General features: G+C 46.4%; 54 protein-coding genes and 1 other annotated feature (2 of these 55 cut by a window edge). Of the genes, 3 read left to right on the top strand and 51 right to left on the bottom strand.

Annotation, left to right across the window (positions count from 1 at the left end):
* The 14 genes from GGR02_RS01785 to GGR02_RS01720 all read right to left on the bottom strand — a co-directional run.
* Nucleotides 1–116: the 5' end (the start) of a hypothetical protein gene (locus tag GGR02_RS01785; protein ID WP_183183043.1), read on the bottom strand. The gene continues 643 nt to the left of window position 1, outside the view; only the first 116 of its 759 coding nucleotides appear in the window; it begins with the start codon at nt 114–116; its stop codon lies beyond the left edge, outside the window.
* Nucleotides 117–328: 212 nt separating this feature from the next.
* Nucleotides 329–1,309 (bottom strand): signal recognition particle-docking protein FtsY, encoded by a 981-nt coding sequence (gene ftsY / locus GGR02_RS01780; protein ID WP_183183042.1) that lies wholly within the window; start codon nt 1,307–1,309, stop codon nt 329–331.
* Between the two features lie 18 nt (nt 1,310–1,327).
* Nucleotides 1,328–4,891, bottom strand: a complete 3,564-nt coding sequence (gene smc, locus GGR02_RS01775) for a chromosome segregation protein SMC (RefSeq protein ID WP_183183041.1) — start codon at nt 4,889–4,891, stop codon at nt 1,328–1,330.
* Between the two features lie 116 nt (nt 4,892–5,007).
* Nucleotides 5,008–5,751 (bottom strand): ribonuclease III, encoded by a 744-nt coding sequence (gene rnc / locus GGR02_RS01770; protein ID WP_183183040.1) that lies wholly within the window; start codon nt 5,749–5,751, stop codon nt 5,008–5,010.
* 95 nt (nt 5,752–5,846) lie between these two features.
* The gene (gene acpP / locus GGR02_RS01765) at nt 5,847–6,080 is read right to left on the bottom strand and encodes an acyl carrier protein (RefSeq protein WP_066323715.1); all 234 of its coding nucleotides are present in this window, start codon (nt 6,078–6,080) and stop codon (nt 5,847–5,849) included.
* Between the two features lie 60 nt (nt 6,081–6,140).
* On the bottom strand, nt 6,141–6,881 hold the full coding sequence (gene fabG, locus GGR02_RS01760) for a 3-oxoacyl-[acyl-carrier-protein] reductase (RefSeq protein ID WP_183183039.1): 741 nt from the start codon (nt 6,879–6,881) through the stop codon (nt 6,141–6,143).
* A gap of 2 nt (nt 6,882–6,883) precedes the next feature.
* Complete coding sequence (gene fabD, locus GGR02_RS01755) at nt 6,884–7,825, bottom strand: ACP S-malonyltransferase (RefSeq protein WP_183183038.1); 942 nt, start codon at nt 7,823–7,825, stop codon at nt 6,884–6,886.
* Between the two features lies 1 nt (nt 7,826).
* Entirely contained in the window at nt 7,827–8,825 is a 999-nt protein-coding gene (plsX, locus tag GGR02_RS01750; protein ID WP_183183037.1) for a phosphate acyltransferase PlsX, read from the bottom strand.
* Nucleotides 8,809–9,405: a transcription factor FapR gene (fapR, locus tag GGR02_RS01745; protein WP_183183036.1), complete on the bottom strand. Its 597-nt coding sequence runs from the start codon at nt 9,403–9,405 to the stop codon at nt 8,809–8,811. The genes plsX and fapR overlap by 17 nt, the downstream gene beginning before the upstream one ends.
* Nucleotides 9,406–9,499: 94 nt before the next feature.
* Entirely contained in the window at nt 9,500–11,545 is a 2,046-nt protein-coding gene (gene recG, locus GGR02_RS01740) for an ATP-dependent DNA helicase RecG (RefSeq protein ID WP_229706028.1), read from the bottom strand.
* A complete protein-coding gene (gene sdaAA / locus GGR02_RS01735) occupies nt 11,542–12,420 on the bottom strand; it encodes an L-serine ammonia-lyase, iron-sulfur-dependent, subunit alpha (protein ID WP_221210649.1) in 879 nt (292 codons plus the stop codon). The genes recG and sdaAA overlap by 4 nt, the downstream gene beginning before the upstream one ends.
* 42 nt (nt 12,421–12,462) lie before the next feature.
* Complete coding sequence (sdaAB, locus tag GGR02_RS01730) at nt 12,463–13,125, bottom strand: L-serine ammonia-lyase, iron-sulfur-dependent subunit beta (RefSeq protein WP_183183034.1); 663 nt, start codon at nt 13,123–13,125, stop codon at nt 12,463–12,465.
* Nucleotides 13,126–13,188: 63 nt separating this feature from the next.
* Nucleotides 13,189–14,853, bottom strand: a complete 1,665-nt coding sequence (locus GGR02_RS01725; protein ID WP_183183033.1) for a DAK2 domain-containing protein — start codon at nt 14,851–14,853, stop codon at nt 13,189–13,191.
* Between the two features lie 22 nt (nt 14,854–14,875).
* Nucleotides 14,876–15,238, bottom strand: coding sequence for an Asp23/Gls24 family envelope stress response protein (locus GGR02_RS01720; RefSeq protein WP_066323693.1), 363 nt, complete (start codon nt 15,236–15,238; stop codon nt 14,876–14,878).
* A gap of 231 nt (nt 15,239–15,469) precedes the next feature.
* On the opposite strand from GGR02_RS01720, the gene rpmB reads away from it, so the two are divergent.
* The gene (gene rpmB, locus GGR02_RS01715) at nt 15,470–15,655 is read left to right on the top strand and encodes a 50S ribosomal protein L28 (RefSeq protein ID WP_027408176.1); all 186 of its coding nucleotides are present in this window, start codon (nt 15,470–15,472) and stop codon (nt 15,653–15,655) included.
* 44 nt (nt 15,656–15,699) lie between these two features.
* On the opposite strand, the gene spoVM is transcribed toward rpmB, so the two are convergent.
* The 18 genes from spoVM to GGR02_RS01625 all read right to left on the bottom strand — a co-directional run bounded on the left by spoVM (nt 15,700) and on the right by GGR02_RS01625 (nt 34,510).
* The gene (gene spoVM, locus GGR02_RS01710) at nt 15,700–15,780 is read right to left on the bottom strand and encodes a stage V sporulation protein SpoVM (protein ID WP_062048621.1); all 81 of its coding nucleotides are present in this window, start codon (nt 15,778–15,780) and stop codon (nt 15,700–15,702) included.
* Between the two features lie 73 nt (nt 15,781–15,853).
* Nucleotides 15,854–16,498 carry a thiamine diphosphokinase gene (locus GGR02_RS01705; RefSeq protein ID WP_183183032.1) on the bottom strand — a complete coding sequence of 215 codons (645 nt, stop codon included), beginning with the start codon at nt 16,496–16,498 and terminating at the stop codon, nt 15,854–15,856.
* A 43-nt stretch (nt 16,499–16,541) separates the two neighbouring features.
* The gene (rpe, locus tag GGR02_RS01700) at nt 16,542–17,192 is read right to left on the bottom strand and encodes a ribulose-phosphate 3-epimerase (protein ID WP_183183151.1); all 651 of its coding nucleotides are present in this window, start codon (nt 17,190–17,192) and stop codon (nt 16,542–16,544) included.
* Nucleotides 17,193–17,195: 3 nt separating this feature from the next.
* Nucleotides 17,196–18,077 (bottom strand): ribosome small subunit-dependent GTPase A, encoded by an 882-nt coding sequence (gene rsgA, locus GGR02_RS01695; protein WP_183183031.1) that lies wholly within the window; start codon nt 18,075–18,077, stop codon nt 17,196–17,198.
* A gap of 4 nt (nt 18,078–18,081) precedes the next feature.
* Nucleotides 18,082–20,022: a Stk1 family PASTA domain-containing Ser/Thr kinase gene (pknB, locus tag GGR02_RS01690; RefSeq protein ID WP_183183030.1), complete on the bottom strand. Its 1,941-nt coding sequence runs from the start codon at nt 20,020–20,022 to the stop codon at nt 18,082–18,084.
* Nucleotides 20,023–20,027: 5 nt separating this feature from the next.
* Nucleotides 20,028–20,777, bottom strand: coding sequence for a Stp1/IreP family PP2C-type Ser/Thr phosphatase (locus tag GGR02_RS01685; RefSeq protein ID WP_183183029.1), 750 nt, complete (start codon nt 20,775–20,777; stop codon nt 20,028–20,030).
* A 5-nt stretch (nt 20,778–20,782) separates the two neighbouring features.
* The gene (rlmN, locus tag GGR02_RS01680) at nt 20,783–21,868 is read right to left on the bottom strand and encodes a 23S rRNA (adenine(2503)-C(2))-methyltransferase RlmN (protein WP_183183150.1); all 1,086 of its coding nucleotides are present in this window, start codon (nt 21,866–21,868) and stop codon (nt 20,783–20,785) included.
* Nucleotides 21,868–23,208 carry a 16S rRNA (cytosine(967)-C(5))-methyltransferase RsmB gene (gene rsmB, locus GGR02_RS01675; RefSeq protein ID WP_183183028.1) on the bottom strand — a complete coding sequence of 447 codons (1,341 nt, stop codon included), beginning with the start codon at nt 23,206–23,208 and terminating at the stop codon, nt 21,868–21,870. Before rsmB ends, rlmN begins: the two co-directional genes overlap by 1 nt.
* Nucleotides 23,201–24,148 carry a methionyl-tRNA formyltransferase gene (fmt, locus tag GGR02_RS01670; protein ID WP_183183027.1) on the bottom strand — a complete coding sequence of 316 codons (948 nt, stop codon included), beginning with the start codon at nt 24,146–24,148 and terminating at the stop codon, nt 23,201–23,203. The genes rsmB and fmt overlap by 8 nt, the downstream gene beginning before the upstream one ends.
* Nucleotides 24,149–24,313: 165 nt before the next feature.
* Nucleotides 24,314–25,489, bottom strand: coding sequence for an RNA-guided endonuclease InsQ/TnpB family protein (locus tag GGR02_RS01665; RefSeq protein WP_183183026.1), 1,176 nt, complete (start codon nt 25,487–25,489; stop codon nt 24,314–24,316).
* Nucleotides 25,490–25,571: 82 nt separating this feature from the next.
* A complete protein-coding gene (gene def, locus GGR02_RS01660) occupies nt 25,572–26,048 on the bottom strand; it encodes a peptide deformylase (protein WP_183183025.1) in 477 nt (158 codons plus the stop codon).
* 15 nt (nt 26,049–26,063) lie between these two features.
* Complete coding sequence (priA, locus tag GGR02_RS01655; protein ID WP_183183024.1) at nt 26,064–28,475, bottom strand: primosomal protein N'; 2,412 nt, start codon at nt 28,473–28,475, stop codon at nt 26,064–26,066.
* Entirely contained in the window at nt 28,472–29,668 is a 1,197-nt protein-coding gene (coaBC, locus tag GGR02_RS01650; RefSeq protein WP_183183023.1) for a bifunctional phosphopantothenoylcysteine decarboxylase/phosphopantothenate--cysteine ligase CoaBC, read from the bottom strand. Before coaBC ends, priA begins: the two co-directional genes overlap by 4 nt.
* A 55-nt stretch (nt 29,669–29,723) precedes the next feature.
* Entirely contained in the window at nt 29,724–29,927 is a 204-nt protein-coding gene (gene rpoZ, locus GGR02_RS01645) for a DNA-directed RNA polymerase subunit omega (RefSeq protein WP_183183022.1), read from the bottom strand.
* A gap of 1 nt (nt 29,928) precedes the next feature.
* The gene (gene gmk / locus GGR02_RS01640; protein WP_183183021.1) at nt 29,929–30,543 is read right to left on the bottom strand and encodes a guanylate kinase; all 615 of its coding nucleotides are present in this window, start codon (nt 30,541–30,543) and stop codon (nt 29,929–29,931) included.
* A 14-nt stretch (nt 30,544–30,557) separates the two neighbouring features.
* On the bottom strand, nt 30,558–30,821 hold the full coding sequence (gene remA, locus GGR02_RS01635) for an extracellular matrix/biofilm regulator RemA (RefSeq protein ID WP_183183020.1): 264 nt from the start codon (nt 30,819–30,821) through the stop codon (nt 30,558–30,560).
* A 56-nt stretch (nt 30,822–30,877) separates the two neighbouring features.
* Nucleotides 30,878–31,753: a YicC/YloC family endoribonuclease gene (locus GGR02_RS01630; RefSeq protein WP_183183019.1), complete on the bottom strand. Its 876-nt coding sequence runs from the start codon at nt 31,751–31,753 to the stop codon at nt 30,878–30,880.
* 66 nt (nt 31,754–31,819) lie between these two features.
* Complete coding sequence (locus GGR02_RS01625; protein WP_183183018.1) at nt 31,820–34,510, bottom strand: calcium-translocating P-type ATPase, SERCA-type; 2,691 nt, start codon at nt 34,508–34,510, stop codon at nt 31,820–31,822.
* 193 nt (nt 34,511–34,703) lie between these two features.
* Between GGR02_RS01625 and GGR02_RS01620 the strand changes: the two genes are divergently transcribed.
* Together GGR02_RS01620 and GGR02_RS01615 are read left to right on the top strand one after the other, a co-directional pair.
* Nucleotides 34,704–36,416, top strand: coding sequence for an Rqc2 family fibronectin-binding protein (locus tag GGR02_RS01620; protein WP_183183017.1), 1,713 nt, complete (start codon nt 34,704–34,706; stop codon nt 36,414–36,416).
* Nucleotides 36,417–36,502: 86 nt separating this feature from the next.
* A complete protein-coding gene (locus tag GGR02_RS01615) occupies nt 36,503–37,405 on the top strand; it encodes a hypothetical protein (RefSeq protein ID WP_183183016.1) in 903 nt (300 codons plus the stop codon).
* Nucleotides 37,406–37,962: 557 nt separating this feature from the next.
* Here the strand turns inward: GGR02_RS01615 and GGR02_RS01610 are convergent.
* From GGR02_RS01610 to GGR02_RS01520, 19 genes are all read right to left on the bottom strand, one after another.
* Nucleotides 37,963–38,526, bottom strand: a complete 564-nt coding sequence (locus GGR02_RS01610; RefSeq protein WP_183183015.1) for a Uma2 family endonuclease — start codon at nt 38,524–38,526, stop codon at nt 37,963–37,965.
* 51 nt (nt 38,527–38,577) lie between these two features.
* Nucleotides 38,578–39,201, bottom strand: coding sequence for an orotate phosphoribosyltransferase (gene pyrE / locus GGR02_RS01605; RefSeq protein WP_183183014.1), 624 nt, complete (start codon nt 39,199–39,201; stop codon nt 38,578–38,580).
* 2 nt (nt 39,202–39,203) lie between these two features.
* Entirely contained in the window at nt 39,204–39,917 is a 714-nt protein-coding gene (pyrF, locus tag GGR02_RS01600; RefSeq protein ID WP_183183013.1) for an orotidine-5'-phosphate decarboxylase, read from the bottom strand.
* Nucleotides 39,889–40,830 (bottom strand): dihydroorotate dehydrogenase, encoded by a 942-nt coding sequence (locus GGR02_RS01595; RefSeq protein WP_183183012.1) that lies wholly within the window; start codon nt 40,828–40,830, stop codon nt 39,889–39,891. Before GGR02_RS01595 ends, pyrF begins: the two co-directional genes overlap by 29 nt.
* Nucleotides 40,827–41,591 (bottom strand): dihydroorotate dehydrogenase electron transfer subunit, encoded by a 765-nt coding sequence (locus tag GGR02_RS01590; protein WP_183183011.1) that lies wholly within the window; start codon nt 41,589–41,591, stop codon nt 40,827–40,829. The genes GGR02_RS01595 and GGR02_RS01590 overlap by 4 nt, the downstream gene beginning before the upstream one ends.
* Nucleotides 41,588–44,779 (bottom strand): carbamoyl-phosphate synthase large subunit, encoded by a 3,192-nt coding sequence (gene carB / locus GGR02_RS01585; protein WP_183183010.1) that lies wholly within the window; start codon nt 44,777–44,779, stop codon nt 41,588–41,590. The genes GGR02_RS01590 and carB overlap by 4 nt, the downstream gene beginning before the upstream one ends.
* Nucleotides 44,772–45,866 carry a carbamoyl phosphate synthase small subunit gene (locus tag GGR02_RS01580; RefSeq protein ID WP_183183009.1) on the bottom strand — a complete coding sequence of 365 codons (1,095 nt, stop codon included), beginning with the start codon at nt 45,864–45,866 and terminating at the stop codon, nt 44,772–44,774. Before GGR02_RS01580 ends, carB begins: the two co-directional genes overlap by 8 nt.
* Nucleotides 45,863–47,149, bottom strand: a complete 1,287-nt coding sequence (locus tag GGR02_RS01575; RefSeq protein ID WP_183183008.1) for a dihydroorotase — start codon at nt 47,147–47,149, stop codon at nt 45,863–45,865. Before GGR02_RS01575 ends, GGR02_RS01580 begins: the two co-directional genes overlap by 4 nt.
* On the bottom strand, nt 47,115–48,047 hold the full coding sequence (locus GGR02_RS01570) for an aspartate carbamoyltransferase catalytic subunit (RefSeq protein ID WP_183183007.1): 933 nt from the start codon (nt 48,045–48,047) through the stop codon (nt 47,115–47,117). Before GGR02_RS01570 ends, GGR02_RS01575 begins: the two co-directional genes overlap by 35 nt.
* A gap of 207 nt (nt 48,048–48,254) precedes the next feature.
* Nucleotides 48,255–49,550, bottom strand: a complete 1,296-nt coding sequence (locus tag GGR02_RS01565) for a solute carrier family 23 protein (RefSeq protein ID WP_183183006.1) — start codon at nt 49,548–49,550, stop codon at nt 48,255–48,257.
* Nucleotides 49,551–49,661: 111 nt separating this feature from the next.
* A complete protein-coding gene (pyrR, locus tag GGR02_RS01560; RefSeq protein WP_183183005.1) occupies nt 49,662–50,201 on the bottom strand; it encodes a bifunctional pyr operon transcriptional regulator/uracil phosphoribosyltransferase PyrR in 540 nt (179 codons plus the stop codon).
* A 152-nt stretch (nt 50,202–50,353) separates the two neighbouring features.
* Entirely contained in the window at nt 50,354–51,265 is a 912-nt protein-coding gene (locus GGR02_RS01555) for an RluA family pseudouridine synthase (protein ID WP_183183004.1), read from the bottom strand.
* Nucleotides 51,265–51,729, bottom strand: a complete 465-nt coding sequence (gene lspA / locus GGR02_RS01550) for a signal peptidase II (protein WP_183183003.1) — start codon at nt 51,727–51,729, stop codon at nt 51,265–51,267. Before lspA ends, GGR02_RS01555 begins: the two co-directional genes overlap by 1 nt.
* A gap of 114 nt (nt 51,730–51,843) precedes the next feature.
* A complete protein-coding gene (gene ileS / locus GGR02_RS01545) occupies nt 51,844–54,618 on the bottom strand; it encodes an isoleucine--tRNA ligase (protein ID WP_183183002.1) in 2,775 nt (924 codons plus the stop codon).
* 49 nt (nt 54,619–54,667) lie between these two features.
* Nucleotides 54,668–54,881, bottom strand: a binding site (T-box leader).
* A 55-nt stretch (nt 54,882–54,936) separates the two neighbouring features.
* Nucleotides 54,937–55,449 (bottom strand): DivIVA domain-containing protein, encoded by a 513-nt coding sequence (locus GGR02_RS01540; RefSeq protein WP_183183001.1) that lies wholly within the window; start codon nt 55,447–55,449, stop codon nt 54,937–54,939.
* A 75-nt stretch (nt 55,450–55,524) separates the two neighbouring features.
* Nucleotides 55,525–56,298, bottom strand: a complete 774-nt coding sequence (locus GGR02_RS01535; RefSeq protein WP_183183000.1) for a YlmH family RNA-binding protein — start codon at nt 56,296–56,298, stop codon at nt 55,525–55,527.
* 47 nt (nt 56,299–56,345) lie between these two features.
* Nucleotides 56,346–56,615 (bottom strand): YggT family protein, encoded by a 270-nt coding sequence (locus tag GGR02_RS01530; RefSeq protein ID WP_183182999.1) that lies wholly within the window; start codon nt 56,613–56,615, stop codon nt 56,346–56,348.
* Nucleotides 56,616–56,618: 3 nt separating this feature from the next.
* Nucleotides 56,619–57,041: a cell division protein SepF gene (locus GGR02_RS01525; protein WP_183182998.1), complete on the bottom strand. Its 423-nt coding sequence runs from the start codon at nt 57,039–57,041 to the stop codon at nt 56,619–56,621.
* Between the two features lie 15 nt (nt 57,042–57,056).
* Nucleotides 57,057–57,671, bottom strand: partial view of a YggS family pyridoxal phosphate-dependent enzyme gene (locus tag GGR02_RS01520; protein WP_183182997.1) — the 3' portion only. Its footprint extends 60 nt past the window's final position; the window shows 615 of its 675 coding nt (coding positions 61–675); its start codon lies beyond the right edge, outside the window — the gene reads right to left on this strand; its stop codon occupies nt 57,057–57,059.

Genomic DNA, 57,671 nt, shown 5'->3' with positions numbered 1-57,671 from the left:
TCTGTCACAGACGAAGAAGAGGTTTCCTCTGCCTTTACAAACGGCGTCCATGTCGAAATGGTTAGCGTAAACGCAAGCACATACGATAGAAATGAATACCTTTTCCTTTTCTTCACACGATGTCACCTCATAAGCTAGTAATATCCCATCGACGGAATATCGACGACCGACACTATTATATTGACAAACCCCTCTTAAAAACGTCAATTCTTTTTTCAGTGGTAAAATAATCCTCCCTCCTCTCCTTTGTTTTCCATAATGCTGATCACATTAATACGCAAGAAGGATGCCCCGCCGTTGGAACATCCTTTTTGCCCGTCGATTTTCTTTATTCTTCTAATAAATCCGCAAACAGTCCATAGACGTACTGCTCCGGGTCGAAGGCTTGCAAGTCGTCCATTTTTTCGCCGAGGCCGACGAATTTGACTGGGATGTTGAGTTCATTGCGGATCGCTAGGACGATGCCGCCTTTGGCGGTGCCGTCCAGTTTGGTGAGCACGATGCCGGTCACGTTCGTTGCTTCTTTAAAAATTTTCGCTTGGCTCATTGCGTTTTGCCCTGTCGTTGCATCGAGTACGAGCAGCACTTCATGGGGAGCTCCTGGAATCTCACGCTCGATGACGCGTTTCACTTTTTCTAGCTCTTTCATTAAGTTTACTTTATTTTGCAAACGGCCAGCCGTGTCACATAACAACACATCGACGTTGCGCGCTTTCGCTGCTTGAATCGCATCATACATAACGGCGGCTGGATCTGATCCGGCCGACTGCTTAATGACGTCCACCCCGACGCGCTCGCCCCATACTTCGAGCTGCTCAATCGCCCCAGCGCGGAACGTATCGCCAGCCGCTAAAAGCACCGTTTTCCCTTCCGATTTCAACTTATGCGCTAATTTTCCGATCGTCGTCGTTTTCCCGACCCCGTTGACACCGACAAATAAAATGACCGTCAATCCATGTTCTTGCATATTTAATGTCGCTGGTTGGTCATCGCCGCCTTTATAAATGTCGACAAGCTTCTCGGAAATGACCGCCTGCATTTCTTTCGTCTCTTGAATGTTGCGGCGCTTCACTTCCATCTTTAATTCGTCAATTAACTCCATCACTGTCGTCACGCCGACGTCAGCAGCGATTAAAATTTCTTCCAGCTCTTCAAAAAACTCTTCATCGACTTTCCGGTAGCGGGCGATTAAATCGTTCACCCGTCCGGCAAACGAATCGCGCGTTTTCGAAAGCCCTTGTTTAAACTTTTCCGTTACTGCATCCGTTTGTTGCGTAATTTTCTCTTTCAGTTTTTTAAAAAAATTCACCGCTTTTGCCACCTTTCGTTATGATTTCACCAGCTGCTTGGAATCTTCTAAACGAACGGACACTAATTTCGATACGCCAGACTCTTGCATCGTCACCCCATAAAGCACGTCCGCTTCTTCCATCGTCCCTTTCCGATGGGTAATGACAATGAATTGCGTTTGGCTGCTAAACTGTTTTAAGTAGTGGGCGTAGCGATGCACGTTCGCTTCATCAAGCGCCGCTTCCACTTCATCGAGCACGCAAAACGGCACCGGCCGCACTTTTAAAATCGAAAACAATAGCGCAATCGCCGTCAGCGCCCGCTCGCCACCTGATAATAAACTTAAATGTTGCAGCTTTTTCCCCGGCGGTTGGGCGACAATTTCGACGCCTGTATTTAACAAATCGGCTGGGTCGGTCAGCTGCAAATCCGCGCGCCCCCCGCCAAACAGCTGTGCAAAAACGTCGCCAAACTGTGAGCGAATTTGCTCAAATGTCGCGAAAAAGCGTTTTTTCATCTCTTGGTCCATCTCGTCAATCACTTGATAAAGCGTTTCTTTCGCTTGTTGTAAATCACTTTTTTGCGTCGTTAAAAACTGATATCGTTCCGATACGCGCTCATATTCGTCAATCGCGCCTAAATTCACCGTTCCGAGCTCTTCGATCGCTCGTTTGATGAGCTTCACTTTTTTCCGCGCTTCCGCCGCCTCGATTTCCAACGGATAGTTTGCTTTCGCTGCTTCAAACGTTAACGTATACTCTTCTCGCAAACGTGCTAGTAAATTCTCCAGCTCCACGTCCAAGCGATTCAATTTCACTTCTTCGTCTTTGATTATATCGGTGAGCTGTTTGTAGTTTCGTTTTTTCTCTTTTACTTCGCGTTCAAGGTTTTCAAGCGTTTGTTGATATTGCAAGCGCTGTTCACGGCGGCTAGCAATGAGTTCGACCGTTTCGTTTTTATCTTGTAGCTTTTGTTGCCGCAACCGTTCGAGTTGTTCTTCGCCCGAATCGTTCGACTCCATTTCCGCACAGAGCACCGCTAACTCTTCTGCTGCCGTTTTCCGCTTTGCTTCTGTGTCGTTTTGTTCAAGCTTCATTTGTTCGATTTTTTCTTGCAAATGTTTAAACAGCTGCTGCTTTTCCGCAAGGGCGATTTTTTGTTCCGTCATCGCTTGTTGCAACGCTTCTTTTGACTGTTGTTCATCTTGCTTTTGCACCGCGAGTTGTTGCATTTGCTCATCGATTTCCGCGAGCGCTTGCTCCATTTGCCGCAGCTTTTCATCGGCGGCAGCTATTTTTGCTTCAAGCTGCTTTTTTTCTTGCTCGTCGTGCGCTTTTTCGTGGTCATATAACGAAAGCCGTTCGTTTACATGTTTTTCTTGCCATTCCACCTCGCGCCATGCACTTTTTATTTCTTGCAGCGCCACGCGCCATTGTTCGATTTGCTTTCGAAGCTCTGCGATTTCCGCTTCGTGTTCGTTTGCTTCTTTCTTTTTCGTTTGCACGTATTGCTCTAACTGCATTGTTTTCGTTTCCATTTCTTGCAGTTTGCTCGTAATCGCTTCTAGTTCGCGCGTTCGACCTAAAAGCGAATTCGTCTTTTTCGCTACGCCGCCGCCCGTCATCGCACCGCCTGGGCTAACGACATCCCCGTCAAGCGTCACTAGACGGTAGCGATAATGAAGGAGACGGGCTAATTCGTTTGCCCCTTTTAAGTCCGTTGTCACAATGACATGGCCGAGCAAATGCGCCATGACCGTCCGATACATGGAATCATAAGAAATAAGCTCACTCGCCACACCGACAAACGCCGGATGGTGCTCAACAAGCGCTAGTTGTTCTTTTGGGATATGCTTGCCTTGAATGACGTTTAGCGGCAAAAACGTCGCCCGGCCGTATGCGTTCGTTTTTAAATACTGAATCGCCGCCCGCGCCGCTTCTTCATTCGCGACAACAATATGCTGCATCGCACCGCCAAGCGCTATTTCAAGCGCCGTTTCGTATTCCGTTGGAACAGAAATGAGCTCCACTACCGCTCCATGAATGCCGGAAAGCTGATGGCGCGCTTTTAAAATTTCTTTGACGCCTTGGAAAAAACCTGCGTAATCATGCTGCATTTCTTCCAACATCTCTTTGCGCGATTTCGTTTGCTGCAAATATTGGTATGCTTGATAAAGCATCGCTTCTTTTTGCTCGATTTCTTGCTTTAGATGCGACAGCTGTTCGAGTTTTTCTTGCAATTTGCTTTCGCACGCGATCATCATGCGCTCTGTTTTTTCGTATTGCGCTTTCAGCTCTGCTTGTTGTGCTTGTACGTATTCGCGTTCACGCAAATATTTTTCATTTTCTTTCGCCAGCGTTGCTTGTTTTGTTGTTAGTTTTTCAAGCTGTGTTTGCAAATGTGAACGCTCGTTTTTTAACGATGCTTGCTCGTGAACGAGTTCGATGTAATCGCTTTTTAATTGCTCCATTCGTTCTTCGACGTTGACATTATAGAGAGAAAACGCTTGCTGTTTTTCTTTTAGTTCTGCCTGAAGCGCGGCAATTTCTTGCTTTACTTGCAGAAGCGTTTCTTCTTCTTTCGTAAGCGCCTCAATAAGCCGCGCTTGTTTCTCTGTCAAAGAAACGATCGCCTCTTCTAGCTGGTTTTTATATTGCGCTGCATTTTTTTTCCGTTCCTTTAATACTTCTTTCCGACCTTCTAGCTTTTCGAGTTCTTCGCTGACCGAAAGCAATACTTGCTGCAAGCCGTCAATCGATTCATCGAGCGCCGTCAACTGGTCGCGAAGTTGTTCTACGGCTGCTTCTTCTTTTTGCATCGTTGCCGCAAGCGCCATTTCTTCTTGCTGATGAATCGCCACTTGTTCATTTAGCGCGCTCCATTGCCGATGAAGTTCTTCAATTTCGTGCGCAATAAGCGCCACTTCTAATTTTTCCAGTTCGCCGCGCTTTTCTAAATAGTCTTTGGCAATCGATGCCTGTATTTGGAGCGGTTCGAGCTGATGCTCTAACTCATGTAAAATATCGTTGACGCGCTGCAAGTTATCTTGTGTTTCTAAAAGTTTATGTTCCGCTTTTTTCTTACGAATCTTATATTTTAATACCCCAGCCGCCTCTTCAAAAATCGTGCGCCGCTCTTCCGGTTTGCTGCTTAAAATTTCTTCGATCCGCCCTTGGCCGATAATCGAAAACGCTTCTTTCCCTAGCCCGGAATCCATAAATAAATCGACAATATCTTTTAACCGACACGGTTGTTGGTTAATAAAAAATTCGCTTTCGCCTGAGCGATATACGCGCCGTGTGACACTTACTTCTTGGTAGTCAAGTGGCAAAAATTGGTCTTCGTTATCGAGCGTCAACGTCACTTCGGCAATGTTCAGCGGCTTACGGGAATCGCTGCCTGCAAAAATGATGTCTTCCATTTTCGCACCGCGAAGCGATTTTGCTGACTGCTCACCAAGCACCCAGCGAATCGCATCGGTAATGTTGCTTTTACCGCTACCATTTGGGCCAACGACAGCCGTTACCCCTGGAACAAATTCAATTGACACCCGATCTGCAAACGATTTAAAGCCGATAATATCTAACCGTTTGAGGAACATACGTACCCCGCCTCGCTATCTTTCATCTAAAATCTTTCCTATTGTACCATAATTGCTCGTTCAAACATAGAGCCGACAAAAGGGCTGACTATCGGTTGCTCAGCCAGCCCTTTTGCTTATTCGGTCGCTAACGCTTTTAGCTTCTCTAACGCCATTTGCGCTGCTTTTTGCTCCGCTTCTTTTTTCGATCTCCCAACACCAACACCAAATTCTTCACCGTTTAACGACACGCGTGAAACGAACTCTTTATTGTGCGCAGGCCCTTTTTCTTGCAAAATCACATACTCGATGACACCGCTGCCATCGCGTTGTACAAGCTCTTGTAATTGGCTTTTATAATCCATCACATGAGAAAAAGCACCTTCGCGAATTTTCGGAAAAATCGTTTGTTCCAAAAATCGAATGACCGCATCCATTCCTTGATCTAAATAAAGCGCCCCGACAAATGCTTCAAACACATCCGCCAATAGCGATGGTCGCATGCGCCCGCCCGTCATCTCTTCCCCTTTTCCGAGCAGCACAAGCTGACCAAAGGAAAGGGCGTTCGCAAATTTCACAAGCGACGGCTCGCATACAATCGCCGCCCGTAACTTCGTCAACTCCCCTTCGCTCATATGCGGAAACTGTTGAAATAAATATTGAGAAACGGTTAACTCTAGCACAGCGTCGCCTAAAAACTCAAGGCGCTCATTATCTTCTTGCGGTCGTTTGCGATGCTCATTCACATACGATGAATGGGTAAACGCTTGAATTAATAGCTTTTCGTTTTGAAAGAAAATGCCGATTGTTTCTTGCAACTGTCGGAATTTCGTTCTCCTTTTTTCGTTCGCACGCTGCTCTTTTTCTTTCTGCTTCGACATATATGAACCTCCGGACTTCCATCATCTGCTCGACAAGAGCCCTAATAAAAAAGCATAGAAAGCCCCGTTTAGGCAACGGGACTTTTCTTCATTATTTACATGCGGCTTTTTATGTAGTTCACAGCGTCTCCAACTGTGACGATTTTTTCTGCTTCCTCATCGGAAATCTCCATGTCAAATTCGTCTTCTAATTCCATCACAAGTTCTACTACGTCTAAAGAATCCGCGCCTAAATCTTCTTTAAAAGAAGCTTCTAGCGTTACTTGCGATTCTTCTACCCCTAGACGGTCAACGATAATTTTCGTTACACGCTCTAATACGTCTGCCATAATTGCATTCACCTCCTCTCATGATTATAGACAATTTCTTGCCAAAATACTAGCGTGAATTTACATGACCATTCCGCCATCGACGTGAATCGTTTGTCCGGTAATGTAGTTCGCAGCGTCAGAAACTAAAAAAGAAACGACTTTCGCAATATCTTCCGGCTCACCAAAACGAGCAAGCGGAATTTGCTTTAACATTTCCGTCCGCACATCCTCGCTCAAGCGGTCCGTCATATCCGTTGTAATAAAGCCTGGCGCAATCGCGTTTACCGTAATGTTGCGGCTTGCCAACTCTTTTGCTGCTGTTTTCGTAAAGCCAATCACGCCCGCTTTCGCCGCAACGTAGTTTGCTTGCCCTGGATTGCCGCTCACCCCAACAATCGAAGCGATATTGACGATGCGACCAAAGCGTTGTTTCATCATCGGGCGCGTGACCGCTTTCGTGCAATGGAACACGCCTTTTAAGTTCGTGTTAATTACATCATCCCATTCTTCTTCTTTCATGCGCATTAATAAATTATCGCGCGTAATGCCGGCGTTGTTCACTAAAATATCGATGCGGCCAAAACGTTCCACCACTTCTTTTACCATTTGTTCTACCGCTTCGCTGCTTGCGACGTTCGCCTGCACCATAAACGCTTCGCCGCCCATTTGTTCAATTTCTTCGACTACTTCTTTCGCTTTTGCTTCGCTGCCGGCATAGTTGACGGCTACTTTTGCCCCATGACGCGCAAGTTCGAGCGCAATCGCTCTGCCGATGCCGCGCGATGCCCCTGTAACGAGTGCGACTTTTCCTTGCAACATGTTTATTCCCCTTTCAATGCCGCAACGGTTGCTTCGAGGGAAGCAACATCATAAATCGAATAGACGGTGACATTGCGGTTAATTTTTTTCACAAGCCCTGCTAATACTTTTCCAGGTCCGATTTCGACGAACGTGTCGACACCTAATTCTATCATGTTCACCACCGATTGTTCCCAACGAACCGGCGAATAAAGCTGTTCAATTAACAAGCGCTGAATCGTTTCCTTTTCGGTCATCGGTTCTGCCGTCACGTTAGCGATAACAGGAATCGCAGCGTCGTTAATTGTGATCGTCGCTAATACGTCGGCTAACTTCCCGGCTGCTGGCTTCATGAGCGCAGAATGGAATGGACCGCTTACATCAAGGGGGATGACCCGCTTCGCTCCTTTTGCTTTGGCAAGTTCTGCTGCACGTTCTACCCCTGTTTTGGAGCCGGAAATCACGATTTGCCCAGGGCAGTTTAAATTCGCTAATTGCACAGGATTGCCTTCCTTCGTTACTTGCTCGGTAATCGCTTCAAGTTCTTCCGCCGCCATTCCAAGTACAGCCGCCATCGTTCCTTCTCCGCTAGGCACAGCTTCCTCCATAAATTCGCCGCGTTTGCGCACCGCATATACCGCATCTAAAAACGAAATCGCTCCTGCTGCTACAAGTGCTGTATATTCTCCTAAGCTATGGCCAGCGACATAATCAGGCACGATTCCAGCTTCTTTTACTTTTTCCAGCAACGCGACGCTTGTTGTTAGCAATGCCGGCTGGGCGTTGTACGTTAACGTCAACGTTTCTTGCGGCCCTGCAAAAATAATGGAGGAAAGCGAAAAGCCGAGCCGCTCATCGGCCGCTTGAAAAATAGCTGCTACTTTTTCGTCTTGTGCCGCTAATTCTTTTCCCATGCCAACGGTTTGTGACCCTTGCCCTGGAAATATAAATGCTAATTTGCCCATGCTAGTTCCCTTCCTTTTGCATCCGTTCAAGTTCGGATTTAATCGTTTCTGCGAGACGATGCAACACCATTTCGCGTGCTTGGCGAATCGCATGGAAAATGGCGTTCGCATCAGATGAGCCGTGCGCTTTAATGACCGGAGCGTTTAATCCGAATAGCGCAGCGCCACCGTACTCCGAATAATCCATTTTCTTTTTAATATCAAGCAGTTTCGGCTTCAGCACCGCTGCTGCAAGCTTGCTAGAAAAGCTGCTTGTTAGCGCTTCTTTTAACATTGTAAACATCGAAATCGCCGTTCCTTCAATCGTTTTTAACGCCACATTGCCTGTAAACCCATCGGTCACGACGACATCTGCGACCCCTTCCAGTAAATCGCGCGCTTCGACGTTGCCGACAAAATGAATATTTGCCGATTGCATGAGCTGAAACGCCCGCTTTGCCAACTCGTTTCCTTTTTGGTCTTCTGTTCCGACGTTTAGTAACCCAACGCGCGGCTTTCTAATTCCGCGTGCTTTTTCCGCATAAATCGACCCCATTAATGCATATTGCAGCAAATGTTCCGGACGGGCGTCGACGTTCGCGCCAACGTCTAAAAAGACAAATCCTTTTCCATCAAGCGTCGGCAACGTTGGCGCTAATGCCGGACGCTCAATCCCTTCAATCCGGCCGACGATAAACAACCCTGCCGCCATCAATGCTCCTGTATTGCCTGCAGAGATGCACGCATGTGCGCGCCCTTGCTTCACTTCTTCGGCCATTAATACCATCGACGCTTGTTTTTTCCGGCGGACAGCCCGCACTGGTTCGTCTGTTGCTTCGATGACTTCTTCCGTATGAACGAGTTGAATTCGGGCGGTTTCTGAAAGAAATGGTCGCACCGCTTCTTCCTTGCCAAATAGCGTAATTTCCAAATCGGAAAAATGTTGGACCGCTTTTACTGCCCCGAGAACAATTTCTTTCGGAGCATGGTCTCCGCCCATAGCATCAATTGCAATTCTCATCGTTGACTCCATCCTTTTTTGCGATGTTCGATCGATACATTTCAAATTCTCCAGAAAAAACAAGTTCTTGCCCGACGTAGCTATTTACTTCGACAATCGTCCGGCCGGCTTCGTTTACCCCTTTGACTTTCGCTTTTGCTACGACGCGTTCGTTTTCTTTCACTTGTCGAGTAAAGCGAATGTTCGCTTTGGCTGTCAGCGCCAATTCATCGTTAATGACGGCAACCGCCAGTGAATTCGCTTGGGCAAATAGATGATGGCCGCGCGCGATTTGGTTTCGTTTGAAGACGTGTTCTTTTTTCACATCAAAAATCGAAATCGCGCTTTGATCCGGTTCGATGTCGATAATTTCCCCGATCACTTCTTCAATTGGAAGCGATTTTACTTTATCGGCAAACGATTTTTCTGCGACATGTTTAATGCGTTCCCTTAGCTCAGGAATCGATAACTCCAGCCGATCAAGACGAATCGTTTGAACGCTAACAGAAAATTTTTCTGCCAATTCTTCGTCTGTAATAAACGGATTTTCCTCAATCGTTTCTTTTAATAACCGCTGCCGTTCTCGCTTCGTTCTTCGCATGATGTATACACCGTCCACTTCTATGACTAGGTACTAATAGTAGTATATAATCCTAAAAAACAGATTGCAAGAATAAGTTTGCAATCTGTACCGACTAATCTAATTTTTCGCCATTCAACACGCCCGACTGCTCTAAATACGCTCGCAGCGGACGATACGCTTCCTCGTGCCAAAAGGCGCGAGAATGAATGAGCTTCGCTGCATCGTTCCGCGCCACTTCTAAAATGCGGTAGTCATGCACGACATCTCCTAATTTAAATTCCGGCATGCCGCTTTGCTTTGTACCGAAAAAGTCACCAGGCCCACGAAGCTCTAAATCTTTTTCCGACAACAAAAAGCCGTCGTTCGTTTCGGTCATAATGCGCATCCGCTCTTTTCCCGTTTCCGATTTCGGGTCAGCAACGAGAATACAATACGATTGTTCGCTGCCGCGTCCGACGCGCCCACGAAGCTGATGAAGCTGCGCCAATCCGAACCGTTCGGCATCATAAATGACCATTACCGTCGCGTTTGGCACGTTGACGCCGACTTCGACGACGGTCGTCGACACTAAAATATGGACGTCGTTGCGGCTGAACGCCTTCATCACTTCCTCTTTTTCTTCTGCCGAAAGACGACCGTGCATTAAGCCAATTCGGTATTTCCCCCGGTAATGGTGGACGAGCATGCTATGAACATCGATGGCATTTTGCACGTCTAATTTTTCCGATTCTTCAATAAGCGGACAAATGACATACGCTTGCCGCCCTTTTTGCACTTCTTTGTCGATAAACTGTAACACGCGCTCTAGCATGTTATGCTTGACCCAATACGTTTCTACTTTTTTGCGTCCCGCTGGCATTTCATCAATCACGGAAACATCCATTTCACCAAACGCAGTAATTGCTAACGTCCGAGGGATGGGGGTGGCGGTCATAAACAATACATCTGGCGATTCGCCTTTTTCTCGCAAAACGCGCCGCTGTTCCACCCCAAAGCGGTGCTGTTCGTCCGTGATGACTAACCCAAGCCGATGAAAATTTACGTCCTCTTGAATGAGCGCATGTGTACCAATCACGATATCGAGTTGCCCTGCCATCAGCTTTTCGAGCAATTCTTTTCGTCGCTTTCCTTTAACCGAACTTGTTAATAATTCGACGGAAACGCCTACCGGCTCTAACAACTGGCGAAGCGAGTGGGCATGCTGCTCTGCTAAAATTTCTGTCGGCACCATTAATGCCCCTTGGTAGCCAGACAACACGGTAGCATATAAAGCGATAGCGGCAACGACCGTTTTTCCAGAGCCGACGTCCCCTTGCAATAGCCGATTCATTCGATACGGTGCTCGCATATCGTTTATAATTTCGCCAACGACCCGCTGCTGGGCGCCAGTTAATGGAAACGGAAGTTGCTCAATAAATTGCTGCCATTTTTCTTGCGGAAAGTCATGGGCAATTCCTTTGGAATGTTCGCGCTGAATTTTGCGGAGCGCGTGCATTTTTAGTTGAAATAATAAAAACTCTTCATAGACGAGGCGGCGCCGCGCCTGTTTCAACGCCTCATGCGAGGAAGGAAAATGAATCGCGGCGAGCGCTTCTTTTTTCGTCCATAACCGATATGCCTGTAGTAGCGACGGTGGCAACGTTTCTTCAATGGACGCCCCAAATTGTGCTAATGCCAATTTCATAAACCGGCGCATCCCTTTGACCGTAAGTGCTCCTCTTGTTGAGTAGACCGGCTCTAGTTCCCGTTTTTCCGGAAGTGCGCCAAATTTTATTTCCATCGCCGTAATCGTTTGGCGATGTTGGTCCCATTTTCCGGTGACCGTCACCGTTTCGTTGATCGCAAGCTTCGTTTTTAAATATGGCCGATTAAAGCAAGTGACTGTAATTAAATACCGATCGACGAGCAGCCGAAACGTTAGGCGCGATTTTTGGCGGGCATAATACGTAAGAGAAGGTTCGCTATGAACCTTCCCCTCGACTGTTACTTTTTCCTCATGCTTCACGTCCGCTAAATCACGAACTTCATAGTCTTCATAACGAAATGGAAAATACGTTAATAAATCGCCAATTGTTTCAATGCCCATCTCCCGAAACGATTCGCTCGTTTCTTCGCCAATTCCTTTTATTTCTGTGACAGGTTGTTGCCATATATTCACGTCTGTGAAACGCCGAAAATTTTCGCCGCTAGTGCGCGGCCAGTCGGCGTTGCTGCTAACCCCCCTTGTGCAGTTTCTTTTAAAGCGGTCGGCATCGTTTCGCCGATCCGATACATCGCTTCGATGACTTCGTCGCACGGGATGCGGCTTTTAATGCCGGCAAGTGCCATATCGGCCGCCACCATCGCATTCGCTGCCCCCATCGCATTCCGTTTTACACATGGGACTTCTACTAAGCCTGCGACAGGGTCACATACTAATCCTAACATATTTTTTAACGCTATCGCCATTGCTTCCGCTGCTTGGCTTGGCGTTCCCCCAGCCATTTCAACAAGCGCTGCTGCTGCCATTCCGGTTGCAGAACCAACCTCTGCTTGACAGCCGCCCGCTGCTCCAGAAATCGAAGCGTTGTTGGCGACAACGAAGCCAAACGCACCGGCGGTAAATAAAAATTCAACCATTTGCTCTCGCGTCGGCTGCAATTTCTCTGTTACTGCAAACAACGTCCCTGGCACAACACCAGCAGACCCAGCAGTCGGCGTTGCGCAAATGATCCCCATCGCTGCATTGACTTCGTTTGTGGCGACCGCTTTGCTAACCGCATCTAAAATCGTTTCACCTGACAAAAAGCGACCTTGGCGAATATAGTTTTGCAACAAAACAGCATCACCGCCCGTTAAGCCAGAGTGCGAGGAAACGCCGGCTAACCCTCTCATCACCGCTTGTTCCATTACTTGTAAATTTTTATCCATTTGCGCAAAAATTTCTTCGCGACTTTTTCCGGTCACTTCGATTTCTTGCCGAATCATCACTTCAGCAATTTTGATTTGCTGGCTTTCTGCCAATTCCACTAATTCCGCCACATTTCGAAACATCTCAGTTGCCACCCCTTTGTGTCTGTAAACGCTTTCTTGTCGTTAGTCAACAATTTTCGTCACTTGAATAATATGCGGAAGCTGTTCTAATTCTTTCACGATTGCGTCATCGATCGATTGATCGACCTCAATCGTCATAAGTGCTTCTTTCCCTTTTTCTTTTCGCGATACTTCCATATGCCCGATATTAATGGCGTATTTCGCGAGGACATTTGCCACCGAAGCGATTGTACCATAGCGGTCGTTGTGCATAATGAGAAGCGCTGGATGATGTCCGGAAAGCTTTAATTCAAAACCGTTTAATTCGGTAATTTCAATTTTTCCTCCACCGATCGAAATACCGACAAGCTCAAGTTCTCCATTTTCGTCGCCAATATGGATTTTCGCCGTGTTTGGATGGTTCGGCACTGCTTCTTCTTCATAAAAAGTTACTGCAAGCCCTTCTTGTTTGGCAATTTGCAACGACGATTTAATGCGTTCGTCAAATGTATCGAAATCTAACAAGCCGCCGACAATAGCGACATCCGTTCCGTGTCCTTTATACGTTTGCGCAAACGAGCCGTAAAAGAAAATATGCGCCCACTTTGGCTGTCTGCCAAATAAGCTGCGGGCCACTCTGCCGATTCTTGCGGCGCCTGCTGTATGCGAGCTCGATGGCCCAATCATAATCGGACCGATAATGTCAAATACGCTTTTATACTTCATGCTGCCTTCTCCCTTCGCCCCAATAAAATAGAAGGGGGATTCCCCTTCTACTATTCTAACATATTATTCAACCGAAAAGATAAACGGATATAACGGTTGTTCACCGTTATGTACTTCCACTTCCACGTCTGGGTATGTTTCTTCTAAGTAATGGACGATTGCCGCCACTTCTTCTTCGGTCGCGTCTTCTCCATATAATACCGTCGCAAGTTCAGCGTCTTCGTCGATTAACGCTGCAAGCAACTGTTTCGCAACGTTTAATTTATCCTTTTCTGATACGACAATTTTTCCGTCGGCAATGCCCATATAGTCGCCTTCTGCAATTTCGATTCCATCAATCGTCGTATCGCGCACCGCAAACGTTACTTGTCCAGTTTTTACTTGCGATAGTGCTGCGAGCATCGCTTTTTCATTTTGCTCCGCCGCTATGGATGGATTGAACGCTAAAATAGCGGTCATGCCTTGCGGAACTGTTTTCGTCGGAATGACGATGACGCGACTGTCGGCGACCGATGCTGCCTGCTCTGCTGCCATAATAATGTTTTTATTGTTTGGCAAGACAAACACCGTTTCCGCATGAACGCTTTCGATCGCTTTGATGATTTCTTCGGTGCTTGGATTCATCGTCTGCCCGCCTTCAATGACGGCATGTGCTCCGATGCTTTTAAACAATTCGGCAATGCCATTCCCCATCGCAATCGTCACGATTCCGTACGGCTGTTTTTGTTTCGGTTTTGTGTCTGTTTTTGGCTCGTTGACGATATTGGCATGTTGTTCGCGCATGTTTTCAATTTTAATATTTAATAAGCTACCGTAGCGTTGGCCGTATGTTAACACTTCGCCTGGATGCTCTGCATGAATATGGACTTTCACGAGTTCATCGTCTGCAATGACTAGTAACGAATCGCCAAATTGGCTTAACGCTTGCCGGAATGTTTCTTCGGAAAACGGATGCTCACGCAGCTTGTCCGCCTCAAATCGAACCATAAATTCTGTGCAATACCCAAACTCAATCTCATCGGTATGAATATGGCTTTGCACGCTTTTATGATGCTCCGTCTTTACAAGTTCTTCCATGGAAACGGTTTCGGTTTTTAAGTCTTCGACCGCTTCGCCTTTTAATTCTGCTAAAAACCCTTCGTACACATACACTAACCCTTGACCACCGCTATCGACAACGCCGACTTCTTTTAGCACAGGAAGCAAATCAGGCGTACGCGCTAACGATGCTTTTGCTTCTTTCACGACTTCTTCCATCACCGCTACGAGATCAGGCTGTTTTTTCGCGACCGCCACCGCGCGTTTCGCCGCATCTTTCGCAACCGTTAAAATCGTTCCTTCCACCGGCTTCATAACCGCCTTATAAGCAGTGGCAACCCCCGCTTCTAACGCTTCGGCAAACTCTGTGCTTGTAATTGTTTGCTTTCCTTCTACCGCTTTGGCAAATCCACGGAACAATTGGGATAAAATTACACCCGAATTGCCGCGCGCTCCCATTAACAACCCTTTGGCGAGCGCGCCAGCCATTTTTCCGATATGTTCTGACGATTGCGCCTTCACTTCTTTTGCGCCAGAAGTCATCGATAGATTCATGTTCGTTCCTGTATCTCCGTCTGGAACCGGAAAGACGTTGAGCGCATCAACTGCTTTCGCATTGTTTGCTAAATGTTGCGCCCCCTTTACGACCATATTGGCAAACCGTCTTCCGTCTAACGTCCGAATTGTCACCAGTGTATTCCTCCTTACTGTACTACGGGTTCGTGACGCGAACCCCTTGAACATAGATGTTAATCGACTGCACTGCTAACCCTAATGTTTGGTCAAGCGTATATTTCACTTTCGTTTGCACGTTATGAGCCACTTCAGAAATTTTCACACCGTAGCTGACGATAATGTACATATCGATATGCACTTCGCCATTTTCTTCACGGACAATGACACCTTTCGAAAAGTTTTCGCGGCGTAAAATGTCCGAAAGACCATCTTTCCATTGATTTTTTGATGCCATCCCAACGATGCCGTAACAATCTACCGCTGCTCCTCCAGCGATTGTGGCAATTACATCATTCTCTACTTCAATGCGTCCATACTTTGTTTGTAGTTCCATGGACATATCGGGTTCCTCCTTCGGAAATATAGCTACCGCCATTTTACTACACAAGCACCCTTTTTAAAAGTACCCCTTCACCCACTAGTATTATTTAGCCGAAAATATAATCATATGTCAAGGGAATTTTCTTGAAACACTGCACTTGAGCTATTGCAATCTCTTCTTTTGTATGATAAATTATAGTAGTGTTTTTAGCATGCGATGATTTGTTTGGAAAGCAAGGAGGGAAAAAAGATGGCAAAATGCTTTGTAACTGGAAAGAAAAAATCTTTCGGGAACTCTCGTTCACACGCAATGAACGCTAATAAACGTACATGGAAAGCAAACCTTCAAAAAGTGCGCATTTTAGTAGACGGAAAACCAAAACGTGTTTGGGTTTCTGCACGTGCGCTTAAATCAGGAAAAATCGAGCGTGTATAATCCCTACACGAAATAAAAAAGCACCAAAGACTGGTGCTTTTTTATTATCCTTTTTTAAAGGAATTTAACACCGCCCGTACAATTCCGCCGAGAAATTTTGGCAGCTTAATCGTGTAAAACTTCATTCCGATCCCTCCTCAACTATCGTGACGAGCTTCGCTTCTCTAACTAGTATATTCGCCTGACGAAAAATAGTACCTAAACGTCCCCGCCTAAATCTTTGCTTCTTATCATCATTAATATGCCTTCCGTAAACGAAAAAGTACCGGAAGATTGGATGAGTTCATTACTAATACATAGTGTCGAACCAAGCGGAATATGACAATTTGTTAACGGATATTTAAATCCTTTTAGCGTTAAGCCCGTGACGTCAAGAGAAATTGGAACGAACGAAACATACGGATATTCGTTTGCGAAAACGGTGTACGTCCCTGGAAGATGAACGGTGATGGTGTTTTGTTTGTCGACCATTTCGATTCGTTTGTTTATATATTTCACTAATAACTGAACGTTGCCAAATAAATGATCAAGCCGTCCACCAGTCGCACCGAAAAGTCGAATCAGCTCCACATCACGCTGCACTGCCCAGTCTAGCGCAATTTCCATATCCGTTTTGTCTTTTTCCGCCGGCCATATATCTAATTCCAACGCTGTTTGCACGTGTCGGAGTTCCTCTGCATCGAGCGAATCGAAATCGCCGAACGCTTTGACGGGACGTATGCCAGCGTTCAATAATGTCCATACGCCGCGATCGACGCCGACCCACTGAACTTCTTCTCCGTCGTAACGCTGAAAAGAAGGCATGCACTCGTTTGGACCACCGCCGACAATATGAATAATCATCGTTTTCCCTCCTATCGAAAAACGGAAGGCGACTGCCTTCCGTTTAATGATCTCCACGAATTGCCCGAATCGCTGCCGCCCGATCGGTTTCGTTGTAAACAGCGGAACCAGCGACAAGCACGTTCGCCCCTGCTTCGATGCAAAGACGAGCCGTTTGTGCATTTACTCCCCCGTCCACTTCAATTTCCACTTGCAAGTTCCGCTCTTTCACTAATTGGGCGACACGAGTAATTTTCGGGAGCACCGAATGAATAAATGTTTGCCCCCCAAACCCTGGATTTACTGTCATTAACAACACTAAATCGACATCATCTAAAACGTGTTCAATCATCGAAACAGGGGTATGCGGGTTTAAAACGACCCCCGCTTTTACCCGATGTTCTTTTATGAAATGAATCGTTCGATGCAAATGCGGACACGCTTCAACATGAACCGATAAATAGTCAGCGCCCGCTTTTGCAAACGCTGGGATGTATCGGTCAGGCTGTTCAATCATTAAATGGACATCGAGCGGCAATGTTGTCACCGGACGAATCGCCTCTACGACAAGCGGACCGATTGTCATATTTGGCACAAAATGACCGTCCATGACATCGACATGAATATAGTCGGCTCCGCCTCGTTCAACGTCGCGAATTTCTTCTTCTAATTTAGCAAAATTAGCCGATAAAATCGAAGGAGCAATTTTAATCATCATCTAATACCTCGTCTTTCGTTCTTTTATTTCCTCCATAAACCGAACGTAATGGTCATAGCGGTAGGAAGGGATTTCTCCCGCTTCTAGCGCTTTTTTCACCGCACATTTTGGCTCTGCTATATGCATGCAGCCGCGAAACTTGCATTCGTCGCTCCGTTTCACAAACTCCGGAAAACACATAGGGAGCTGCTCTTCTTCGATGTCGTTAAATTCAAGGGCGCTAAATCCAGGTGTATCAGCGACAAGTCCGTCGCCAATTTCGATTAGTTCCACATGCCGTGTCGTATGTTTTCCTCGCCCTAAATGCTGGGAAATATCGTTTGTTTTTAACTGTAAATCCGGACGAATCGCATTTAAAATCGATGATTTTCCTACACCGGATTGACCAGCAAACACGGATGTTTTATTGGCGAAATACGGAAGAAGCTGTTCCACTCCGCTATTCTCCACCGTCGATGTTTGAATGACATCATACCCAATGCGGCGGTAGTCATCGATATACGCTTCAACTAACGGCTTCGTTTTTTCTGTCAATAAATCCATTTTATTGACGACAATGAGTGGGCGAATGTCTTTCGATTCAATGAGCACAAGAAAACGGTCGAGAAGAACGGCACTAAAATCAGGTTCTACCGCAGAAAAAACGAGCACCGCTTGGTCAACGTTAGCAATCGGCGGGCGCACGAGTTCGTTTTTTCGTTCATGTACTTTCATAATGTATCCGTCCGTTGGCGACGTCGCTTCAAAAACGACGTCATCGCCGACAAGCGGCGTTATTTTTTGCGCGCGAAACACTCCTCGTCCGCGGCATTGAACGATTTTCCCTTCGCTAAGTACGTAATAAAATCCGCTTAATGCTTTAATAATTTTTCCTTCTGCCATAGCTTCACTCCTTTTTTTCGTTTGGATACGGAATCGTTCCTTCTTGTTTCACGACATGATTGACAATCACCCGATAGTACGCTTGTCCATTATACGGAATGACAAACTCTACCGTTTCTTTAACCGGTGCTGTCAATCGATACGTCTTATATGGTTTCGTCATATCATGGTTAGCATCTTGAATATACAACTGTGCTTCTATTACTTCTCCATGTTGGTCGGAATCGTATGGAATGTCAATTTCTTTAATGACCGTTTTATTCGGCTTTGGCTCTTGCCCGCGGGAAATAATAACGGTGATCGTATCTCCTTTTTGCAGTTCCGTGTTGGCGCTTGGGAGTTGCGAAATAACGATCCCTTCTGGCACTTGATCGGAATATTCGTGTTTGACGACAACGTTTAACTGTTGCTCTTGGGCATAGTCACGAACGCTTTTTTCCGTATAACCAGTTAAATCTTTTAGCATCACTTTCGGCGTTCCGGCGCTTACCGTAAATTCTACTTCCGTTTCTTCGGGAACGACTTTTTCCCCTGGAGAAGGGAATTGCTCGAGAATCGTTCCTGCCGGTTCTTCGCTATATCGTTCGATGCGGCGAACGATTAAAAAGTGTTCGTTTTTTAATTGCTCTTCGACGGTTGGAAAATCTTGGCCAACATAATCGCCAAATTCAACTTTTTTCTTGCCGATGCTTTTATAAATCGTCACCGCCGTTCCTTCTTTCACCACTTCGCCTGCTTTCGGCTCTGTGCGGACGACGTATCCTTCTTTAATTTCGTCATCTTCCACTTCTTTCGTTTCTTTAATTTCAAACCCAAGCGACGATAACTTGGCGACCGCTTTGTCGTACTCCTCGTTCGTCACGTCGGGAACGGTAATGTCTTTTGGAAAAAACACCGCTGGAACCCAAGTGAACATACTTACCCCGGCAATAGCTACAAGGAGAAGCAGTGCGACAAACCAACTAAGCCATCTCTTTTTCTTTTTTTCTTTTGCTGGCTCTTTTTCTGGCTCATTTCGCTCTTCGCGCACAGTCGTTTTTTCTGCGAATGAATCTTTCATAATCGGTACCGCTTTTGTCGCTTCTTCGTCGTCTGGAATGGTGAATTTGGCTTCATGCAACCGGTCAGGGTTTAAGGCGGTTCGAATGTCTTCGTTCATTTCCTGCACCGATTGATAGCGATAAAACGGGTCTTTTGCTGTCGCCTTTAAAATCACGTTTTCGACGCTTTGTGGAATAGAGGGATTCCACGCTTTTGGCGACGGCGTTTCCGTCTGTAAATGTTTTAGTACAATCGACACCGCTGATTCCCCAGAAAACGGAAGACGACCAGTCAGCAGCTCAAACATGACAATACCAAGCGAATAAATGTCTGATTTTTCGGTCGCCACTCCTCCGCGCGCTTGCTCTGGCGATAAATAATGCACCGAACCAAGTACGGAATTGGTTTGCGTAATCGTCGTTGAACTTAATGCTACCGCGATGCCAAAGTCGGTAATTTTCACTTTTCCATGCTCGTCAATTAAAATATTTTGCGGCTTAATGTCACGATGAATGATTCGATTCGCATGAGCATGCGCAATAGCGGAAGTGAGTTGCTCCATAATATCAAGCGCTTTTGGTACACTTAATGGAGCGTGCTGTTGAATATATTGTTTTAACGTCGAACCGCGCACATATTCCATCACAATATAATAAACGCCTTCGTCTTCGCCAACGTCGTAAATGCTGACGATATTTTCATGGTTTAAGCTTGTTGCTGCCTGCGCTTCCCGACGAAACCGTTTAATAAATTGCTCATCGTTCGCAAAGTCAAAGCGAAGCACTTTAATGGCGACGTCGCGATCTAAAATCATGTCTCTCGCTAAATATACATTAGCCATGCCGCCGCCACCAAGCAAGCTAACGATTTTATACCGTTCGTTTAATCGTTTGCCAATGAGCACGCTCCTCACCCGCTTTCACATTCCGATGAAAATTGTACGATTGCTAACGTAATATTGTCTTCGCCGCCATGCTCATTAGCTAAGCGAACGAGCGTCTCTGCTTTCTCTTTTAACGGTCGGTCCGACATTAAAATATCGGTCATCGTCTGTTCCGATACTTTATTCGATAGCCCGTCCGAACATAAGAGCAATTGATCGTGTGCATCGACGGTAATTGTCTTCATATCTAGCTTTACTTCTTTTTCTGTTCCGAGCGCTCGTAATAACACGTTTTTCCGTGGATGGTGCTCAGCATCTTCTTTGGAAATTTGCCCTGTTTTCACAAGCTCATTTACAAGCGAATGGTCTTCGGTAATTTGTTGAAATCCGTGCTGGTTTAAAATATAACAGCGGCTGTCGCCAATGTGACCAATCGTCGCGAATTGCTCGGTGCAAATGGCGCTTACAATCGTCGTTCCCATTCCTTGGCATTCTTCATGCTGTAACGAATGGTCAAATAATAGACGGTTAATAGTAGCAATATGCTCTTTTAACCATTGCTCTGCTTTGTCAGGAGAAACGATGTTTTCCGTTTCTTCCCATTCTTTTTTCAAGTAGGCAATCGTCATTTCGCTCGCGACATCGCCTGCTCGATGACCGCCCATGCCGTCGGCAACAACCGCTAAATAATAACCGTCTTTATTTTGAAAAATGCCGCCACAGTCTTCATTGTGTAAACGAATTTTTCCAATATCCGTTTGGAAAACAGCGTCCATCGGTTTCACCTCGTCTCTTCTTTTCGCTCCTTCGCGCGAAGCTGCCCGCATGCTGCATCGATGTCGTGCCCTTGTTCGCGGCGAATCGTTACATTAATTCCGTGTTTTTTCAGCGTTCGTTCAAACGCAAAAATTTGTTCGCGCGGCGTTCGAACGTAGTTGCGTTCTGGGACGTAGTTCACGGGAATTAAGTTGACATGGCACTTGAGTCCTTTTAACAGGGCGGATAATTGTTCGGCGTGCTCGATTTGATCGTTGACGCCACCGAATAAGCCGTATTCAAACGTGACGCGCCGACCTGTTTTTTCGATGTAGTAGCGTACCGCTTCCATTAGTTTCGGGAGCGGATATGCTTTGTTAATGGGCATTAATTTCGTGCGCAATTCCGTTGTCGGTGCGTGCAAGGAAATGGCAAAATTAATTTGCATTCCTTCTTCCGCGAACTGATAAATTTTCGGAATAATGCCACTCGTCGACACGGTAATATGACGGGCACCGATATGCAGCCCTTTCGGATGGTTGACAATTTTTAAAAATTTGATGAGTTCGTCGTAGTTGTCAAACGGCTCGCCAATTCCCATGACGACGATGCTGTCGACGCGCTCATTTTGCTCATCTAACGCTTTTTGTACGTTGACCACTTGGGCGACAATTTCGCCTGCTTCTAAATGGCGCTTCAATCCGCCGAGCGTCGAGGCGCAAAACGTACAGCCGATGCGGCAACCGACTTGGGTCGTGACGCAAATCGAATTGCCGTAGTCGTGGCGCATGAGCACCGTTTCAATCGAATAGCCGTCATGCAGCTCAAATAAAAATTTCATCGTTCCGTCTTTCGATGTTTGTTGCACAAGTGTTTTTAGCGTTGTAATCGTAAACTGCTCGGCTAGTTTTTCGCGCAAGCTTTTTGGGATGTTTGTCATGTCTTCAAACGATATGATTCGTTTCCCGTATAGCCATTCATAGATTTGTGTCGCCCGAAACGGCTTTTCTCCATGCTCCACCATCCAATCTTGCAACTGTTCGAGTGTAAGCGAATAAATGGATGGCAAATACGTTTTCGTTTCGTTTGATCCTGCTGTTTTTTCCAATATTACCCCTTCTTTCGTAATGATGCGATAAAAAATCCGTCGGAATCGACATGATGCGGCAATAACAATAGCTTGCCGCCTTTGACATATGGGCGGACTATTTCTGGCATTCTTTCTTGCAACGTATCATCAAGCACAAATTCCGGATGCTTTTGCAAAAAAGTGTCCACGACTGCGTCGTTTTCGTCACGGTCGATTGTACATGTGCTGTACACAAGCGTACCTCCAGCCTTTAACAATGGTGCTGCTGCCATTAAAATATCGAGTTGTAATGAAGAAAGCGCCGGCAAGTCAGCTTCTGTTTTCGCATATTTAATTTCCGGCTTGCGGCGAATGACGCCAAATCCAGAACAAGGCGCGTCCACTAAAATTTTGTCAAATGACGACTCAGCAAAATAGTCGCGAACATGGCGGCTATCGAGCGCCCGCGCTGTAACGTTTTCGAGCTTTAACCGCTTCGCCTGTTCATTAATTAACTTTACTTTATGGTCATGAATATCAAGCGCGATGACTTCTCCTGTTCCGTGCATTCGTTCAGCAAGATGCGTCGCTTTTCCGCCAGGGGCAGCACAACTATCAAGTACTCGTTCACGGTCGCTTGGGTTTAGCGCGGCTGCAACGAGCATTGAACTTTCGTCTTGAATGGTGATGTAGCCATCGCGAAACATGGCGGTATTCGCTAAGTTTCCTTTTTTCGCTTTCACCGCTTCTTTCGCCACTTCGCCGCGCACGACGTCGACGCCTTCTTCCGCTAGTTTTTCTATCGCTTCTTCGACCGTTATTCTTGCGGTATTGACGCGAGCCGTTTGTTTTGGCGGCAATAAATTCGCTTCACATATTTTTTTTGTCGTATCGAACCCGTATTGCAACACCCAGCGGTTCACGAGCCAATGTGGATGGCTTGTCGCAACCGAAAGCCGCTCTACCTCGTCCTCGATTGCCGCAAGCGGCGGGACACCTTCGCGCTGAATCGCGCGCAATACGCCATTTACCATTGACGCGATGCCGCGATGGCCGCGCTTTTTGGCGATTTCTACCGCTTCAAAAATGACGGCACGGTCCGGGACGCGATCTAAATATAGCATTTGATAAAGCGACAACCGAAGCAAAATGCGCACCCACGGTTGCAGTTTCCGCGCTTTTTGCAGAAACGGGCGCAAATAATAGTCGAGCGTGTCACGGCGTTGGATGGTGCCGTACATAATTTCTGTCAATAGCCCCTTATCTTTTTCCGACAGCGGTTCTGTGCGCAACAGTTGATTGAGCAACAAATGGCTATATGCTTTTTTTTCTTCGACTGCTAAAAGCGCTTCAAGCGCTATTTCTCGTGCGTTTTTACTCATTGTCATCTCCTAGCTTTTTCCCAATCATAATGTCAGCGCCGAGCAAAAATTGCGCTGCGCTCATTCGTTTTTTGCCGGACGGCTGCAATTCGGTAATTTTAATGGCCGTTTCATTGCCTGTCGCAACGACGATACCATCGCGTTCTACAGCGATAATCGTTCCTGGTTCAGCGTTTGTTTGTGCTGCGACTTTTTCTCCCCACCAAATTTTCCACACTTGCCCTTCGTATGTTGTATAGGCGACCGGCCACGGATGTAAGCCGCGAATGTGGTTGTAAATCGTTTCGCCTGTTTTTGTCCAATCGATTTTTTCTTGTTCCCGCTTAATATTTGGCGCAAACGTTGCCTTTTCCTCTGCTTGCGGAATCGGCGTAATTTTTCCGGCAAGCAATAAAGGAATCGTTTCCGATAATAGTTTCGCGCCTGCTGTACTTAATTTGTCGTGAAGCGTACCGACCGTATCTGTTTCTGTAATCGGCACTTCCACTTGCGTCAACATATCGCCGGCATCGAGCTTTTCGACCATATACATAATGGTAATGCCCGTCTTTGTTTTTCCTTGCAAAATCGCATAATGAATCGGTGCACCGCCGCGCAATTCCGGCAACAATGACGCATGGACGTTAATGCAGCCGTACGATGGCGCTTCAAGCAATTCTTTCGGCAAAATTTGCCCGAACGCAGCCGTCACGATTAAATCAGGCTTCAGTGCAAGCACTTGCTCGTATTGTTCTTTTTCGCGAATTTTTGTTGGCTGCAATACCGGGATGCCATGTTTTTCCGCTTCCACTTTCACTGGTGGCGGCGTTAGTTCTTTTTTGCGTCCTTTTGGTTTATCGGGCTGTGTAACGACACCGACGACATTATAGCCGTCGTGAATGAGTTGTTGGAGCACCGGAACAGCAAAATCCGGTGTTCCCATAAAAACAATTCGCACCATACGTATCTATCCGTTACAGAAAACTTACAAGACTTTATAAGAAACCTATAAAAGTCTATGTTTCCTTCCTTGTTCATCGCGCCCGATTTCGCGAAAAGCTACTCTCGTTTCCTTGGCGCTCCGAAGGCTTCACTTCCCCACTAACGTATGGGTACATGTTGTGCTTTACTTAGCATAGTTTTTCAAGTTGATGCTCGCGTTGAGGTCGCGATCCATTTCTATCCCGCAAGCTTCACAGCGATACGTCCGTTCGGATAGAGAAAGCTTCTCTTTTACATGACCGCAACAGCTGCACATTTTGCTTGACGGATAAAAACGATCCGCCACGATCAACTCGATACTATGCCATGCACATTTGTACGTCATTTGCCGCTTGAACTCGTGGAATGTTTGTTGTTGAATCGCTTTCGATAGCTTCCGATTCTTTAACATGCCGATTGTATTCAAGTCTTCCATCACGACATACGCTGGCTTGGTTTTCACCAACGTCGTTGTGATGTGGTGGGTATAGTTTAGCTGGATATTTTTTAGCCTTCGGCGTTTTTTCAAAACAAGGAATTCATATTTCTTGATGTTTTCCGTTTTTCTGTAACGGAATTCACCTCCTTCGATTTGGATTTTGTTCATTTCATATTTTCGCGATATTTTTCTTTGCATTCGTTTGATTTGTTTTTCAAGTTTTTTCACTTGAGGCATGTGATGGATGTTAGGAAATGTCATCCCACTGCTGACGGTAGCGAACGATTTTATCCCTAAATCAATGCCGATGCCTTCGCTGTACGTTTCGTGTTTCACTTCCCCTTCCTCTACGCCGACCGTTAAAAACCAGTTCATTCCGTCAAACACGATGCGCGGATTGACATACTTTATATTTGCACCGTGAGGAATACGACCTCGTTCCGCCAAACGTATCCAATTGAATGTCTGTTTCTTTTTCTTTTTGGAAGGGGTGAGTTTTTCTAATTTCACGTGCGTGTCGGTCACTTTGATTTTGGCGGTGTCTTGATAAAAACTTGGGCGTGTTCGCTTTTTTGTTTTAAACTTCGGAAACTTCGCCCATCCTTCGAAAAAGTTTTTGTAGGCTTGACACGCATCTTTAATTGCTTGTTTTGTGATGTTGTTTGAGAATTGATTGAGCCAACTGTACTCTTTCGTTTGTTTAAGCTGCGTTAACCTTTTTCTTAGTTCGCCATCACTCAAAAATTGACCACCTTGTTTATAATTTTCTTGTTGTTGCGCTAATGCAAAGTTATACGCCCATCTGGCAACACCTGCGCATTGAAAAAGCTTCGTCTTTTGCTTATTGTTGGGCAGAAGCATGACTTTGTACGTGCGAATCATCTTCTCCCAGCCCCTTTTTGACTTTTTTCACATAAAATGATCGTCAGATTTTTATAAATATTTATACATTTATCATTAACAGTCAAAAACCTTCCAATTCTTCTGATTCGTAATATCGAATGACTTTTGTCGTAAATAAAACGCCATGCAAATGGTCGATTTCATGTTGCAACGCCCGCGCTAAAAAGCCTGTCGCTTCGAGCGTAAACACGCGACCGTGCCGATTTTGCGCGCGCACTTTTACGTATTCCGCTCGGCTGACATCCCCAAATAGCCCTGGAAAACTTAAACATCCTTCCGGGCCAATTTGTTCGCCGCGCGCTTCTAAAATGACGGGATTGATTAACTCCATTCGACCGTGTTCATCGCCAATATCGACAATGGCGATTTGCTTGGCGATGCCGACTTGCGGAGCGGCTAAGCCAACGCCGTCCGCTTCTAGCATCGTGTCGTACATGTCGTTTAGTAGTTTGACAAGCGAGCGGTCAAATTGTGTGACTTTTTCACATACGGTTTCTAATATTTCTGCTGGATACGTAACTATCGTTAGTTTCGCCAAAATGATTCCTCCAATTTACATCATCATATACGGGTTGGTGTCAATCGTCAGCTGCAACTCTCCCTGGGAGATATCTTGCTGGTAGCGGTCAATCACGTTTTTTAACACAGCAGTAATCGCCTCCCGCTTGTATTTTATCATGCATTGGTAACGATATCTATCATGGAGCCGCGCAATTGGCGAAGCGACCGGTCCGAGGATGACCGCTTCTTTTGACAATTGGCTGCGCACGTATGCCGCAATTTTTTCTGTCACCGCTACGGCTTTTGTTATTTCTGGATGCGAAACGGTGATAAGGGTTAAATAGTAAAACGGCGGATAGCCGTGTCGCTTGCGAACGAACATTTCTTTTTGATAAAACGTTTCATAATCGTGGCAAGCGGCTAATTCAATGCTGTAATGATCCGGTGTATACGTTTGAATGACAACTTCTCCTGGCAAGTGATGCCGACCCGCTCGTCCGCTCACTTGCGTTAATAGTTGAAACGTTTTTTCGCAGGCGCGAAAATCCGGAAGGTGGAGCATCGTATCTGCCGTTAATACACCAACTAACGTCACCTTCGGAAAATCGAGCCCTTTGGCAATCATTTGGGTGCCAAGCAAAATGTCCGCTTTCCCTTCACCGAAAGCAGAAAGTAACTGTTCGTGCGCCCCTTTTCGGCTCGTCGTGTCGACATCCATCCGAATGACGCGCGCTTGCGGCAGCAATTTCGTTAATTCCTCTTCCACTTTTTGTGTTCCTGCTCCAAAAAAGCGAATGTGTTCGCTTGTACACGACGGGCAACGCGAAGCAACGTGCTCTTCGTAGCCGCAATAATGGCATTTTAGCCGCTGCTGCACGCGGTGGTACGTAAGCGAAATATCGCAGTGCGGACAACGGATCACATACCCACAATCTCGGCACATGACAAACGTAGAATAGCCGCGCCGATTTAAAAAGAGCACCGCTTGTTCCCCTTTTTGTAGACGGTCTTGTAATTTTTCAAATAGCGACCGCGAAAACATTGAACGGTTGCCGCTCCGCAACTCTTCACGCATATCGATAATGTTGACCGTCGGCAAGCCGTTTTCGCTCATCCGTTTTTGCAACGTCAACAGACGATACACCCCTTTTTTCGCGCGAGCAAACGATTCGAGCGATGGGGTGGCGCTGCCAAGCACAACTGGGCACTGATGAAAGCGCGCGCGGTAAATAGCGACATCGCGAGCGTGATAGCGCGGCGTTTCTTCTTGTTTATAGCTTGCTTCATGTTCTTCATCAATAATAATCATGCCTAAGTTTTCAAACGGAGCAAAAATCGCCGAGCGGGCACCGACGACAAGTTTTACTTCTTTTCGTTGAATTTTCCGCCATTCGTCGTATTTTTCCCCAACGGAAAGACCGCTGTGAAGCACAGCGACTTGCGAGCCGAACCGCCCTTTAAAACGCTCGACCATTTGCGGCGTAAGCGAAATTTCTGGAACGAGAACGATCGCTTCTTTCCCACGGGCTAACACTTCTTCAATCGCCTGCATATATACTTCTGTTTTGCCGCTGCCCGTCACTCCATACAGCAAAAAGACGTGATGCTCATTTTTTCGCACACTGTCAACAATGGCATCTAGTGCTTGTTGTTGTTCGTTCGTTAGCGAAAGCGGCACGGTTTTCGCAAAATGGCGCTGTTCATACGGGTCGCGATACGTTTCGACTTCATATTCGCGAACGATTCCTTTATCGATAAGTGCCTTGACTGCCGCGTGCGACGCGTTGCTTTGCTCGAGCGCTTCTTTCAGTGGTAACCCTTTTTGTGCCGATACTAACAGCTCAAGTAGTCGCCTTTGTTTAGTGGCATTTGCCGGAAGCGACCGGAGCGCTTCGCCGCACTGCTCTTTTGTAAGCGTGCAGGCGATATATTTCACCATTTTTTTCGACCCTTTTTCTTTCACGTGGTAAACGACTTCTAAATATCCGTTTTGAATGTCTTTTTGCAAGCGTGAAAGGACGGTTGTTTCGTCGATTTCTTTCCACAACAGCGCCGAGCGGTTGGCAAACAGCGGCTGGACGCTCGGGTGCAATTTTTGGCGATACGCTTCGTCAACGAGCCGAATTTCTTTTTCATACTTTGCTTTCATCGCTGCCGGAAGCATCGCTTGGTAGGCAGAAATAGCAAAGCAAAGCGTCGTTTCTGTTAAATATTTTCCCAGCTGCAACAGCTCCTCGTTTAAAACTGGGGTGACGTCTAACATGGCTTCGATCGGTTTAAGCGACTTTGCTTCTGAATGCGTTTTAATGTCGACAACAAATCCTTGCAGTCGTCTTGCGCCGAACGGAACAGTGACACGCATCCCCACTTGTAGCACATCTTCCCATTTTGCAGGAATTTCATAATCAAACGGTCGGTCGGTTTGCCGCGCTGGAACATCGACAATGACAGAGGCAATTTTCACTGAAGTTCCTCCGCAATCACTTTTAAAATTTCTTCCGCCACTTGCTTTTTCGCTAGCAGTGGAAGAGAAATGACCGACCCGTCCCGTTTAAAAATGGTGACAATGTTCGTATCCCCAGCAAATCCTGCCCCTTCTTGCGCGACGTTGTTGGCAACAATCATATCTAAGTTTTTGCTTTCTAGTTTCTTTCGAGCGTATTGCTCGACGTGTTCCGTTTCTGCTGCAAATCCGACTAAAAATTGTGTCGTTTTTTGCTCGCCAAGCGTTTTTAAAATATCAATCGTTCGCTCTAATTCAATCACTAAATCACCCGGCTGTTTTTTCATTTTTTCTTGAAATACATATTTCGGGCGATAATCCGCCACTGCCGCCGATTTAATGACAATGTCTGTATACGGAAAATATTTCATCACTTCTTCGTACATTTGCTGCGCTGATTCAATGCGGATTGTTTTCACACGTGCTGGTGCTGGCAAGTTCGTTGGCCCAGAAATGAGTATCACTTCCGCCCCTAATGCGGCGGCAGCTTCGGCAATCGCATAGCCCATTTTTCCTGTCGACCGGTTCGTAAAAAAGCGGACAGGATCGATTTTTTCCCGCGTCGGTCCTGCGGTGACGAGCACTTTTTTTCCTTTTAAAAGTTGGGAAGACGGAGAAAAATAATGTTCGATGGCAGCGATAATCGTCTCTGGTTCTTCCAACCTTCCTTTTCCGACATATCCGCATGCCAAATGCCCTTCCGCTGGTTCAATAAACCGGTAGCCAAAACGAATCAGTTTTTCAATATTTTCTTGAACTGCTGGATGCTCGTACATATGAACGTTCATCGCTGGGGCAATCCATACAGGTGCCGTTGTGGCAAGCAGCGTTGTCGTTACCATATTGTCAGCGATTCCGTTGGCGAGCTTCCCGATCGTATTGGCCGTTGCCGGTGCGACTAAGACAAGATCGGCCCAATCGGCTAAATCAATATGGGCGATGACCGCTGCCTGCTTTTCTTCAAACGTATCAATATAAACGTCATGGCGTGATAACGCTTGAAACGTCAGCGGCGTAACAAATTTGCAAGCCGCTTCGCTCATGAGGACTTTCACGTTCGCTCCCCGCTGCGTTAATTTGCTTGTTAACGCAGCTGCTTTATAAACGGCAATCCCGCCAGTGACACATAATAAAATATTTTTTCCTTGAACCATGCGCGACGCTCCCCTTTCACTTTTTGTAAAAAAATAACAACCTAAACGTAGGTTGTTATTTCTCTTCTTTTATTAGTTCGATATGACCGGCAGCAATCTCCTCTAACGCTTTTCCAACGAATTTTTTCGATACTGGTTTTTCAATCGTTAAATCATCCTCGTTTTCTTGCAGTTGGCGTGCCCGTTTCGCCGCAACACTTACAAGCGTATATTTTGAGTCTAGCTTTTCCATTAATAAGTCGATGGAAGGATACAACATGCTACTCAACCTCCAGCATTTTTTTATAGCGTTGCGCTACGCGTTCGCGCTTGCAATGTTCTGCAACGACAATCGCTTTAATGCGTTCGCACGCTAGTTCAACTTCATCATTTTCGACGACATAGTCGTACGCATCCATCATTTCAAGTTCTTCTTTCGCTGCTTTCATGCGATCGTTAATTAATTCTTCCGATTCGGTTCCTCTCGTGACAATGCGATTTTTCAATTCGTTTAAGCTCGGTGGCGCTAGGAAAATAAACAGCCCTTCCGGAAACGCTTTGCGCACTTGCAGCGCCCCTTGTACTTCGATTTCTAAAAATACGTCTTTTCCTTCTTGTAGTGTTTTTTCGACGTAGTCAATCGGTGTGCCGTAATAGTTACCGACGTATTCCGCCCATTCGAGCAACTTGTTTTCGCGAATCATTTGTTCAAACTCTTCGCGCGTTTTAAAGAAGTAATCGACACCGTCTATTTCGCCTTCGCGCGGTTTTCGTGTCGTTACCGAAATGGAATAATGCAAATTAATGTCCGGTTGCGAAAATAACGCTTTGCGCACTGTTCCTTTTCCGACACCAGATGGTCCTGACAATACGATTAATAGTCCTCGTTCACACATAAACGCCTAAAACCCTACCCTTCTTCTGATAAATCGTCACGTCCGTACAGCCGATGGGCAACCGTTTCCGGCTGTACGGACGATAAAACGACGTGGTCGCTATCCATAATAATGACTGCACGTGTTCGTCTGCCGTGCGTCGCATCGATTAATTTTCCGCTCTCGCGCGCCTCTTGCACAATCCGCTTAATCGGCGCAGAATCTGGGCTAACGATTGAGATAATGCGGGAAGCTGAAACCATATTGCCGTAGCCAATATTGATTAATTTAATCCCCACGAACGTTCCACCTGCCATAAAATTTATTGTTGCCGCAACTTCCTCACAATAAACAGTTATTCTATATTTTGCACTTGTTCTTTCACCTTTTCAAGCGCGCTTTTCATTTCAACGACTTGTAAGGCGATGCGGCCGTCATTTGCTTTTGCGCCAATCGTGTTCATTTCGCGGTTTAACTCTTGCACTAAAAAATCAAGTTTTCGTCCGACCGTTCCTGCTTGCTGCAACGTATGTTCTATCTGCTCAATATGGCTACGAATACGCGTTAGTTCTTCATTAATATCTGCCTTTTCTGCCAATATCGCGACTTCTGTTAAAAGACGCGTTTCGTCAATTGCCCCTTGCACCCATTCGTTCATTCGCTTCATAAGCCGAGTGCGGTATTGTTCTGCCACTTCTTTCGCGAATTGATGGACGTTTTGCACACAACGTGCAATGACTGAAAGCTGTTCTTGAATATCGCGAGTGAGCGCCTCTCCTTCTTTTTCCCGCATCATTTTTAGCTGCTTAGCCGCTTCTTCTGTCGCCGTTAGAAGAAGCTGTTCTACTTCTTCATTTCCCGTTTCTTCCTCGATAACTTCAACTACTCCTTCGAGCTGAAACAACTGCTCTAACGTCACACGGTCTTGCAACGTAAAGCGAGCAGCGGCTTCTTTTAGCTGCTCATAGTAATCGTTTAGCAACTGCCAATCGACGTGCAGCTTCCGTTTCGTCCATCCTTCTCCTTCAATCGTAATAAATACTTCGACTCTTCCTCTTTGCACGTACTGTGAAATCACTTTTTTTATTTTATCCTCAAAGATTAACAGTTGTCTAGGGAGACGAATAGAAATTTCACAAAAGCGATGATTCACTGATTTCATTTCGACGGTTACGCTCATGCGTTCTGTCGTCTGTTTGCTTCGTCCAAAACCTGTCATGCTACATACCATGTTATCACTTCCATTGCACGTCTTCGAAAAGAAAAGGTCATAGGAAATTCCCTATCACCTTGCATATTATAACATATTTATCCGCGATTTTCTTGCAAAAAACGAACCGGCAAATAAAAATGTCGGTAATGCCGAGAGTCCGACAATGAGCAACCAGTCAACGAACGCAAGCGGAACGGTATGAAATACACTTTGCAGCGGCGGATAATAAATGACCACCAACAGCAACAACACCGATAACAGTACCGCACCAACAAGGTATAGGTTGCCAAACGGATTACGATCTAAAATAGAACGCTCACAGCGGCAGTCAAAGACGTGAATCAACTGCGCCATTACTAATGTCGCAAACGCTGCCGTCTGCGCATATACAAGGTTTTCTCCGCTGCGTTCATAAACGGCCATAAACGCTGCAAGCGTCACAACCCCGATGACAAAGCCGCGGCTGACGATTTTCCAGCCGAGCCCGCGGGCAAATACACCTTCTTTCGGATGGCGCGGCTTTCGTTTCATCACGTTTTCTTCTGCTTTATCTAATCCAAGCGCCAACGCCGGCAGTCCGTCTGTGACAAGGTTGACCCATAAAATTTGAATCGGCACGAGCGGCAGCGGCAATGCAAGCAACATCGCAAACAACATCACTAAAATTTCGCCGACATTGGAGGCAAGCAAATAACGAATAAATTTGCGAATATTTTCGTAAATATTTCTTCCTTCATGAATAGCGGCTTGAATCGTAGCAAAATTGTCATCCAGTAAAACAAGCGCTGCCGCTTCTTTTGCTACATCCGTTCCCGATTTTCCCATGGCAACGCCGATATCTGCCGATTTAATCGCTGGGGCGTCATTGACGCCGTCGCCGGTCATCGCAACGATATGTCCTTTTCGCTGCAGCGCCTTCACAATTTTTAGTTTATGCTCTGGTGAGACACGAGCAAATACGTAAATATCATCGACTACTTCTTCGAGTTCATCAACGGAAAGCCGAGAGAGCGTCGCACCATCCATCACTTTTCCGTTCGGGGGCAAAATGCCGAGCTGTTTCGCGATTGCTTTTGCAGTTAACACATGGTCGCCGGTAATCATGACCGTTTTAATACCTGCTTCTTTGCATTGCTGTATCGCTTTTTTCACTTCCGGGCGCGGCGGGTCAATCATTCCTTCGACACCGACAAAAATAAGCGTATTTTCCGCCTCTTTTTCCGTTATGATTCGCTCGTGAGCACCAATCGGGCGATACGCGATAGCAATTGTACGCAACGCTTTATTTGCCATTGTTTGGATTACTTCTTGTACCGTTTTTCGCCAAGCAGACGTCATTGGCTGTTCGCGTCCGTTCCAGTTGATGCGGTCACATCTTTCTAAAAGGACATCCGGTGCCCCTTTTGTGATGATAAAGCGGCGACCGCTTCGATCTTTGACGATGACCGTCATCATTTTTCGTTCAGAGTCAAACGGGAATTCTTGTTCAATGGTAAATTCAGCTTCAAGACGTTCTTTTGTAAAACCGGCTTTCATGGCCACAACGAGCAGTGCCCCTTCGGTCGGGTCGCCGTCGATGTAACGGCGGTGGTTTTTTTCTTTTAATTGCGCGTTGTTGCAAAGCGCACCGAACGTTACTAGTTGCTGCAGCATCGCTTCTTTTTTCATATCAATAGGGCGATCGTGCTCATAAAACGTACCGCTCGTTTCTAGCCCTGTTCCGCTTACCGTCCATGTTTTTCCGCTCGCCCATAGATGCGTGACGGTCATCGTATTTTCTGTCATCGTTCCCGTTTTGTCTGAACAAATGACCGAGGCGCATCCTAACGTCTCTACCGCTGGAAGTTTGCGAACGATCGCATTTTTCTTAATCATGCGCTGCACGCCAAGCGCTAACGCGATTGTTACAATCGCCGGCAATCCTTCTGGAATGGCAGCAACTGCAAGCGATACCCCTGCCAAAAACATTTCGTACAACTCGTGTCCTTGCATCACGCCGACGACAACGACAAGAAACGTAAGCAACAGCGCGACAACGATCAAAATTTTCCCAAGTTGTTCTAGTTTGCGCTGCAGTGGGGTCGTTACCGTTTCTGCTTCTTGCAGAAGGTTCGCGATTTGCCCCATCGCTGTTTTCATGCCGGTCGCAATGACGATGCCGATGCCGCTTCCACGCGTTACTAGCGTCCCCATAAACGCCATGTTATGTAAATCACCAATCGTCGCATGTTCATTCGTCAGCGGAGCGGCTACTTTATTAGTTGGTACTGACTCCCCCGTGAGCGCTGATTCTTCGATTTCTAACCCTTTGGCGTCGATGAGCCGGACGTCTGCGCCGATTCGGTCACCGCTTGAAAATTTAATCACGTCGCCGACAACAAGTTCTTGAGAACGCACCTTTACCCATTCGCCGTCTCGCAAAACGGTCGCTTGTGGGGCAGATAACTGTTTCAACGCCTCCAGTGATTTTTCCGCCCGCCGTTCTTGAAAAAAACCTAAGCAGGCGTTCATAACGACGATGACGATAATGGCGACCGCATCGACGTATTCGCCAAGAAAGCCGGAAATAACGGTTGCCACAAGTAACACGAGCACCATAAAATCTTGAAACTGGTGAAGAAACAATAAAAGTGCGGATTGTTGTTTCGCTTCTTTTAACTTATTTTCCCCGAACCGTTTCAACCGTTTTTTCGCTTCCTCTGTCGTTAACCCTGTTGTTACGTTCGTGCTCGTTTCTTTCGCCACATCGTTTGGTGCAAGCGTATGCCACTGCATGTCTTTCCCTCCTCTTTAAAAATCTTCAACCCTATAAGCTTAAGTGAAGCACCACATTTGCCCATAGGCGATGTGAAATGGTTTTAGACGGCGAATGAAAAACGTTTATCGCTCGTTTCTATGAAAGCTTATTCAGACATGTCCGAAAAAATGATATGGTATAATGAAAGAAAAAGGTAGAAAGGTGTTTTTTATGGCATTTGACGGAGTGTTTACATATGCAATGACAGAAGAGTTGAAAACAGCGCTCGAAGGCGGACGGATTACAAAAATTTATCAACCGTTTTCCCATGAGTTGTTATTACATATTCGTGCGCGCGGACAAAATTATAAGCTGTTGCTGTCAGCCCATCCGAGCTATGCACGCGTTCATTTGACGAACGAAACGTATGATAATCCTGCGGAGCCGCCGATGTTTTGCATGCTGTTGCGCAAACATTTGGAGGGAAGCATTATTGAATCGATTCAACAAGTCGATTTTGACCGTATCATCGTCATCGAGGCGAAAGGGCGAAACGAAATCGGCGATATATCCATAAAACAGCTCGTTGTGGAAATTATGGGACGCCATAGCAACATTATTCTTATCGATAAACAAACAAATACGATCATTGATAGCATTAAACATCTTTCCCCTGCCGTCAATCGTTATCGGACGGTGTTGCCTGGTTATGTATACGTTGCCCCACCGTCGCACGGAAAGGTGAACCCGCTCTTTTCCTCGGAAGAAACAGTGTTGAAAACGATTGATTTTCATGCAGGAAAACTAGCTGACCAACTCGTTGCTTCGTTTGCTGGCATTTCGCCGCTCTTTGCCAAAGAAGTCGTCTTTCGCGCAGGGTTAGCTAATCGGGCGACGTTGCCGAAAAGTTTTATTGCCGTCATCGAAGACGTGCGAAACAAAAAATTTACGCCGATCATTTATACAAATGGGCAAAAAGAAACGTTTTACGCGCTGCCGCTTTTGCATTTGCAGACCGAAGGAAAAACGTTTCGTACATTAAGCGAGCTACTTGACCGTTTTTATTTCGGAAAAGCCGAACGCGACCGTGTCAAACAGCAGGCGTACGATTTAGAGCGGTTTGTTGCCAATGAAAAAGCGAAAAATGAGAAAAAGCTATTGAAGTTAGAACAAACGTTAGAAGAAGCAAAGCAAGCAGAACAATATCGGCTATATGGAGAATTGTTAACCGCGAATCTTTATGCGGTTCAGCGGGGAATGAGCGAAATCGAAGTCGTCAACTATTACGATGAAAACGGTGCAACGGTCACGATTCCGCTTGATAAACAAAAATCGCCGTCGGAAAACGCGCAAAGCTATTTTCAAAAATACCAGAAAGCGAAAAATTCACTTGCGATTGTCCAAGAGCAAATTGAGCGCACAAAAGAAGAAATTGTGTATTTCGATACGCTATTACAGCAGCTTGAAACCGCAGCACCTAAAGACATTGATGACATTCGCGACGAATTAATCGAGCAAGGCTATTTGCGCGCGAAAGCAACAAAACAGAAAAAACAAAAGCCGCGCACGATTGAACTCGAGCGCTACATCTCAAGCGACGGAACAGAAATTTTCGTCGGCAAAAACAATAAACAAAACGACTACTTAACAAACAAATTCGCAAGCAAAGACGACATTTGGCTCCACACGAAAGACATCCCAGGCTCCCACGTCGTCATTCGCAGCAAAAACCCATCGGAACAAACGATCATCGAAGCTGCCCATTTAGCCGCTTACTTCAGCAAAGCGCGCCACTCCAGCTCCGTCCCGGTCGACTACACGCGCGTCCGCTACGTCAAAAAACCGAGCGGGGCAAAGCCTGGTTTCGTCATCTACGAAAACCAACAAACGATCTACGTCACGCCGGACGAGGAGTTGGTGGTGAGGATGAAAAAACCCGTCTAAGTAGGCGGGGTTTTTTCTAACAAATATTCCTGCTTCTTTTTGTCGAATGATGATATAATAGAAACGAAAAAAGGAGGTGAGAAAGAATGGAGCAGTTGTTGCAACGCATTTTCGATGAATTGGCCTTTTTGCGGACAAATATGGCAACGAAAGATGATATCGCCGCCATGGACAAGCGCATTAGTCACATTGAACAAACGATGGCGACGAAAGATGATATCGTCGCTGTAAACAAGCGAATCGAGCAGATTGAACAAACGATGGCAACAAAAGACGATATCGCTGCCATGGACAAGCGTATTAGCCACATTGAACAAACGATGGCGACAAAAGACGATATCACTGCCATGGACAAGCGCATTAGCCACATTGAACAAACGATGGCGACGAAAGACGATATCACTGCCATGGACAAGCGCATCGAACAAATCGAACAAACGATGGCGACGAAAGATGATATCGTCGCTGTAAACAAGCGAATCGAGCAGATTGAACAAACGATGGCAACAAAAGACGATATCGCCAGCATCGAACAGCGAATGGCTACCAAAGACGATATTGTCGCTGTAAGCAAACGAATCGAACACATTGAACACACAATGGCAACGAAAGAGGACGTTGTTGCGCTAAAAGAGGATATTCAATCGCTAGAAAGTCGTGTGAGCCACATCGAACAAACAATGGCAACGAAAGAGGATGTGGCTGCGCTAAAAGAGGATATTCGGGCTCTAGAAGGTCGCGTGAACCGCATCGAACAAACGATGGCAACGAAAGAAGATGTGGCAGACATTCCGTTTATTAAACAAGCGGTGATGGAAACGTTAGAAGCCATTAACGAAATCCCAGCAATGAAACAAACCCTCGCCGAAGCGCTACGAAAACTAGACGATGTCATCGCCAGCCAAGCGCGGCAAGAGCTCGTTCTCCAATCACTCGCATTTCGCTCACTAGAACAAGAAAATGAAATTCGCGCATTAAAAGCTAAATAATCTGTCCATGCAACAACAGTACTCCTCATCGCAATCATAAATCCATGAGAAGCATAAAAAAGATCCCCACTTCAACGAGTGAAAGGAGTAAGTGGGGGAGGAATGCGCTTTTTCTATACCCTTTACTTTTAAAACTAATTGAAATATAATAAAGAAAAAAGAGTACAATCAACATGAAATTCACATATATTTTATTTAGTGAGTTATGGTTATCATAGCTTATGGGTACAACCGTATAGACCGAAGTGGTCGGTCACCAGTTAGGCAAAAGTAATCCACCTAAAGCTTGGCGGCAGGGTGGATTACTATTTTTTTGAAGTCATTTTGTCAACGATAGTAATCACCAATGTGATGAGCAAGACCATAAACGTTGCCGTTTCTACGTCGAAATTGCTCTTCATGGTCACACCCCCTTTCTGTAGGGGATAGGGTGTGACCAACCACCCTGCCTATACGATTGCACCTAAAAAACATGATAACACAAAAGCCCTCCTAAGGGGAGGGCAATTTGGATAAATTTACTTATGAACAACCGCACGCACGGTTGCTTTTCGCCATTAATGGAATATTTCTTGCAAATCAACGCACAGGCTAGGAAAACAGACAGATTGAACCGTTCCTGTACTAACCTTAATATCTGCTTGTTCATAAAGCCCTTCTTCATTTAGTACATAGACAGTGACAGCTTGTTTCATCGGATTGACAATCCAATATTCTTTTACACCATATGCCATGTATAAATTAAACTTCGTTACTAAATCATGCGCTTGGTTCGACGGGCTTAATATTTCGACAATCAACGTCGGGACACCGACATATTTCGTTTCCGTAAATCCTTTTTCCTCACAAATAACGCTTAAATCAGGAATGACAACTTTTCGTTCCGGAAATTTTTCGTTCACTAACTCGATATCGGTCGGAGCCGCAAACACTTTGCATTGTTTTCCTTTGAAATACATCCCAAACTGTGTATGAAGATTGCTCGATACGAGCTGATGTTGAATGCTTGGTGAAGGTGTCATATAAACAACACCGTCAATATATTCTAATCGCTCATCACTATTTTGCCGCAAAGCAACGTATTGTTCATACGAAACGTTCGAAAAGCGAGGCAACGACATGTGCATCCCTCTTTTCTTTTCTTCCATTATACAACATGAGACGAATATAAGTCATTGCCCCCACGTTTCTGGCTCGTTTCGCCAAGCGCGCAATGTCGCAAGCTCTTGTTCGGTGACGACCCCGAGTTCCACAGCAGTTTCAATTAGCGTATCATAGTCGGTCAACGTGTAGACAGGAATGTGTTCTTCTTGAAATGCTTGTTTCCCTTTATCCAACCCATATGTAAAAATCGCAACGACCCCAAGCACCTCACAACCTGCTTCGCGCAACGCCCGCACAGCATTTAACGAACTCCCACCAGTCGAAATTAAATCTTCGACGACAACCACTTTTTGCCCTGCTTCGACTTTTCCTTCAATTTGTTTCCCTTTTCCGTGCCCTTTCGCTTGGCTGCGCACGTAACACATCGGCAAGTTGAGACAATCGCTCGTCCATGCCGCATGCGGAATGCCAGCAGTTGCGGTGCCAGCAATGGCTTCGACATTCGGGAAATGCGTGCGAATGAGTGAAACAAGCCCTTCGGCAATCGCACTTCGAACCGCCGGATACGCTAACGTCAGCCGATTATCACAATAAATTGGCGATTTTATCCCTGATGACCATGTAAACGGTGCGCTCGGACTTAATGATACCGCCCCGATTTGCAGTAGCTGGATAGCAATGTCTTTTCTCACGTTCATTCCTCCCTATTCCATTCCCGTTGTAGCCGCTCATACGCTGCATATGGATCAGACGCGCGCGTGATGCTTCTGCCAATGACGATAAAATTCGTCCCCAGCTTTCTTGCTTCAGCCGGGGTCACCACACGCACTTGATCTCCCTTCGCTTCATTGGCAAAGCGAATGCCTGGCGTTACCGTCACAAACGCTTCTCCTAGATGTTCGCGAATGAGCGGCACTTCTTTCGCCGAACAAACGACGCCATCAAGCCCGCTCTCTTTTGCAAGCGACGCATAATGCACCACCGTTTCTTCCATCGAGTGCGCAATCCAAAGCTCGGCGCGCAACATTTGTTCACTTGTACTTGTCAGTTGCGTCACCGCAATGCACATTGGCCGACGCACTCCGCTTGCCGTCCCTGCTTCTAATCCTTCTAGCGCTGCTTTCATCATTTGCGTTCCACCAGCCGCATGCACGTTCACTAAATCAACTCCTAGACGAGCGAGCCCTTTCATCGCCTGCTTCACCGTATTCGGAATATCGTGAAGCTTTAAGTCTAAAAAAATGCGGTGCCCTTGTGCTTTCAATTCTTCAATCATCGCTGGTCCTTCTTGGTAATATAGCTCCATACCGACTTTGACAAACAATGGCGTATCGGAAAACAGCCGCAAAAACTCGTTCACTTCTTGTTTCGATGAAAAATCAAGTGCCACAATGAACGGTTGGTTCACCTTTTTTCCAGCTCCTTCCCGTACACTCCGAAATATGGTCAAAGCCAAGCTCTTCAAGCAATGCCGGTAGCTCGGCAATGATATTTGGACAAACGAATGGATCGATGAAATTCGCGGTTCCGACCGCCACGGCGCTTGCGCCAGCATAGAAAAATTCAATCACATCTTCCGCTGATTGAATGCCGCCCATCCCGATGATCGGAATCGATACTGCCTGGCTCACTTCATAAATCATCCGAATCGCAATCGGTTTAATTGCTGGTCCTGATAATCCCCCAGTCCGATTCGCTAAAATTGGTTTTGCCGTTTTTACATCAATACGCATCCCAAGCAACGTATTAATCATCGTCAACCCGTCCGCTCCCGCCGCTTCAATTGCTTTCGCCATCTCGACGATGTTCGTCACATTCGGCGATAGCTTCACATACACGGGCACTTCTGACACTTCTTTCACGAGTTTCGTCAATTCAGCCGCTACTTCGGGAACTGTTCCAAACGCAATCCCACCTTTTTTCACATTTGGACAGGAAATGTTTAGCTCGAGCGCATGGACGTTTGGCGCTTGTGACATGCGCTTGGCGACTTCGACGTACTCTTCCATTGTCGAGCCAGCAATGTTCGCAATAATTGGTACATCGTATTGCGCCAACCACGGGAGTTCTTCTTCCAGCACTTTTTCCAAGCCGGGATTTTGCAGACCAATCGCGTTTAACATCCCGCTTGGGGTTTCCGCTACGCGTGGGGTCGGGTTGCCAAAGCGCGGTTCGAGCGTCGTTGCTTTAATCATAATTGCTCCAAGCATGCTTAAGTCATAAAAACGAGCATACTCCCGTCCAAACCCGAAACAACCGGATGCTGGCATAATCGGATTTTTTAACGAAAGCCCAGGCAACTGCACCGCTAATCGATTCATAACACGACCTCCCCTGCTTTAAATACCGGCCCATCGCTACACACTTTTTTGTACGCCGTTTCGCTGTTTGGCACGTGGCAAACGCAAGCAAAACAAGCGCCAACCCCGCAGCCCATCCGCTCTTCTAACGACAAATATACTTCTTTCTGGGGAAATTGTTGTTCTAACGCTTTTAACATCGGTTTTGGACCACACGCATACAATACATCGAAAGAAAGTGCTCGCTCATTGATAACATCCGTCACAAATCCTTTCGTTCCGTAAGAACCATCGACCGTCGCCACGTACGTTTCCCCATAAGTTAAAAACTTTTGCTCATAAAACACGACTTCTTTTGTTTGAAACCCTAGCACCATCGTTACCGACACTCCGTTGCTGGCTAATTGTTTCGCTAACTCGTACAGCGGGGGAACGCCGATACCTCCCCCGACAAGTAGCGCACGCTGCCCTGCTTTCGCCGCCTCTACCGGAAACCCGTTTCCGAGCGGACCGAGTACATCGATCGTTTCCCCCGGACACTTCTTCGCAAGAAGCGTTGTCCCCGCACCTTCCGCGCGGTAAATAATCGTGCATTCGCCCGCTTCTTTGTTGATATCGCAAAGGCTGAGCGGACGGCGCAGTAGCGGGGCATATTCTGCCACTTTCACATGAACGAATCGCCCTGGCTCGTTCATCGTTTGAACGAGCGAGCCGGATAAGGTTAGTTCATAAATTTGCTTAGCAAGTGGCTCGTGACGAACGATCGTCATTTGTTCTTTCATACGTACACCTTCTTTTCTGACATCGCCGTTGTTGAAAACGTCATCGACTCTATCACGAAAAGCATTGCTTTTGCCGTATCTAATGACGTTAAGCACGGAATTCCGTTTTCGACTGCTTCACGACGAATGCGGAACCCGTCGCTTTCCGGTTGCTTGCCTTTCGTTAGCGTATTAATAACAACTTGCGCTTTTCCTTGGCGAATAATATCTAAAATGTTCGGCGATTCGGAGTGAATTTTATTGACAACCGTCACTGGAATATTCGCAGCCCGTAATGTTTCTGCCGTTCCGTTCGTTGCTAGTAGCTGATAGCCAATTTCGTAAAAACGGCGAGCTAACTCGACTGCCTCTTCTTTATCTTTATCGGCAACCGTCAACAATACGGCACCGTGCGGACGAATGTGGATGCCAGATGCTACAAGTCCCTTATAGAGCGCTTTTTCAAACGTTTGGTCCTTCCCGATGACTTCGCCGGTCGATTTCATTTCTGGTCCTAGTGAAATATCGACGTTGCGCAATTTCGCAAACGAGAAAACCGGCGCTTTTACATACACCCCTTCGCTTTCCGGCTGTAATCCTGTAGAATACCCGAGTTCGTTTAGCGTTGCCCCTAAAATGACTTTCGTTGCAATATTCGCCATTGGCACATCTGTAATTTTGCTTAAAAACGGCACCGTTCGGCTTGAACGCGGGTTCACTTCCAATACGTACACTTCGTTTTTGTACATGACAAACTGAATGTTTAACAACCCAACAATGCGTAACCCTCTCGCTAACTTCACGGTGTACTCCACAATTTTTTGCTTGATGTCTTCCGTTAGCGTTTGCGGCGGATAGACCGCAATCGAGTCACCAGAATGAACGCCAGCCCGCTCAATGTGCTCCATAATGCCTGGAATGAATACGTCTTCCCCATCAGAAATCGCGTCTACTTCAATTTCTTTTCCGATTAAATAGCGATCGATTAATACCGGATGTTGTGGATTTACTTGAACGGCGTGCTCCATGTAGTGCAATAGTTCTTCTTCTTTATAGACAATTTCCATCGCGCGGCCACCGAGGACGTATGACGGGCGAACAAGCACCGGATAGCCGATTTCTTCGGCAATACACACTGCTTCTTGCACCGAAAATGCCGTTTTTCCTTTCGGCTGTGGAATGCCTAGTTGCGCAAGCGTTCGTTCAAATTTATCGCGATTTTCTGCACGGTCTAAATCTTCGAGCGATGTGCCAAGAATGCGAACCCCGCGCGCTGCCAGTTCCGCTGCTAAATTAATCGCCGTCTGACCGCCAAATTGCACGATAACGCCAATTGGCTGTTCTAAATCAATGACGTGCATCACGTCTTCGATCGTTAACGGCTCAAAGTAAAGCTTGTCAGAAATACTAAAGTCGGTCGATACCGTTTCAGGATTGTTATTAATAATAATTGCTTCATATCCTGCTTCTTTAATCGCCCACACCGAATGGACCGTCGCATAGTCAAACTCAATGCCTTGTCCGATGCGAATCGGTCCAGACCCGAGCACGACGACGCTCTCGCGCGGTGTAACAACAGACTCGTTCTCCTCTTCATACGTGCTGTAATAATACGGCGTTTCCGATTCAAATTCTGCCGCACACGTATCGACCATTTTGTAAACAGGGACGATGCCGGCTTGTTTGCGCATCGCGTATACGTCACGTTCGCTCATATTCCAACATCTCGCAATCGCTACGTCAGAAAAGCCTAGTTGTTTCGCCTTTCGCAACACGTCGATGTCGCCAACATGCTCACGCACAACCGCTTCATATTGGACGATGCGGTCGATTTTCGTTAAAAAGAAGCGGTCGATTTTGCTCCATTCGTGAATTTGCTCGATCGACACTCCGCGGCGAAGTGCTTCGGCAATGTAAAACAACCGCTCATCGCCTGCTTTCCGAATGCGCTTTTCGATTACTTCGTCAGTGACGTCACCTTTGATGTCTAAATGATAAAGGTTCGTTTCTAGTGAGCGCACCGCTTTCAATAACGATTCTTCCAACGTCCGCCCGACGGCCATTACTTCGCCCGTCGCTTTCATTTGCGTACCGAGATGACGGTTGGCGGATTCAAATTTATCAAACGGAAAGCGCGGAATTTTTGTTACGACATAGTCAAGCGCTGGTTCAAAACACGCATACGTTTTTCCGGTAACAGGGTTAATCATTTCATCAAGCGTCAGCCCAACCGCGATTTTTGCCGCAAGCTTCGCAATCGGATACCCCGTCGCCTTTGACGCAAGCGCGGAAGAACGGCTAACGCGTGGATTCACTTCAATAACATAGTAATGAAAACTATGTGGATCGAGTGCAAGCTGGACGTTACAGCCACCTTCAATGCCAAGCGCACGAATAATGCGCAACGATGCATTGCGCAACAATTGATATTCGCGATCGCTTAACGTTTGGCTTGGCGCTACGACGATAGAGTCGCCTGTATGAATGCCGACAGGATCAATATTTTCCATGTTACATACAACAATCGCATTGTCTTTCGAGTCGCGCATCACTTCATATTCAATTTCTTTATAGCCTGCAATGCTTTTTTCCAACAAACATTGATGGACAGGGCTCATTTTCAACCCGCTTGACACAATCTCGACTAGTTCTTCTTCGTTCGTGCAAATGCCGCCGCCTGTTCCACCGAGCGTAAACGCTGGACGAACGATGACCGGATAGCCAATTTTCTCCACAAATGAAACCGCTTCTTCTAAGCTATGGATAATTTCACTTTCCGGGACTGGCTCGCCTAACTCGTTCATCAAGGCGCGGAACAATTCACGGTCTTCTGCTTGTTCAATCGCTTCTAGTTTCGTCCCAAGAATTTCTACCCCGCACTCGTCCAAAACACCTGCTTTTGCTAATTCGACCGCTAAGTTTAAGCCCGTCTGGCCGCCGAGCGTCGGCAAAATCGCATCTGGGCGCTCTTTACGAATAATGCGGGAAACAAACTCTAATGTCAGCGGCTCCATATATACTTTATCCGCGATTTCCGTATCAGTCATAATCGTCGCTGGGTTTGAGTTGACGAGAATGACTTTATATCCTTCTTCTTTTAGCGCCAGACACGCTTGCGTTCCGGCGTAGTCAAATTCCGCTGCTTGCCCGATGACAATCGGGCCAGACCCGATGACGAGAATCGTTTCAATATCTTGACGTTTAGGCATGGACGACCTCTCCTTCTTTTTTGAACTGTTCAATCATCGCCATAAACTCATCAAATAAATCGTTCGCATCTTCCGGTCCTGGCGAAGCTTCCGGATGGTATTGCACCGTAAACGCAGGGAAATCGAGATGGCGAAGCCCTTCAATCGTTCCGTCGTTCAACGCAACGTGCGTCATTTCTAAGCGAGTATTTCGCAATGATTCTATCGTCACTGTATAGCCATGATTTTGCGATGTAATTGCTACTTTCCCCGTCGCAATATGCTTCACTGGATGGTTGGAACCGCGATGGCCAAATTTCATTTTTTCTGTATCCGCCCCGCAAGCGAGCGCAAACAACTGATGACCAAGACAAATGCCAAAGAGTGGAACGCGTCCAACAATTCCTTGAATCATTTCAATCGCTTCCGGTACATCTTTCGGATCTCCTGGTCCGTTCGATAACATGACACCGTCTGGATGCAATCGCAATACCTCTTGAGCAGTTGCATTGTACGGGAGAACGATGACATCGCAGTTTCGTTTATTTAATTCGCGCAAAATGCCGTGCTTCATGCCAAAATCGATTAAAACGACCCGATGGCCGCGACCTGGGCTTGGATAGGCACTTTTCGTCGACACTCGCTTTACTTGATCATGCGGCAACTCTGTTTTTCGCAAATACGCAACTGCCTCCGTGACATCAACGTCCATATCGCAAATCATTCCTTTTAATGTCCCGTATTGGCGAATAATGCGCGTCAATTTACGCGTATCGATACCTGCTAACCCAGGGATGTTTTTTTCTTTGAAATATGCATCAAGCGTCCGTTCACTTCGCCAGTTGGAAGGGACATCACACATTTCTTTGACAATCAATCCGTGAATGGATGGTTCAATGGATTCAAAGTCGTCGCGATTAATGCCGTAGTTACCGATGAGCGGATACGTCATCGTCACAATTTGCCCACAATACGATGGATCGGATAAAATTTCTTGATAGCCGGTCATTCCTGTATTAAAGACGACTTCTCCTACCGTTTGTTCCGTACTTCCGAACGCTTCTCCGACAAAAAATGTCCCGTCTTCTAAAATGAGTTGTCGCTTCATTGTTCTCTTCCTTTCTCCCAAACAATTTTCCCGTTCACCATCGTCATCGTTGGCCACCCTTTGCATGTCCAGCCGACAAACGGTGTATTTTTTCCTTTCGATACAAACGTAGCCGGATCAATCGTTTGTTCCGTCTGTACATCAATGACCGTAATATCTGCTTTCGCACCAACGGCTAATTTTCCTTTCTCTAATCGAAACGCTTCTGCCGGTTTTTTTGTGAACCAGTCAATAAGTTGTTTCAGCGTCCAACGGTTTGTTTCGACAAAGTGCGTATAAAGAAGCGGGAATGCCGTTTCTAGCCCGACGATGCCAAACGGAGCGAGTTCCATTCCTTCTTGCTTTTCTGCTTCTGTATGCGGTGCATGATCGGTCGCGATAAAATCAATCGTCCCGTCTAGTAGCCCTTCCATGAGCGCTTCACGGTCTTCTTTGCTTCTTAGCGGCGGGTTCATTTTAAAGTTCGCATCAAGCCCTGGGATATCTTCATCGCAAAGAAGAAGATGGTGCGGCGTCACTTCTGCCGTGACGCGAATGCCCGCCCGTTTCGCTTCACGCACGATTCGAACCGATTCTTTCGTGCTAATATGACAGACGTGATAATGACATCCCGTTGCTTCCGCTAACAGCACATCGCGGGCGATGTGAACGGATTCCGCTACCGATGGAATCCCTGAAAGACCGTGCTTTTTCGCGAACACTCCGTCATGAACGCAGCCTTTATACGTAAGCGATTCCTCTTCGCAATGAGCAACAATCGCCATGTCAAGTGCAGCCGCTTGCTTCATCGCTTCATACATCATGCGCGCGCTCTGTACGCCAACCCCATCATCGGTAAAGGCAAATGCTCCTGCTTCTTTTAATGCCGCAAAATCGGTCTGCTCTTTTCCGAGCTGGCGAAGCGTAATCGACGCATACGGAAGGACGTTGATGTAGGCCGTTTCGCGAATGCGATTAACGAGCCATTCCATTTGTGTTTTCGTATCTGGCACAGGGCGGGTATTTGGCATCGCCGCCACCGTTGTAAATCCACCTTTTGCTGCTGCGAGCGTCCCTGTCGCAATCGTTTCTTTATGTTCTCCCCCAGGCTCGCGCAAATGCACATGCAAATCAATCAATCCTGGAGCAATAAGCTGACCATCGACATCAATTAGGTCATCCCCAGCTGCTGCAGCAATGGTTGGCGCGATTTCAGCAATAACTTCTCCTACAATTTTCACTTCTGTCACTACCAATTCCCCTGCTTCGTTAAGCGAGCGACCATTTTTTAAAATAATAGCCATTGTTCATTCCCCTTTCTTCGGCTTGAAGCGCCCGTTTTAATACCGCCATGCGCACGTATACACCGTTTTCCATCTGTTTAAAAATACGTGAGCGTTCACACTCGACTAAACTGCTCGCAATCTCAACGTCGCGATTAACTGGCGCTGGGTGCAAAATGATGCTCGTTGGTTTCATCAGCTGTTCTCTTGCGACCGTTAATCCGTACTGTTCATGGTATTGCGCTTTCGTCAGCCCCATTTTTTCCCCGTGCCGTTCGTGTTGAATGCGAAGGAGCATGACGACGTCTGCTTCGCGAACAGCGGTATTTAAGTCGACATACGTTCCATATGGGTTAGCCTCATCCTCCCACTGCTTCGGACTAGAAAACAACACTGTCGCACCGAGCCTTGTTAATACTTCCGCGTTTGAGCGAGCCACTCGACTATGGCGAATATCGCCGACGATGGCAACCGTCAACCCACGAAACGTGCCGAACTCTTGTCGAATCGTCAGTAAATCTAACAATGACTGGGTCGGATGGTGGCCGCAACCGTCACCGGCGTTAATAATCGGAATGCCAACCGAATGACGAAGCGGTTCAAAATAACGATCTTCTGGATGGCGAACGACAACCGCTTGTACCCCGATTGACTCAAGCGTGCGAATCGTATCATAGAGCGTTTCTCCTTTTTGCACGCTTGACGTTTCCACATCAAACGGGATGACGTGCAGCCCTAGCTTTCTTTCCGCTATTTCAAAACTACATTTCGTCCGCGTGCTCGGTTCGAAAAATAAGTTTGCGACAAATGTCGGCGTTTGTACGTGCCAGTGCGACCCGCGCGCAAATTGTTCCGCTTCATCTAACAATGCGACAATCTCTTCTAACGATAACTCGGTTAACGTTAACAAATGGTTCATCGTTCGCTCCCCCTTGTATGTAAATCGAAAGTAATTTTCCTTATAGTTTGCAAAAAAAGCACCCTGCCTAACCGACAGGGTGCTGCACCGTTTTTTGGCGTAAAAAGGTGTAGGAAAAGAAACCAACGCTTTTCGCATTCGTGTTTTCCTTTTTACGCGAACAGGAACACCCTTTTAAGTCTCGCGGGACTTAATTAAAAGGTGATGTTACGCTACATGGTCATTATCTAGTTCAAACATATTTTCGTTTACTGGCGGACGGCCAGGTAAAATTAAGTTTAAGATGACCCCGATAATCGCGGCAAGCGCCATTCCTTGAATTTGGAACGTTTCTGACACTTTTAAAATCGCACCGCCGATACCGATGACAAGAATAACAGACGAAATCACTAAGTTGCGTTTGTCGCCGAAATCAACTTTGCTGTCGACGAGCATCCGTAACCCGGAAGAAGCGATAATCCCGAAGAGAAGAATCGATACACCGCCCATGACCGGCGTCGGAATCGAGCTGATTAGAGCAGTAATTTTCCCGACAAATCCGAAGATAATCGCTAATACCGCGGCGCCTGCTAACACGTATACGCTATAGACGCGCGTAATGGCTAGCACGCCGATGTTTTCCCCGTACGTCGTTTTTGGCGGTCCGCCGATTAACGCGGAAATCATCGTCGCCGTACCGTCGCCTAAAATGGAGCGATGTAAGCCTGGATTTTTAATGTAGTCACGTCCAACGACTTTGCTTAATACAAGCTGGTGACCGATATGTTCAGACAATGTGACGACGGCGACCGGTACCATGAGAAGGACGATTTGTCCCGTAAGATGAATCGGATAGTCGATGCCTGGCAATAAGAAGTCCGGCATTTCAAACAGCTTTGCTTTTGCTACTTTCGATAAATCGACAACCCCGATGATTAGCGCATACACATATCCGACGATAATTCCTGCTAACACAGGTACTAAGCTGAACAAGCCACGCGAGAAAATAGAGCAGACAATCGTTGCGGCAAGCGTCACAAGCGCTACCGAAAAATACGTAAGGTTATATTTGCCGTCTGGTCCGTTCATTGCCATACCGACCGCGACGTTCGCGAGTCCTAAGCCAATCACGATAATCACTGGTCCAACAACAACTGGTGGTAATAAATTCATAATCCAGCGGTAGCCAGCCTTTTTAATAATGAGCGCTACTACCCCATATACAAGCCCAGCGAGAAAGCTACCAATCATCGCCGCACCTGGCCCGCCTGCTGCTTTTGCTGCAATAATCGGCGAGATGAACGCAAACGAAGACCCTAAGTATGCCGGCACTTGCCATTTCGTGATAATTAAAAAGGCAAGCGTGCCAAGACCGCTCGAAATGAGCGCCATCGCAGGACTTAACCCGACGAGATATGGGACTAAAATCGTTGCTCCAAACATCGCAAACAAATGTTGTAAGCTTAATGTTACCCATTGTAACGGTGACGGGACGTCTTTAATATCCAATACTGGTTTGTTCATTGCATTTCCTCCTCCATAATAAAACCCTCTTCGCGCAAGGCACAAAGAGGGTATGACAACATCGCCCCCCTTTGTCAGCCTCGCAGGACTGCTTTTAAAAAGGGTGTTTCGTTATTTTTCATGAATGCTTACTTGATCTAATCCGTCCACTTCTTGCAGTTCGACGACAATCATTTCCGCGCTTGACGTCGGAATATTTTTGCCGACAAAATCAGCACGAATCGGCAATTCGCGATGACCGCGGTCAACTAACACGGCCAGCTGAATTTGCGCTGGGCGACCAAAATCCATAATCGCATCCATCGCTGCGCGCACCGTGCGACCGGTAAACAACACATCGTCGACGAGCACGACCTTTTTCTCCGTGACGTCAAATGGAATCGCTGAGCCTTTTACAAGCGGCTCTTTGTCGCTCGTTTTCGTCGTTAAATCATCGCGGTAGAGCGTAATATCTAGCTCCCCAACCGGAAGGGCGGCACCTTCAATTTGTTCAATCCGCTCCGCGAGCCGTTTGGCTAAATAAATGCCGCGCGTTTTAATACCAACAAGCACACAATCGTCAATGCCTTTATTCCGCTCAATAATTTCGTGGGCGATGCGCGTCAAAGCGCGGCGAACGGCTTGTTCATCCATGACTACTGCTTTTTGCATGCTTTCACCTCCATACAAAAAACCCTCTCACCGGTTGGCGAGAGGGTAGAATGGCATACTTCACCTATTTCCGCTACCTTCTCAGCCTCACGGGACTGAACTTAAAGGTTCTTGCTCACTTGAATTTATTGTACGCGTCGCTTTATCGTTTGTCAACGATTATTTCGCAACGAATCGAGCAACTGTTCAAACTCTAGTGGCAGCGGGGCTTCAAATTCTAAATACGCTCCCGTGCGCGGATGATGAAACCCTAAAATGCCCGCATGCAACGCTTGCCCATCAATCGGCAACGTCTTTTTGGGACCGTATTTCGGGTCCCCTGCAAGCGGATAGCCAATATATTTCATATGGACGCGAATTTGATGCGTCCTTCCGGTTTCTAGTTGGCATTCAATAAACGTATAATCGGAAAATCGCTCTAGCACGCGAAAGTGCGTAACCGCTTCTTTCCCATCTTCAACGACCGCCATGCTTTGCCGGTCGTGTTTGTCGCGGCCAATCGGGGCGTCAATCGTACCGTAATCATGCGGAATGACGCCATGAACAATCGCTTTATATTTACGCGTCACTGTTTTGTGAACGAGCTGATTGACAAGCGATTCATGTGCCATATCATTTTTTGCAACCATTAATAGTCCAGACGTATCTTTATCAATTCGATGAACGATTCCAGGACGTAAAACGCCGTTAATCCCTGATAAATCTTTACAATGGGCAAGCAGCCCGTTTACGAGTGTTCCGCGCATATGTCCTGGCGCTGGATGAACGACCATCCCGCGCGGCTTGTTGACGACGAGAACGTCCGTATCTTCATAATAAATATCGAGATTCATTTCTTCTGGTTCTACGTCCAGCGGCTCTGGTTCTGGCAGCGTAATCGTTACTTCGTCGCCAGCCGAACATTTATAGTTCGCCTTTACCGTTTTTCCGTCCACCGTCACGAAACCGTCTTTGATCCATTGTTGTACTTGCGAGCGCGACCATTCCTCATTTAAAGCGGCAATGACTTTGTCAATTCGCTCGCGATCGTATTCTTCCTCAATATGAAACGTTACTACATCCATTATCCATTCTCCTTCTCTTTCGCACCCATCATAAACGTTTGCAAAAAGACGAGCGCTACGCCTATGCATAACGCAGAATCGGCAATATTAAAAATCGGAAAATTGTATGTTCCGATGTACGTATGAATAAAGTCGACGACTTCTTTGCGGATGAGCCGGTCGATAAAATTCCCGATTGCTCCGCCAAGCATCAAACCAAGCGCCACACCGAACAATCGCTCTTGGCGCGGCAAGCGCTGAATATAAACGACTAAACCGATCACAACAATAATGGTAATCAAATAAAACAGCCAAAACTGCCCCTGTAAAATGCCCCATGCCGCCCCGCGGTTGCGGTGGGAGGTAATATATAAGACGTTTGGGATAATCGTAATACTCTCGCCAATTTTCATTTTCGTGGCAACTACCCATTTTGTCAATTGATCGAGCGCGATCACTAGAAGTGCAATCAAATAATAAAGCACACAAATTCCCTCCACCTCGACGTTTGTACTTATGAATTGTAACACAATAAGAAAGCGATAGACAACGATAACGGCTAGAAAAATAAGCCCACCTAATATAAGGCGGGCTTTCGGTTAGGCACTATAATGTTCTTTGACAATATGTGCGCAGCGTGGGCATAACGTCGGGAACGATTCATTTTGTCCAACGTCTGTTGTCACCACCCAGCAACGTTCGCATGTTTCCCCATCCGCTGGACGTACGACAATCGCCATGCTCGCAAATTTTTGCGCTGTTTCCGGTGCGGCTTCATACGCTCCAGCGATTTCGAAACCGGATACGATAAAGAGCTGTTTTAAGTTTTCATTGATCGAATCAAGAAGTTGTTTCGTTTCCGCTGTCGGGTACACCGCCACGTGCGCTGTTAACGATTTGCCGATTACTTTTTCGTTTCGGGCAACTTCTAGCGCTTTTAATACATCGTCACGCACGTTCATAAACGCATCCCATTTCGCAAGCAACGCTTCTGCTCCTTCGATTTCCAATGCGTCTGGCATATCAACAAGCTGGACGCTTTCTTCTTTTTCTTTCCGGTTCGGAATATGCCCCCATACTTCATCGGCTGTGTGCGGCAAAATCGGGGCGACGAGCTTCGTTAACGCGACAAGCGTTTCGTACAACACCGTCTGAATCGCCCGGCGGTCATGGTCGTCTTTCGCTTCAATATAGAGAATGTCTTTGGCGAAATCTAAATAAAAGGCGCTTAAATCGACCGTGCAGAAATTATTCACTTCATGGTAAATCGCCGCAAAATCGTACGTTTCGTAAGAACGTTTCACTTTGGCAATTAAACGGTTTAATTTAACGAGCATGTAGCGATCGACTTCGCGCAATTCGGCAATCGAAACAGCGTTTGTATTCGGATCAAAATCAAACAAGTTCCCCAACAAGAAACGGAACGTATTGCGAATTTTTCGGTACACTTCTGCGACTTGTTTTAAAATGCTGTCGGAAATACGCACATCCGCTTGGTAGTCGACAGAGGCAACCCAAAGCCGCAAAATGTCCGCCCCTAGCTGCTCCATCACTTTGGCAGGGACGACGACATTTCCGAGCGATTTGCTCATTTTTCGCCCTTCGCCATCAAGCACAAACCCGTGGCTTAACACTTCTTTATACGGCGCTTTTCCCGTCACTGCAACAGCTGTGGAAAGCGAGGAGTTAAACCAGCCGCGATATTGGTCTGAACCTTCTAAATAAAGATCCGCTGGGCGCTGTAAATCATCGCGCTCTTCTAGCACTGCTTGATGCGACGAACCAGAGTCGAACCAAACATCCATAATGTCCGTTTCTTTCGTAAAGCGGCCGTTCGGGCTGCCTGGATGCGTAAAGCCTTCTGGCAATAACTCTTTCGCTTCCCGCTCAAACCAAACATTCGAACCATGCTGTCTAAATAAGTTCGATACGTGTTCAATCGTTTCATCCGTAATAATTGGTTCCCCGTTTTCCGCATAAAAGACAGGAATTGGAACCCCCCATGCACGTTGACGCGAAATGCACCAATCGCCACGATCGCGCACCATGTTATATAAACGCGTTTCGCCCCAAGCTGGCACCCAGCTTGTTTCTTGTACTGCTTGCAATAGTTCGTCGCGGATTTTATCAATGGACGCAAACCATTGCGCGGTTGCGCGGAAAATGGTCGGTTGCTTCGTCCGCCAGTCGTGCGGATACGAATGCGTAATGAACGATAGTTTCAACAAAGCACCCACTTCTTGCAGTTTTTCTGTAATCGCTTTGTTCGCCTCATCGTAAAAAAGACGAGCAAAGCCCGGAGCTTCTTCTGTCATATATCCGCGCTCGTCAACTGGACAAAGCACACCTAAGCCGTATTTTTGTCCGACGATAAAGTCATCTTCCCCGTGCCCTGGCGCGGTATGAACACAGCCAGTTCCAGCATCTGTCGTCACATGCTCCCCACAAACGACGAGCGAATCACGGTCATAAAACGGATGTTTTGCCACGACATACTCAAGTTCTTTTCCTTTCAACGTTTTACGGACGACCGCGCCTTCCCAGCTAAGTTCGTTTGCCACCGCTTCTAATAATGCAGAAGCAACGACGTATTTTTCTTGACCTACTTGCACGACGCTATACTCTAACTCAGGGTGAACGGCAATTCCTAAGTTCGCCGGAAGTGTCCAAGGAGTTGTCGTCCAAATAACGATTTTTTCATCTCCTTCGAGTACCCCTTTTCCGTCCTTAATCGAGAACGCTACATAAATGGACGGAGAACGTTTATCTTTATATTCAATTTCCGCTTCCGCTAACGCTGACTCGCTTGATGGGGACCAATACACTGGCTTTAATCCTTTATAAATCAAACCTTTTTTCGCCATTTCCCCGAACACTTTAATTTGTTGCGCTTCATATTCTGGCTTTAACGTAATGTACGGATTGTCCCAATCTCCACGTACCCCAAGCCGCTTAAATTGTTGGCGCTGATTGTCAATTTGTTCATACGCATACTCTTCACAAAGTTTACGGAATTCGGCAACGCTCATTTCTTTTCGGTTGACGCCTTTATTTTTCGTAAGCGCCGTTTCAATCGGTAATCCGTGCGTATCCCATCCAGGAACGTATGGCGCACAATAACCGCTCATCGATTTATAGCGAACGATAAAGTCTTTCAAAATCTTATTGAGGGCATGCCCCATATGAATGTCGCCGTTCGCATACGGCGGCCCGTCGTGCAACACAAACAACGGCCGGCCTTTCGTGCGTTCTTGTACTTTTCGATAAATGTCCATTTCTTCCCATTTCGCTTGAATTTGTGGCTCACGCTGCGGCAAATTTCCGCGCATCGGGAAGTCAGTTTGTGGCATTAATAACGTGTCTTTGTAATCCATCCTTCATTCCTCCAGTTTATTAATCAATAAAAAAAACCGCCCTCTCCCAAAAAGGGACGAGAACGGTCTCGCGGTACCACCCTTATTGACTATGTAAAATAGTCCTCTCTGCATTCGTAACGGGAATGACGCGCCATTGCCTACTTTCTTTCAGCATGGAACTCGAGGGTGATCTTCACTCTTTCGCTTATACTAGGCTTCCACCGCCCCTAGCTCGCTGTCATAAGTGGAGAAAGAGCTACTGTCCCTTTCATCGTCCATTCGGTATTCTTTTCCCTCATTTTCGTATTATGATTATATGCAAACGAACAAAATTCGTCAAGATTGGCTCATTTTTTCCTGTTCGTCCAACTCAATCTCTTTCACTTCATATTCCATTAAGTGATCCCAATCTTCGTTATTTAACATCTCAAGCTGCGCTTCGACAAGCATGCGGAAGCGCGTCCGGAACACTTTGGACTGCCGCTTCAACTCTTCAATTTCAAGCGCAATTTTCCGCGATTTAGCAAGCGCCTCGCTAATGATGCGGTCGGCGTTTTTCTCCGCTTCTTTGATGATGAGTTTTGCTTCTTTTTGCGCATTTCGCTTCACTTCTTCTGCCGTTTCTTGCGCAATTAATATCGATTTATTTAACGTTTCTTCAATGTTTGTAAAATAATTCAATCGTTCGGTCAATTCTGCCACTTTTTCTTCCAGCTGTTTTTTTTCGCGAATCACCATTTCATAATCTTTAATCACTTGGTCTAAAAACTCATTTACTTCATCTTCATCATACCCGCGAAAGCCTTTGCTAAATTCTTTATTATGAATATCTAATGGCGTTAAAGGCACGAATGCCACCTCCGTCTATATCTTTCCTTTTTACGTTTATTCGACACTTTTCCCGAAATTCCTGCCACAATTCGATTATTTTTGCGTCCCTATGTGGAGGCGAAAGCGATCTTTTTTTGTTTTTCCGTCAATTGAAATCAGCTTCAACCGACCGAGTCCGCGCGCCGAAATTGTATCGCCTTCTTTACATTCAACGTGCGCTTGTTCGACAATTTTCCAATTTATTTTAAGGAGCCCGTTTGCAATTAGCGTTTGCACATGTTGTCGTGACGCGCCGAACGCTTGCGCAACTACCGCATCTACTCTTAAAGAAGAAACGGTAATCGTTGCTTCGTTCCACTGTTCGTTTAGCACCATTATTTCTGTTAACGGTTTTTCTTCGACCGTCACTTTCGTTTTTCCAACTGCTTGCAAATGCAGCTGAACGTATGGAGCGATTTCTTTTGCCACGAGAAATTGAACATCGTCTTCTTGCATTAGCACATCGCCAAACTTGCTGCGCTTTACCCCAAGCGACATTAACGTCCCGAGCACTTGGCGATGGGTGAGCGAAACAAATTTGCGCGGGTAATGAAGCGAAAAAAGTGCCAGTTGAAAATCTTCTTCTCCCGGCTGAAAGTACGGCGGATATAAAAGCGCTCGTTTGCGCTCGACAAACGGGGCACCGCCAAAAAAGGAAACGCGCACGTCCTCATCGTCCCCGATCACAAGCTTGACAATTTCTTGTTCGCGCGGGTCGAGGAAATCGGTAAGCCTAGCGCTATATTGCGTTTGCACACTTTCTCGCCATTCCATCACTTGATCGATAAAATGGTGTTCTTCTTTGCGAAAATGCTGATATATATTCATTTCTATCCCTTGCTTTCTCACGAAGAAAGGAACCCTTTTTGGATTCCTTACACTAAATGTAGCATGCTAAACAGCGCATGCAGCCCACGTGTTGCAAAATTAAGCACAATTAACGCGGCAATCGGTGACACGTCAATCATGCCAATTGGCGGAATAATACGGCGAAACGGCTCTAAATACGGCTCGCAAATTGCCGCTAACAGCTGACCGATTTTCGTGCCGCGCGCGTTCGGAAACCATGACATTAAAATGTAAACGATTAGCGCATACGAATATATTTCAATAAGCGTTGTTAAAAACGTAAGCAACGTATACATACATTACCACCTTTTCATTGTTGTCTCATCGTCCGATATGGCAGAAATCGTGCCAGTTACATCAACGTTGTCCGGCGTGCATAAGAAAATTTTTGTCCCGACTTGCTGAATATCACCGCCTATCGCATACACCGTTCCGCTTAAAAAATCGACGATGCGCTTCGCTTGATCGTGTGGAATGCGCTGTAAATTCACAACAACCGCACGGCGATTTTTCAAATGGTCAGCGATTTCTTGTGCTTCTGCATATGCTCTCGGTTCGATAAGCACCACTTTCGACGATTTTTGCACGCTTTGCAAGCTGACGACGTTTTGTTTTGTTCCTTTTGCTGGCTGCTGAGGCTCTTCCTCTTCTACATACTCTTCCTCATACTCTTCGTATTCATCTTCTAAAAAATAATCTTTAAACTTTTTAATCAATCCCATACTAACACCTCCCTGTCATTCTTCACCAACGAGCGCACTTCCTATCCGAATAAATGTCGCTCCCTCTTCAACCGCAATGACATAATCGTTTGACATTCCCATCGATAATTCCGTGCACGGTGCGTTCGCCATATGTAATGCTTGTACACGTTGTTGCAGTTGCTTCAGCTCGCGAAAGCAACGGCGAAGCAACTGCTCATCGTCTGTATACGGCGCCATTGTCATTAGCCCAACTACTTCAATTTTCGTAAAGTTGCGTAGCTGTTCGATAAACGGAATGACATCTTTACTCGAAAGCCCATGCTTCGTTGCTTCGCCAGATACGTTTACTTGGACAAAACATTTAATCGGTTTTGTTGCCCTTTTTTCGATTTCCTGCGCCAACGATAGACGATCGAGCGAATGAAGATAGTCCATTTTATCGATGACATTTTTTACTTTGCGCGACTGCAACGTCCCGATAAAATGCCACGTCGCCTCTCGTCCGATCGCTTCGTATTTTTGTAACAATCCGTCGTCACGGTTTTCCCCTAAATCGATTACTCCAGCAGCTAACGCTTCTTTTGCCCGTTCGATACTCACATATTTTGTTACCGCAATTATACGCACATCGTTAGGATCGCGACCGAT

This window comes from Anoxybacteroides voinovskiense (assembly GCF_014196205.1).
GTDB lineage: Bacteria > Bacillota > Bacilli > Bacillales > Anoxybacillaceae > Anoxybacteroides > Anoxybacteroides voinovskiense.
This window is presented reverse-complemented; position numbering and strand designations above follow the sequence as displayed.

Excerpts from the sequence above, each read along its gene's own strand:
- rpe (WP_183183151.1), bottom strand. The coding sequence starts at position 17,192 with ATGATTAAAATTGCTCCTTCGATTTTATCGGCTAATTTTGCTAAATTA.
- GGR02_RS01525 (WP_183182998.1), bottom strand. The coding sequence starts at position 57,041 with ATGGGATTGATTAAAAAGTTTAAAGATTATTTTTTAGAAGATGAATAC.
- GGR02_RS01685 (WP_183183029.1), bottom strand. The coding sequence starts at position 20,777 with ATGGACGCTGTTTTCCAAACGGATATTGGAAAAATTCGTTTACACAAT.
- GGR02_RS01665 (WP_183183026.1), bottom strand. The coding sequence starts at position 25,489 with ATGATTCGCACGTACAAAGTCATGCTTCTGCCCAACAATAAGCAAAAG.
- sdaAB (WP_183183034.1), bottom strand. The coding sequence starts at position 13,125 with ATGAAGTATAAAAGCGTATTTGACATTATCGGTCCGATTATGATTGGG.
- sdaAA (WP_221210649.1), bottom strand. The coding sequence starts at position 12,420 with ATGTTTCGAAATGTGGCGGAATTAGTGGAATTGGCAGAAAGCCAGCAA.
- GGR02_RS01575 (WP_183183008.1), bottom strand. The coding sequence starts at position 47,149 with ATGGCTATTATTTTAAAAAATGGTCGCTCGCTTAACGAAGCAGGGGAA.
- GGR02_RS01570 (WP_183183007.1), bottom strand. The coding sequence starts at position 48,047 with ATGAACCATTTGTTAACGTTAACCGAGTTATCGTTAGAAGAGATTGTC.
- spoVM (WP_062048621.1), bottom strand. The coding sequence starts at position 15,780 with ATGAAGTTTTACACGATTAAGCTGCCAAAATTTCTCGGCGGAATTGTA.
- rnc (WP_183183040.1), bottom strand. The coding sequence starts at position 5,751 with ATGTCGAAGCAGAAAGAAAAAGAGCAGCGTGCGAACGAAAAAAGGAGA.
- ileS (WP_183183002.1), bottom strand. The coding sequence starts at position 54,618 with ATGGATTACAAAGACACGTTATTAATGCCACAAACTGACTTCCCGATG.
- GGR02_RS01620 (WP_183183017.1), top strand. The coding sequence starts at position 34,704 with ATGGCATTTGACGGAGTGTTTACATATGCAATGACAGAAGAGTTGAAA.
- GGR02_RS01530 (WP_183182999.1), bottom strand. The coding sequence starts at position 56,615 with ATGTATACGTTGCTTACGTTTTTAACAACGCTTATTGAAATATATTCG.
- GGR02_RS01610 (WP_183183015.1), bottom strand. The coding sequence starts at position 38,526 with ATGTCGTTGCCTCGCTTTTCGAACGTTTCGTATGAACAATACGTTGCT.
- smc (WP_183183041.1), bottom strand. The coding sequence starts at position 4,891 with ATGTTCCTCAAACGGTTAGATATTATCGGCTTTAAATCGTTTGCAGAT.
- pyrR (WP_183183005.1), bottom strand. The coding sequence starts at position 50,201 with ATGCAAAAAGCAGTAGTCATGGATGAACAAGCCGTTCGCCGCGCTTTG.
- GGR02_RS01565 (WP_183183006.1), bottom strand. The coding sequence starts at position 49,550 with ATGAACAAACCAGTATTGGATATTAAAGACGTCCCGTCACCGTTACAA.
- GGR02_RS01590 (WP_183183011.1), bottom strand. The coding sequence starts at position 41,591 with ATGAAAGAACAAATGACGATCGTTCGTCACGAGCCACTTGCTAAGCAA.
- gmk (WP_183183021.1), bottom strand. The coding sequence starts at position 30,543 with ATGTGTGAACGAGGACTATTAATCGTATTGTCAGGACCATCTGGTGTC.
- GGR02_RS01705 (WP_183183032.1), bottom strand. The coding sequence starts at position 16,498 with ATGATTATTCATATTGTCGGCGGTGGTCCAAACGAGTGCATGCCTTCT.
- GGR02_RS01625 (WP_183183018.1), bottom strand. The coding sequence starts at position 34,510 with ATGCAGTGGCATACGCTTGCACCAAACGATGTGGCGAAAGAAACGAGC.
- fabG (WP_183183039.1), bottom strand. The coding sequence starts at position 6,881 with ATGTTGCAAGGAAAAGTCGCACTCGTTACAGGGGCATCGCGCGGCATC.
- acpP (WP_066323715.1), bottom strand. The coding sequence starts at position 6,080 with ATGGCAGACGTATTAGAGCGTGTAACGAAAATTATCGTTGACCGTCTA.
- GGR02_RS01580 (WP_183183009.1), bottom strand. The coding sequence starts at position 45,866 with ATGAAGCGACAACTCATTTTAGAAGACGGGACATTTTTTGTCGGAGAA.
- GGR02_RS01630 (WP_183183019.1), bottom strand. The coding sequence starts at position 31,753 with ATGGTATGTAGCATGACAGGTTTTGGACGAAGCAAACAGACGACAGAA.
- GGR02_RS01535 (WP_183183000.1), bottom strand. The coding sequence starts at position 56,298 with ATGAATATATATCAGCATTTTCGCAAAGAAGAACACCATTTTATCGAT.
- carB (WP_183183010.1), bottom strand. The coding sequence starts at position 44,779 with ATGCCTAAACGTCAAGATATTGAAACGATTCTCGTCATCGGGTCTGGC.
- GGR02_RS01595 (WP_183183012.1), bottom strand. The coding sequence starts at position 40,830 with ATGAATCGATTAGCGGTGCAGTTGCCTGGGCTTTCGTTAAAAAATCCG.
- rpmB (WP_027408176.1), top strand. The coding sequence starts at position 15,470 with ATGGCAAAATGCTTTGTAACTGGAAAGAAAAAATCTTTCGGGAACTCT.
- plsX (WP_183183037.1), bottom strand. The coding sequence starts at position 8,825 with ATGAGAATTGCAATTGATGCTATGGGCGGAGACCATGCTCCGAAAGAA.
- fabD (WP_183183038.1), bottom strand. The coding sequence starts at position 7,825 with ATGGGCAAATTAGCATTTATATTTCCAGGGCAAGGGTCACAAACCGTT.
- rsgA (WP_183183031.1), bottom strand. The coding sequence starts at position 18,077 with ATGGCAGAAGGAAAAATTATTAAAGCATTAAGCGGATTTTATTACGTA.
- GGR02_RS01615 (WP_183183016.1), top strand. The coding sequence starts at position 36,503 with ATGGAGCAGTTGTTGCAACGCATTTTCGATGAATTGGCCTTTTTGCGG.
- coaBC (WP_183183023.1), bottom strand. The coding sequence starts at position 29,668 with ATGGTTCAAGGAAAAAATATTTTATTATGTGTCACTGGCGGGATTGCC.
- rsmB (WP_183183028.1), bottom strand. The coding sequence starts at position 23,208 with ATGAGTAAAAACGCACGAGAAATAGCGCTTGAAGCGCTTTTAGCAGTC.
- fapR (WP_183183036.1), bottom strand. The coding sequence starts at position 9,405 with ATGCGAAGAACGAAGCGAGAACGGCAGCGGTTATTAAAAGAAACGATT.
- GGR02_RS01720 (WP_066323693.1), bottom strand. The coding sequence starts at position 15,238 with ATGTCCATGGAACTACAAACAAAGTATGGACGCATTGAAGTAGAGAAT.
- fmt (WP_183183027.1), bottom strand. The coding sequence starts at position 24,148 with ATGGTGCGAATTGTTTTTATGGGAACACCGGATTTTGCTGTTCCGGTG.
- rpoZ (WP_183183022.1), bottom strand. The coding sequence starts at position 29,927 with ATGTTGTATCCTTCCATCGACTTATTAATGGAAAAGCTAGACTCAAAA.
- GGR02_RS01555 (WP_183183004.1), bottom strand. The coding sequence starts at position 51,265 with ATGGATGTAGTAACGTTTCATATTGAGGAAGAATACGATCGCGAGCGA.